The organism is Kitasatospora papulosa (assembly GCF_000717245.1).
GTDB classification, from domain to species: domain Bacteria; phylum Actinomycetota; class Actinomycetes; order Streptomycetales; family Streptomycetaceae; genus Streptomyces; species Streptomyces papulosus.
This window is the reverse complement of sequence record NZ_JNYQ01000001.1, coordinates 912,501-969,157: the sequence shown is the minus strand read 5'-3', so window position 1 is coordinate 969,157 and position 56,657 is coordinate 912,501. Positions and strand designations below refer to the sequence as shown.

The window sequence follows — 56,657 nt, the reverse complement described above, 5'->3', positions numbered from 1 at the left end:
CCGTGCGGACGCGCTGGCGCTGTTCCGGCGGCTGCTGGCCGGTGAGCGCGGGGCGTACTGGACGTTCGTCGTCCACACGGGGGACGCCTCCGCGTCCGGGCGGCCGGGACCGGGCGGGCGGACGCTGGTCGGCGCCAGTCCCGAGGTCCATGTGCGGATGTCCGGCGGGACCGTGGTGATGAACCCGATCAGCGGGACCTACCGCTACCCGGCCGAGGGGCCGAGCGCCGAGGGCCTGCTGGCCTTCCTCGGCGACCGCAAGGAGACCGAGGAGCTCTCCATGGTGGTCGACGAGGAGCTCAAGATGATGTGCACCGTCGGCGACATGGGCGGGGTCGTGATCGGGCCGCGGCTGAAGGAGATGGCCCATCTCGCGCACACGGAGTACGAGCTGCGCGGGAGGTCCTCGCTGGACGTGCGCGAGGTCCTCAGGGAGACCATGTTCGCGGCGACGGTCACCGGCTCCCCCGTCCAGAACGCCTGCCGGGTGATCGAGCGGTACGAGCCCGGAGGACGCGGCTACTACGCGGGCGCCCTGGCGCTGGTGGGCCAGGAGCCCGGAGGTGCCCAGACGCTGGACTCGCCGATCCTGATCCGGACCGCCGACATCTCGGCGGAGGGCCGGCTGCGGGTGCCGGTGGGGGCGACGCTGGTGCGCCACTCCGATCCGGCGGGCGAGGTCGCCGAGACCCACGCGAAGGCGGCCGGGGTGCTCGCGGCGCTGGGCGTCCGGCCGGGCCGTCCGGAGTCGGAGGCGGACCGTCCGCGGCTGGCCTCCGACCCGCGGGTCCAGGCGGCCCTGGACGACCGGCGCGGCGGGCTGGCCCCCTTCTGGCTGCGCATGCAGGAGCGCACGCGGGACCTGCGCGGCCACGCGCTGGTGGTCGACGGCGAGGACACCTTCACGGCGATGCTGGCGCACCTGCTGCGCTCCTCGGGCCTGACGGTGTCGGTCCGCCGGTACGACGAAGCCGGGCTGCGCGAGACCGTGCGGGCCCACGAGGGGCCCGTGGTGCTGGGCCCGGGCCCCGGGAATCCGGGGGACACGGCCGATCCGAAGATGCGGCTGCTGCGGGAGCTGACCGCCGGGCTGGTGCGGGAACACCGGCACGGCCTGCTCGGCGTCTGCCTCGGCCACGAGCTGATCGCGGCGGAGCTGGGCCTGGAGATCGCGCGGAAGGCCGTGCCGTACCAGGGGGCGCAGACCCGGATCGAGCTGTTCGGCAGGCCCGAGACCGTGGGCTTCTACAACAGCTTCACCGCGCTCTGCGACGACGCGGCGGCCGCGGAGCTGGATGCGCACGGCATCGAGGCGAGCAGGGACACGGTGTCCGGCGAGCTGCACGCGCTGCGGGGCCGGGGCTTCGCGTCGGTGCAGTTCCACCCGGAGTCGGTGCTGACGCTGCGCGGGGCCACGATCGTGGCCGGGCTGCTGACGGCACTGCCGGTAGCCGGCTGAGGAAGCCGCCGGGGCCGGTGGGCTCCCGCCGGGTCAGCGCGGCGGGAGCGCCGGCACCAGGACGTTGTCGCTGCGGCGGCCCGCCAGGTAGTCGGTGACGTTCCGCACGGTGGCGTCGATGATCTGCCCGACGGCGTCCCGCGTGTAGTACGCCTGGTGGGAGGTCACGATGACGTTGGGGAAGGTGACGAGCCGGGCGAGGGTGTCGTCGTCGATGCCCTCCACGGACTTGTCGACGTAGAAGAGCCCCGCCTCCGCCTCGTAGACGTCCAGTCCGACCCCGGTGAAGCGGCCGGCCCGGAGTTCTCCGACGAGGGCGCGGGTGTCGACGAGGCCGCCCCGGCTGGAGTTGACCAGGATGGCGTCGTCCTTCATCGCGGAGAGGGCCCGCTCGTCGATGAGGTGCTGTGTGGCCGGGAGCAGCGGCACGTGGAGGCTGATCAGATCGGCCTCGGCCAGGAGCTGCTCCTTGTCCACGTAGGTCATGCCGAGCGCGGTGCAGGCGGGGTTCTCGGCGACGTCCCAGCCGAGCAGGTTCATGCCGAAGCCGTGGGCGATCCGGGCGAACGCCTCGCCGATCTTCCCGGTGCCGAGCACTCCGGCCGTGCGGCCGTGCATGTCGCGGCCGAGGAGTCCGTCCAGCCGGAAGTCGAAGTCACGGGTGCGGCTCACCGCGCGGACGATACGGCGGTTGACGGCCATGGCCAGGGTCCAGGCGAATTCGGCGACGGAGTAGGGCGAGTAGTACGAGACCCGGGCGACGCGCAGGGCGAGCCGCTCGGCGACGTCGAGGTCGATGTTGTTGAAGCCGGTCGAGCGCTGGGCGATCATCTGCGTGCCGCCCGCAGCGAGGGTCTGCAGGACCCGGCTCCCGAGGTCGGCGTTGACGCTGGTGGAGACGATCTCGTAGCCCGCGGCGATCGGGGCGGTGTCCTCGGTGAGGAAGACGTCCAGGCAGCGGACGTCGTGCAGGCCCGCGAAGGCCTTCTCGATCAGTGGCTTCTCGTCGGACTGCACGCCGAATGCCAGGATTTCCACGACGTCTCCCGGGTGAGGGGGCGGGGCCGGTTCCCGCGAATATACGGCCCCGGCCGCCCGGACGCCGCGCGGCCGGGCGGACCGGGCGCGGGATCCGGCCGGAGAGGACCCCGCCCTCGCCTTCGGGGCGGGGTCCTCTCCGGCCGGGGGTCAGGCGTCGTCGAGTCCCGCCTCGATGGCGTAGCGCACGAGCTCCACCCGGTTGTGCAGCTGGAGCTTGCCCAGGGTGTTCTGGACGTGGTTCTGCACGGTGCGGTGCGAGATGACCAGACGCTCGGCGATCTGCTTGTACGAGAGCCCCTTGGCGACGAGCCGCAGGACCTCCGTCTCACGGTCGGTGAGCTGCGGGACCTTCGGCTGGTCCGGGGCGGCGGGGGCCGGGTCGGAGGCGAGCCTGCGGTACTCGCCGAGGACGAGTCCGGCGAGGCCCGGCGTGAAGACCGGGTCGCCCGCCGCGGTGGCGCGCACCGCGTCGGTCAGCTCCTGGGTGCTGGCCGACTTGAGCAGATAGCCGGTGGCACCGGACTTCACGGCCTCCAGCACGTCGGCGTGCTCCCCGCTGGCGGAGAGCACCAGGACGCGCAGGCCGGGCTGTGAACCGACGAGCTCCTTGCAGACCTGGACGCCGGGCATCCCCGGCAGATTGAGGTCGAGCACCAGGACGTCGGGGACCGCTGCGTGGGCGCGGCGGACGGCCCCCGGGCCGTCCCCGGCGGTCGCGACCACGTCGAACCCGGACTCGGTCAGGTCGCGGGCGACCGCGTCCCGCCACATCGGATGGTCGTCGACGACCATCACCCTGATCGCCCGTTCCTCGGACGCCTGTGTGTTCGGTGTACTCATCGGGCCGATCCTGCCTTCCCCCGTGAAACCTTCGGAACCTTCAACTCGACCTCGGTGCCCTGGCCGGGAACCGAGATCAGCTCTGCTGTGCCACCCAGGTCGCGGAGCCGTCCGCGGATCGACAGGGCGACTCCGAGCCGTCCTTCCCCCTCCGCCTGGATGAGCCTGCCCTCCGGGATGCCCGGGCCGTCGTCCCGGACGGTGACGACCACGTCGTCCGGCTCGTCCTCCACCAGGATCCACGCGTGGGCGTCCGGCCCCGCGTGGGCCCTGACGTTGTCCAGCGCGGCGCTCACCGCGGCGGCGAGCTCACGGGCCGCCTCCCCCGGGAGCAGCACCGGGGCGCCGGGCTCCGCGAAGGTGACCCTGGAGCCGGCGTGCGGGGCGAGCAGGGAACGCAGGTCGGACTCGGCGCTCTCCGCCTCGTCGGTGTCCACCGCGCGGACCACCGCTCCCTCGGCGCTGTCCTCGGAGACCCGGGTCGTCGGCACCAGGCCGCTGGAGACGAGGGTCCGCAGGGCGACCTCCTGTTCCCCGGCCATCCGGCCGAGCTCGGCGGCCTCGCCGCCCAGGGCCGTGCCGCGTCGCTGGACCATGGCCAGGACCTGGAGGACGCTGTCGTGGATGTCACGGGCGAGCCGCTCCCGCTCCCGGGTCGCGGCCTCGATCTCCAGGGCGCGGGCCAGGGTGCGTTCACTGGCGCGGGCCACCTCGACGACGTAGCCGATGGCGATGGAGGCGACCCAGACCAGCACGACGTTGTGGAAGGTGTCCCTGCTGGGCTCGCCCCGCTCGATGATGTTGGCGACGGCGACGAGGGTGGAGGCGAAGGCGGCCCAGCGCCAGCCGCCCTTGAGCGCGAAGGCGAGGACGGAGCCCGCGGTCCAGATCGACGGGAGGGTCGGGCCGTCCATGTGCTGGGCGTCGAAGTCGGCGAGCGGGGTCAGCAGGATCCCGGTCAGGGCGACCGTGAGGTCCAGGCCGAGGAAGCGCTTCGTGCAGTTCGCGGCGTTGGCCACCCGGGGCAGGGTGACGAGCGTCCAGAGGGCGAGGAAGGCCAGGAAGGCCAGGGCCACCCAGGGGCGCTCGTACTTCTCGCGGCCGAAGCCGGCGAGCAGTACGGCGTAGAGGAGTGTCAGCACGCGGTACGCGGTCAGCGCCCGCCACAGCGGCTGCTCGACCGACATCCGTACGACCCGTTCACGCCTGGCCATGTCCTCTGGGTCCCCTCCCCCGGTTTCCTCCCCCTGCCGTACGTCCCCGCGCCGCCCCCCTACGCGTCGGGCCTCTCCTGGCCCTTCTTCTTCGCGTCCTCGGCGATCTGCCGCTTGGCCGCGGTCGCGTAGACGTCCACGTACTCCTGGCCGGAGAGCTTCATGATCTCGTACATGACCTCGTCGGTCACCGAACGCAGGATGAAGCGGTCACCGTCCATGCCCTGGTAGCGGCTGAAGTCCAGCGGCTCGCCGATCCTGATGCCGGGCCGCATGAGTCTGGGCACCACCTGGCCGGGCGGCTGGATCTTCTCCGTGTCGATCATCGCCACGGGGATGACGGGTGCGCCCGTGGCGAGGGCCACCCGGGCCAGGCCGCCGGGCTTGCCCCGGTAGAGGCGTCCGTCGGGCGACCGGGTGCCCTCGGGGTAGATGCCGAAGAGGCCGCCGCTCTCGATCACCTGGATACCCGCCTTGATGGCGGCCTCCCCCGCACCGCGTCCGCCGGAGCGGTCCACCGGGAGCTGACCGACGCCCTTGAAGAACGCGGCGGTGAGCTTGCCCTTCACTCCGGGCGCGGTGAAGTACTCGGACTTGGCGATGAAGGTGACCTTGCGGTCGAGGACGGCAGGCAGGAAGAAGGAGTCGGAGAACGACAGATGGTTGCTCGCGAGGATCGCCGGCCCGTGTGCGGGGATGTTCTCCAGGCCCTCCACCCACGGTCTGAAGGCGAGCTTCAGGGAACCGCCGATGGAGAACTTCATTGCGCCGTAGATCAACTCTGGTGCCTCCTGTGTGCCGTGCGAATGACCTTAACCTGTGCCTCCGCGGCCTTCCCCGCCCGCTCCGGGCGGTATCCCTCACGGATGCCCCCTCGGGTGGCGGCTGCCCGGACCGTGACGGCCCTGGTCGGTGTCGGTCCGGTCGCGTACGGTGAAGTCATCCTTTGCACTCCCCCCGCACCCCCGTCCGCTTCATGAACAGGAGACCCCGGTGCCGGTCCTCCCTGGAGCCGAGCCGTTCCGCCACGAGGGCGGAGAGGTCGGCGTCCTCCTCTGTCACGGGTTCACGGGCTCGCCGCAGTCCCTGCGCCCCTGGGCCGACCGCCTGGCGGAGCGCGGACTGACCGTGTCCCTCCCGCTGCTGCCCGGACACGGCACGCGCTGGGAGGACATGGCGGTCACGGGCTGGCAGGACTGGTACGCCGAGGTGGACCGGGAGCTGCGGGCCCTGACGGCGCGGTGCGAGCAGGTCTTCGTCTTCGGCCTGTCCATGGGAGGGGCGCTGGCGCTGCGCCTCGCCGCGAAGCACGGTGACGAGATCGCGGGCCTGGTGCTGGTGAATCCGGCGAACAAGGTGCACGGCCTCTCCGCCTACGCCCTGCCGGTCGCCCGGCACGTGGTGCGTACGACGAAGGGGCTGACCAGCGACATCGCGCTGGCGGGTGCCGAGGAGGTCGGGTACGACCGGGTGCCGCTGCACGCCGCACACTCCGTGCGGGCCCTCTTCCGGCTGGTCGACGCCGATCTGCCCCAGGTCACCCAGCCGGTGGTGCTGCTGCACAGCCCGCAGGACCACGTCGTGCCGCCGGCCGACTCGGCACGGATCCTCAGCCGGATCTCGTCGACGGATGTCGAGGAGATCCTCCTGGAACAGAGCTACCACGTGGCGACGTTGGACCACGATGCGGAGCGGATCTTCGATGAGAGCTACCGGTTCATCGACCGCCTCGCGACCGACGCCGGAAGAAAGGGGAGCACGTCCGGTGGCTGAGCACGACGCGGAGCGCGCGGGCAGTGACGAGGAGCGCGAACCGCGCCCCACGGAGGGGACCGCTGTCCCCGAGGGTACGGAGGGGGCCCGGCCGCTCGACGAGGCCGCGGCCTGGGAGGCGATCGTGGCGGGCTACGGCGAGGAACCGCCGGACCCGCCGGGCGCCAAGCCCTTCAAGTCGATCGAGGATCTGGCGCTGCTGGAGGACGACCAGCTCAACGTCCTGGACCGGGGACCGGAGTCCGGCGCGGGCGACGACGCGGACAAGGGCGTGGACGGGAAGACCTCCGGCGCACCGCCGGAGAAGAAGCCGCTCGGCGGTTCGGTCGTCTTCGCCCCCGGTGTGGCCGGGCCGCGTGACTACGGCCTGGCGGAGCCGGGGGACGACGGCACCGAGGATCCGGACGACAGCGGGGAGGGGCATTTCGTCCCTCCGGAGCCGCCGCCGCTTCCGGAGGCCGACGTGACGGCGAAGTTCGCGTGGCTCGCGGTCGTCGGCGGCCCGGTGCTGATGCTGCTCGCGGTGCTGATGCAGTGGGAGATGACGTGGTGGCTGACCACGCTCTCCATCGGCGGCTTCCTCGGCGGCTTCGCCACCCTGGTGGCGCGCATGCCGCACGACGACGACGAGGAGGGCGACGACCCGGGACGCGGCGCGGTCGTCTGACGCGCGGGCGGCGGCCCCGGTCTCCGGCACCGCCCGGGCTCAGCTCCCGGCGGGCACCCTGAGGGCGGCCAGCACGGGCAGATGGTCCGTGGCCGCCCGCAGGTCCGCCCCGGTGACGCCGGGCAGGTCCGCGGGGACGCCGCAGCCGAGCACCTCGATGCCGCCGGTCGCGAACACCGCGTCGATCCGCTTGCGCGGTGAGCCGGGCGGGAAGGTGAGCTCTCCGCCCCAGGGCCGTACGGCGCGGCAGTCCTGGAGCCGCCCCGCCAGCTGCCGGAAGGCGCTCCCCTCCGGTACGTCGTTGAGGTCGCCGGCCACGACGGCGTGCGGGACGCCCATCGCGTCGATCCGGTCCAGCAGCAGTCCCGCCTGCGACCGGCGTTCCTCCCGCTGGAGGCTCAGGTGACAGCTCACGACACCGAGCCGCGCCCCGGCGATCCGCACGACCGCCGTGGCCAGGCCCCTGCGGTGCAGCCCCGGGGTGAGCGGCAGCAGGACGTCCTCGGTGCGTTCCACGGTGGCGCGCAGGGAGCAGAGCAGCAGGGGCCCGGCCGCCGTCGCCCCGCCGCTGAGCATCACCAGGTCCGTCATGGCGGCGAGCCGGGCCGCCGCCTTGCGCCAGCGAAAGAACCGGGGGGCTTCCTGCACGCACACCAGGTCGGGTGCGCAGGCGAGGACGACCCGGGCCAGCGCCTCGGTGTCGTCCTTCATCGAGCGGACGTTGTAGCTGAGCACCCGGATGACGGCTGAACCGTCCGGCTCGGTACGGGAGTCGGGCAGCGGCATCGGCGTCGTGACCATGGGAGGCACGATACGACGGACGCCCGCCGCTCCCCGGAGGGCGCGACGGGCGTCGGACGGAACGGGGTGGGATCAGCCCTGGCGTGCCAGGTCCGCGGCGCCCACCAGGCCTGCCTTGCCGCCCAGTTGGGCCGCCAGGACCTGGGCGTGCGGGCGCCACTCGCCACCGATCAGCCAGCGCCGGAACGACTTGCGGATCGGGTCGAGGACCAGTTCGCCCTCGTCCGAGACGCCGCCGCCGACGATGAACGCGGACGGGTCGAAGAGCGAGGCGAGGTCGGCCAGACCGGCTCCGGCCCAGCGGGCCAGCTCACGGAAGGAGTCGACGGCCACCGGGCAGCCCTGCCGGGCGGCCTGGCTGATGTGCTTGCCCTCGATGCCCTCCACGGAGCCGTCGCCGAGACCCAGCAGGATCTGGGCGTTCTCGGGGGTGGCGTTGGCCCGCTGCTTCGCGTAGCGCACGAGCGCCCGCCCGGAGGCGTACTGCTCCCAGCAGCCCTGGCTGCCGCAGCCGCAGAGCAGCCCGTCCGGGACCACCCGGATGTGACCGAATTCCGCCGCCACACCGAAGCGCCCGCGGCGCAGCTTGTTGCCGATGATGATGCCGCCGCCGAGGCCGGTGCCGAGCGTGATGCAGATGACGTCGTCGTGCCCCTGGCCGGCACCGAAGCGGTATTCGCCCCAGGCCGCCGCGTTGGCGTCGTTCTCGACGACGACGGGCAGGCCGACGCGCTGTTCGACCTTGTCCTTGAGCGGCTCGTGGCGCCAGTTGATGTTCGGGGCGAACAGCACGGTGGCACGCTTGTCGTCGACGTATCCGGCCGCGCCGATGCCTACGGCCTCGACGTCGTGTCCCTCGCTCGCCCCGGACACGGCGGAGCTGATCGCGTCCACGATGCCTTCGGCGGTCGGCGGGGTCGATACCTTGAACGTCGAGAGGATCCGGCCCTCTTCGTCGACCACTCCAGCCGCGATCTTCGTGCCGCCGATATCGACGCCGATGGTGAGTCCCATGAATCCCTCAGTTTCGGTCGAGCCCCGCTACGGCCAACCGTACCCGAGCCGGGGACGGGTACTTCCTGTCCCGGGTCAGTCCAGGTCGATGTGTTCGCTGCCGCCCGTGCCCTCGTCACGCGGATCCGAGGAGTCCTCGGCCGCCTTCTTCCCGGGTCCGGGGGTGTTTCCGGTGCCGCCCGAGGCGCCTCCGGCGCCCTCGGTGCCCCGGGTCCAGCGGTTCTCCTGGCCCTCGACCGCGGTGCGGTAGGCCGCGAGGAGCTCGTTCCCGGCGGCGGCGAGGTGGTCGAACACTTCCGGATTGCGCTCGATGACGGGCTCGACGGCGGACCTGGCCTGCCGGATCACCTGCTGGACGGTGCCCTGAGCGGCCATGCCGAGCAGCGGCGACTGCAGCGACGAGACCTTGTCGGCCACCGCGTCCATCAGTTTGCGCAGTTCTTCCGCGGCGGAACCCGGCTGCTGTCCGTACCGGGCGCGGCGTCGGGCCTTCTCCGCCTCGAGGTCCTCGGCGCAGGCCTCCGCCCACGCGTCGTCGTCGGCGGGACGATCGGTGGCTTCACTCATGGCGGGCTCCTGCGGCGCGGTTGTCAGCGTGACCGTACGGGCCACGTACTACCGACGTTACCCGAACGGTGGTACGCCGTTCACGGTGTCCGGGGCCAGAGCGCGGGGTCAGGTGTGAACCGGACACGCAGGACGCCGTCGGTCAGCGCGGCTCCGGAGACGGTGCAGCGGCGCAGGGCGGACTCCAGACGCACGATCCGGTGGAACGGCCCTGCCGTCAGGAGGAGTTCGTCGCCGCGCCGGACGAGCCTGAGGTCTTCCTTGGCGGCTCCGGGGAGCGGTAGGCACCAGGAGATGACACCGTCCTCGGCCGTCTCGGTCCACCAGGGGTCTCCGGCGTGTCCCGGTGTGCGGTCGTCGGGGGCGCAGTCCCCGGCGAGCAGGGAGAGGTCCTCGAGGGTGCGTGGTTCGCGGCCGAGGTGCGCGCTCTCCCGCACCGGGGTCCCGGGTGCCCACTCCTGGTGCCAGTGGTCCAGGCACTTCTCCTGCCGGGCGGCGAGATCGGCGAACCAGGGGTCGGCGGAGTGGCGGGGCAGGACCCGTGACGCCACGACGGAGTCGACGCGCAGTCCGTGCAGGGCCAGGGCGGTACGGGCGGAGCTCAGTGCCTCACCGGCGGCGTGCCCGGGTTCGGCGACGAGCCGCACGGTGGTCGCGGCGTCCTCGATCAGTGCCTGGACGGCGGCCAGTTCGGCGTCCTTGCGGGCGGCTGCCTCGTACAGCCACTGGGCGGGCATGGGGACGCCTGCGAGCTGGGCGAGCACCGGCCGGAGCGCCCGGGCGGCCTGGCGTTCCCTGGGCAGGAGGCGGCGGAGATAGCGGCGCAGCTGTCCGGGCAGGGCGAGGAGGGCGAGTGCGTCGGTGAGCGGGGGCAGGTCGACGACGAGGACCTCGCAGCCGTCCCCGGTCCGGCTGTCCTCGGCGGCCCGGCGCAGTGTGTGCAGGACGGCGAGCTGTGCGCTGCCCGGCAGTTCGGTGAGCTCCTCGCCGTCGAGCCGGTTGGCACCGAGCAGGTCGAGGACCCCGGAGGCCCGGTCCTGCAGTTCGAGGAGTTCGTCGCGGAAGTGCGCGGCGGAGTCGACGCGGACGGAGGTCAGCCGCTCGGTGTCCTCGGTGCCCGCGGGGAGGGCGGGCACCTCGTCGGCGGAGACCAGGAGGGTGCGGCGGCCGCTGCGGGCCGCCGCGAGCGCGGTCGCCGCGGCGACGGTGGTACGGCCTGCGCCGCCGGGGCCGGTGACGAGGACCGTACGCACGTGATCAGGCCTTCGGGACGGACTCGACGCGCTTCTTCAGCCCGGCGAGGGCCCGGTCGATGATGACCTTCTCGGCCTTGCGCTTGATCATGCCGAGCAGCGGGATCTTGACGTCGACGGCGAGCCGGTAGGTGACCTGCGTGCGGTCGCCGTCGCCGAGGGGCGCCAGGGCGTAACTGCCGTCGAGGGCACGGAGCATCTGCGACTTGACCAGGGTCCAGCCGACCTCGTACTCGCTGTTCCAGGTGTAGGACAGGACGTGGTCGTCCTTGATCGCGCCGGCGTCCAGGACGAGGCGGACCTGCTCGGCGCGGCCCTGGTCGTCGGTGGCCAGGATCTCGGCCTCCTTCACCTCGCCGGTCCATTCCGGATAGCGGGCGAAGTCGGCGATCACTCCCATGACGTCGGCCGGTGCCGCCTCGATCGTGATGCTCGAGCTGGTGTGTTCAGCCATCGCCGTGGCCCTCCAGTGCGGTGTACCGGTCGCGTTCGGCAGAGGCCTGCCACGTGCAGGCTATCGCGTGCCGGCGGTCCGCCCGCCCGCGCCCCGGCCCGGGGCCGGCCGCCGTGTCGGTCACCACTCCAGGGCCCAGGGGCGCCCGCTCGACGCGAAGTGGCCGACGTTCACGCATTCCGTGACGCCGATCCGCATCCGGCGCACCAGCGGCTGGTGGACGTGGCCGAAGAGCGCGTAGCGGGGGCGCGTCCGGCGGATGGCCTCCAGGAGCGCGCTGCTGCCGCGCTCGAAGCGCCGGGCCACGGTGTCGTAGGTGAGCTCCGGTACCTCCGGCGGAATGTGCGAGCACAGGACGTCCACCGGGCCGAGCGCCTCGACCTTCGCCGCGTACTCCTCGTCGCTGATCTCGTACGGGGTGTTCATCGGGGTCCTGAGGCCGCCCCCGACGAACCCGAAGACCCGGCCGCCGATCTCCGCACGCTCACCGTCCAGCACGGTCGTACCGGAATGGGCGTACTCGGGCCAGAGCGTGGGCACGTCGACGTTGCCGTAGGTGGCGTAAGTAGGGGTGGGCATCGCGGCGAACATCTCGGCGTACTGCTTGCGCACGGCGGACAGGATGGCCGCGTTGCGGTCCCGGCCGGCCCACAGCTCACGGCCGAAGGCGCGTGCCTCCTCGAAGCGGCGCGCGGTGCGCAGCTCGACGATGCGGTGGGCGTTGGCGACGCCGAAGAGGTCGGGGAAGATGCCGCGCGAGTGGTCGGCGTAGTCGAGGAAGAGGACCAGGTCCCCCAGACAGATCAGCGCGTCCGCGCCGTCCCCGGCGCGGGCCAGCGCCTCCGTGTTCCCGTGCACGTCGCTGACGACGTGCACGCGTGTCCGTCGGGTGGGGGTCGTGTGGTGATTCCGGGGTGTGCCGACTCGCATGAACCTCACCCTAGGTCCCGGCCCGCCGCTCTGGGTAGAGGCCGCCGGACCTGCGGTTACTTCCGGATAAGGACACGGGTGGACTAATGTGCGCCGAAGGACCGCGGATATGTGTGATGCATAAGACATCTGGCCCGAACCCCCTTTCCGGAACCGAGTACTGGTGGGTAACGTCCCGCCAGTCCAGTCGTGCTCACCCCACTGAGCATCTGCCAGTCTTGGACCGATCCGGTACGTCGCACAGAGCCGTGGAACCGGAGCCCGATGAGGAGCAGCAGTCTTGCGCGAGTTCAGCCTTCCGGCCCTGTACGAGGTCCCTGCGGACGGCAATCTGACGGATCTCATCCGCCGCAACGCCGCTCAGCATCCCGACGTCGCGGTGATGAGCCGGAAGGTGGCCGGAGTCTGGACGGACGTCACGGCGACCCGGTTCCTGGCTGAGGTCAAGGACACCGCCCGGGGCCTGATCGCCTCGGGGATCCAGCCCGGCGACCGCGTCGCCCTCATGTCCCGCACCCGCTTCGAGTGGATCCTGCTGGACTTCGCGATCTGGTGCGCGGGCGCCGTCACCGTGCCGGTGTACGAGACCAGCTCCGCCGAGCAGGTCCAGTGGATACTCGGCGATTCCGGCGCGGTCGCGGTCGTCGTGGAGAGTGGCGCCCACGCGGAGTCCGTCGCCTCCGTGCGGGACCGGCTCCCGGCCCTGGAACACGTCTGGGAGATCGACCGGGGTGCCGTCGGCGAGCTCGTGGCGGCGGGCGCCGGTGTGACGGACGAGACGCTGGACCTGCGCATGGTGAGCGCCAAGGCCGACGACCCCGCGACGATCGTCTACACCTCGGGCACGACCGGCCGCCCCAAGGGCTGCGTGCTGACCCACCGCAGCTTCTTCGCGGAGTGCGGCAACATCGTGGAGCGGCTCAAGCCCCTCTTCCGTACGGGCGAGTGTTCCGTCCTGCTCTTCCTCCCCACCGCCCACGTCTTCGGCCGGCTGGTCGAGGTCGCCTCGGTGATGGCCCCGATCAAGCTCGGCTGCGTGCCGGACATCAAGAACCTCACCGACGAACTGGCCTCGTTCCGGCCGACGCTGATCCTCGGTGTGCCGCGGGTGTTCGAGAAGGTCTACAACTCGGCGCGGGCCAAGGCGCAGGCCGACGGCAAGGGGAAGATCTTCGACCGGGCCGCCGACACGGCGATCGCCTACAGCCGTGCGCTGGGCACCCCGGAAGGCCCGTCGACGGGCCTGAGGATCAAGCACAAGGTCTTCGACAAGCTGGTGTTCGGCAAGCTGCGCGCGGTGCTCGGTGGCCGCGGCGAGTACGCGATCTCCGGCGGCGCCCCGCTGGGCGAGCGGCTCGGCCACTTCTTCCGCGGTATCGGCTTCACGGTGCTGGAGGGCTACGGCCTCACCGAGTCGTGCGCCGCCACGGCCTTCAACCCGTGGGACCGGCAGAAGATCGGTACGGTCGGCCAGCCGCTGCCGGGCTCGGTGGTGCGGATCGCCGACGACGGCGAGGTGCTGCTGCACGGTGAGCACCTGTTCACGGGTTACTGGAAGAACGAGGCGGCGACGGCCGAGGCGCTGGCCGACGCCTGGTTCCACACGGGCGACATCGGCACGCTCGACGAGGACGGCTATCTCGCGATCACCGGCCGCAAGAAGGAGATCATCGTCACGGCGGGCGGCAAGAACGTCGCCCCCGCGGTGATCGAGGACCGGATCCGCGCGCACGCCCTGGTCGCCGAGTGCATGGTGGTCGGCGACGGCCGTCCGTTCGTCGGCGCCCTGGTCACGCTCGACGAGGAGTTCCTCTCCCGCTGGGCCGAGGAGCACGGCAAGCCGGCCGGATCGACGGCGTTCTCGCTGCGCGAGGACCCCGAGCTGCTGGCCGAGGTGCAGCGGGCGGTGGACGACGGCAACGCGGCGGTGTCCAAGGCGGAGTCGGTCCGCAAGTTCCGTGTGCTGGGCGCGCAGTTCACCGAGGAGGCCGGTCACATCACGCCGTCGCTGAAGCTGAAGCGCAACGTCGTGGCGAAGGACTTCGCCGACGAGGTCGAGTCGATCTACCGCGGCTGATCCCGCGGAGCGCGCGTACGAGGAGGGCCCCGCACCGGTCGTGTCACCGGTGCGGGGCCCTCCTCGTACGCGCTCAGAGCAGTGTTCTCAGATGTTCCGCGAGCAGGTCCCAGCGCCACTTCTCCTCGACCCACTCCCTGCCCCGCTCCCCCATGCGCCGGCGCAGCCCGGGGTCCTGGAGCAGCGCGACGACGCGGTCGGCGGACTCCTCCGCGGAGCCGCCTCGGACCACCCACCCGGTCTCGCCGTCGAGTACGGCGTCCGGGGCCCCGCCCGAGTCGCCCGCGACGACGGGCAGCCCGGTCGCCGACGCCTCCAGGTAGACGATGCCGAGACCCTCGACGTCGAGTCCGCCGCGCCGGGTCCGGCAGGGCATGGCGAAGACGTCGCCCGCGCCGTAGTGCGCGGGCAGCTCCTCCCAGGGCACCGGCCCGGTGAAGCGTACGGAGTCCTGGACACCGGTCTCGGCCGCCAGCTTCTTCAGCTGCCCGGCGTAGGGTCCGCCGCCCACGACGAGCAGGACGGCGTCCGGCACCCGCGCCAGGATGGCGGGCATGGCCAGGATGAGGGTGTCCTGCCCCTTGCGCGGCACGAGCCGCGACACGCACACGACGACGGGCCGGTCCGTTAGCCCGAGCCGTGCCCTGACCCGGTCGCCGCCGGAGGCCGGGTGGAAGGTCTTCTCGTCGACCCCGGGCGGCAGCTGCACCATGCGGCCCGCGGCCTCCGGGGTGAGCGCCGCGGCGATCCTGGACCGGGTGTACTCGCCGAGGTAGGTGAGGGTGTCGGTGCCCTCGCCGATCCGGCGCAGCAACTGCCGGGACGCGGGCAGCTGGGCCCAGCCGGCCTCGTGGCCGTGTGTGGTGGCGACGATCCGGCGGGCACCGGCCCTGCGCAGCGCGGGCGCCATCAGGCCGAGGGGCGCGGCGGCCCCGAACCACACGGAGGCGCAGTCGTGCTCCCGCAGCAGCCGGACCGCCTGGCGGGTGACCCGCGGGGTGGGGAGCAGCATCGTCGTGCGGTCGCGCACGACGGTGAACGGCTGCTCGGCGTCGAAGGCCGCCGTGGCCTCGGCGCCCTCCGCGCCGCGCTTCCAGGTGGAGGCGTAGACGACGATCCGCTCGGGATCCATGCGCAGCGCCATGTTGTGCAGGAAGGCCTGGATACCGCCGGGGCGGGGCGGGAAGTCGTTCGTCACGATCAGCGTCTTGTCCATCGCCGCCGACAGTACCGGGCGGCCCGACGGCCCTGCCTGACGGCTCCCGCACAGCCGGGGGCTGCATCATGGCGGCATGACGGTCGGGACGGGTACGAGGGTCCGCGGGAGCCGGGGGCTGTGCCTCGCCGTGTGGGGGCTCAGCCGGGCGGTGCTGCTGCTCTGCGTCTTCAAGGTGTTCACGGTGCCCGGCCCGGACGTCACGAGCGATGTCTCGGTGATCTACCGGGGCTGGTACGAGGTTCTCCGCGCCGGTTCGTTCCCGCTGGACGACGTCACCTGGCAGTACCCGCCGGCGGCCGCGCTCGCCGTGCTCTCCCCGGATCTGCTGCCCTTCCTGGAGTACGCCTCCGCCTTCTTCGTTCTCGTACTGCTGTGTGACGCGCTGGTGTTCGGCCTTCTTCTGCACGCGGGAGGCCGCCCCGGCATGCGGGAGGCGGGCACGTGGCTCTGGGTGGTGGGCGTGCCGCTGCTCGGGCCGACCGTGTACGCCCGCTACGACCTGATGGTGACGGCCGTCGCGGTGACGGCCCTGCTCGCCGGTGTGCGCCACCCGCGGGTCCTCGGGGCGCTGGCCGCCTTCGGGACGCTGCTGAAGGTCTGGCCGGTCCTGCTGCTGGTGGGCACGGCCCGGGGCGGGGAGACGCGCCGTGCCTGGTCGTCGGCGGCCGTGACGGCCGCCGTGCTCGCCCTGGCCGCCGCCGTGGCGCTGCCCGGCGCCTTCGCCTTCCTGACGTTCCAGCGGGACCGGGGACTGGAGATCGAGTCGCTGGGGGCGCTGGTCTTCCACGTGGCGCGGCAGTTCGGCTGGGAGGGCCGGGTCGAGCTGCGCTACGGCTCGATGGAGTTCGCCGGGCCGCACGTGGCGCTGGTGAGCACGCTGGCCCTGGCGCTGAGCGTGCTCGCCTTCGGCTGGCTGCTGGTGTGGCGGCTGCGGGCCCGTACGTTCGCGGTGCACACCCCGGCGGACGCGGCGTTCACCGCGGTGCTGCTGTTCACCGTGACCAGCCGGGTCATCAGCCCCCAGTACCTGGTGTGGCCGCTCGGGCTCGCCGCGGTGTGCCTGGTGTTCCGGGGCGGCCGGATGGGCCGGCCGGCGGGTCTGGTCCTGGTGGCCACCGCCGTCACGCTGCTGGAGTTCCCGCTCGGTTTCGCGCACGTGGTGGCGAGCGACGCGGAGGGCGTGGCCCTGATGACCGTGCGCAACGGCCTGCTCGTCGCGGCGGCGCTGGACGCCGGCCGGCGGCTCTGGCGGGACACCGTGCCCCGGGTGCGGCGGGAGCCGGCGACGGGGATCAGCCGAGACGGTCGCGCAGATACTCCCGCCAGCGCGCCGTGAAGTCCTCGGGGGTGGTGCCGAGCACCGTGTGCATGGCCTGCTCCACGGCGCCTTCCCGCCGCGCTCGGCTCCCGACGGCCTCGTAGAAGGCGGTCAGCTCCTCCTCGCCCCAGTCCCGCGCGATCAGCTCGCAGGCCAGCCAGCCGCCCTCGTAGGCCCCGGCGAGCTTCGCCGCGTCCTCGCCGAAGCCGAAGTCCTCGTCGGCCGGGAGCTGCGCGGGCAGGTCACCGGCCCGGACCGCCTCGGTCAGTTCCGGTGCGATCTCGGGTGCGGTGCGGCTCTCCTCGCGGTAGGCGGTCCAGTCGGCGAAGCCTTCCGACAGCCAGACGGGAGTGGCGGCGGAGGTGTGCGCCCGGGTCGCCACATGGGTGGTCTCGTGGGTCAGGACGACCCGCTGCCCGAAGTCGCCGAGCATCCCGTACGCCTGCGGATTGACGATCACCCGGTCCGCGGGCGCCCGGCCGCCCCCGCCGACCTCACCGGTGGTGACGGCGGCTATGCCCCGGTAGCTGTCCGTGGGCGAGCCGAGGAGCCCCGCCATGTCCTCCACGGACGCGGGGACGAGGACCACGACCCGTTCCGTCCAGGGCCGCGGCCAGGAGCCCGTGACGACCGGGACGGCCCGGTCCGCCGTGTCCGCGATCCGGCGCAGTTCGGCGGTACGGCGGCCGACCCCGAGGACCAGGCTGTGCGTGCCCCGTACGACCTCGACGTCACCCTGCTGCCAGAGCTGCCCCGCGGCCCCTTCGGCGGCCCGGTCGGCGGCGACGTACCAGGTGCGGTCCTCGCCGCGGCGGACCAGCTCCACCGTCCGGGCGGAGGACATCGGGGCCCTGTCGTAGCCCTCGAACCGGTAGCGCAGCTCGACCTCGGCGGTGACCCGGTCCGCGGCCGCCTCCCGTACGTCCTTCACCTCGTACGCCCAGGACTCCAGCGGCACGTCGGCGAGGTTGCGCAGCTCGGTGCGCTGGGCGGCCCGGAAGGACGTGGCACGGGGGTCGAGGGCGGCCAGGTACGCGTCGGTGTCGTGCGCGAGGACGGCCGCGGCACGCCGGTCCAGGGTGGCGCCGACCTCCTCGGCGGTCCTGCCGGCGGGTGTGTCCGCGGGGGCGGCGCAGGCGGGCGCGAGCAGCAGGACGGTGAGCACGGCACCCGCCGCGCCCCGTCCGCGGGTGCCGCCCCGCCGCGCGTCCCGCGTCCGAACAGCCATGGGCCGATCGTACGGTCAGACGCGGGTGACCGAGGAGACGGGCATCATGCCGACGGGGTCGTAGCGCACCGATGCGCCGGGGTACGGGGCGTGGATGACCTGCCCGTTTCCGGCGTACATCCCGATGTGGCTCGCGTCCGCGCGGTAGGCGACCAGGTCGCCGGGGAGCGCCTGCGACAGCGGCACCATGCGGCCCGCGTACCGCTGGGCCTGCGAGGTGCGGGGCAGGGCGACACCGGCCTGTGCGTAGGCCCACTGCATCAGCCCGGAGCAGTCGAATCCGGCGGGACCGCCGGCGCCCCACACGTACGGGCGTCCCAGAGCCTGCCGGGCCGCCAGGAGGGCCGCCAGGCCGCGCGCGGAGCCGGGGGCGTCCCCGGTGGGCGTCACCGGTGACACGGAGCGCGAGACGCGGCCGGGGTCCGGCCGCTCGGTGCCCGGCAGCGCGCGCAGCAGCTGCCTCGCCCGGTCCAGCCTGGCCTCCACGGTGCGCTTGTGCCGGGCCACCGCCGCGCGGTCCCGTTCCATGGCGGCGAGGGCCCCGGCGGCCTCCGCGCGGCTCTGGGCGATCCTGCGCTGGGCACGCCGCAGCTTGCTCAGCGTCACGGCCCGGCGCTCGCCCGCGCGGTCCAGTGCGGCGGCCCGGTCCAGGAAGGTGTCCGGGTCCGAGGAGAGCAGGAGGGCGACCGCGGGGTCGATGCCTCCGGAGCGGTACTGCGCGCCCGCCATCGAACCGAGGGACGCCCGCAGCTGGTTGACGTCCTCCTGCGTCCGGGCCGCCGCGTCCTGGGCCCGGGCGATCCGCTCGCGCTGCCGGCCGAGGTCCTCCAGGGCGCCGTTGTACCGCTCGGTGGCACGCTCGGCCTCGGTGTACAGCCGGTCGACGGCCTCCTCGGCCGTCTCGTGGGTGTCCTCGGGAGAGGCGCTCGCGGGGGCGGAACCGAGAGCGGCCGCCGCGGTGGCCACGGCGGCGGACAGGACGGTGGCCCGGACACCTCGGGTGAGGCCGGGCCGGGTGGGGCGGCGATGCGACACCACTGGAAGCCGCACTCCCTTCCGCTGTACGCAGACGTGCGCAGCCCCTGCCGCCCTGGGGTGGGCGGAACGACGACCGGGAGCTGCGCGGCAGCGCAGACAGTAACCGGACGGCTACCCCGTGACCAACGGCCACGCCGGAGAGGCGCGTACGGACGGAACAGCCCCGCCCCGCCGGTGACCTGTGGTCTCCGGCGGGGCGGGGCGCAGTCGTGGGGTGCTGTGATTCGCCCGATCGGGCGTCAGACGCGCACACCGAACTGGAAGGTGCCCATGTAGTCCATCGACTCGTAGCGGACCACGGCGCCGGGCTTCGGGGCGTGCAGGATCTGGTTGTTGCCCGCGTACAGACCGACGTGCGAGGTGTTGTTGAAGAAGACCAGGTCGCCCGGCTTCAGGGCGCTGCGGCCGATCCGGACACCGTCGTTGATCTGGGTGTACGTGGTGCGGGTGATCTGGACGCCGGCCTGGGCGTAGGCCCACTGGGTCAGACCCGAGCAGTCGTAGGCGTTGGGACCGGTGGCACCGGAGACGTACGCCTTGCCCTGCTGCGTGGAGGCGGCCTGGAGGGCGGCGGCACCACGGGCGGACGCGGGGACCTCGTTGCCGAGTTCGACCCGGTCGCCGGCCGCGCCCTGCGCCTCCGTGCGCTGCTGCGCGAGGGTGCGCTGCTTCGCCTGGATCTTCTGGAGCGACTCGGCCTGCTTGGCCGTCAGCTGGTCGAGCGCGGAGGCCTGGTCCAGGAAGCTGTCCGGGTCCGAGGAGAGCAGCAGCTGGACCGACGGGTCGAGACCGCCGCTTCGCCTTGACCTCGCTCTTGGTCGGCTTCGGGTCGGCGTGGGCCGCCTGGGAGGTCAGGGCCACGGCCGCGGCGGCGGTCGCGGTGAGCACGGTCACACGGGCGCGGCTCGGCTGCTTGGGACGACGGTGGGACGCCACGAAGGCGAGCTCCTTCTTCCTCGAGCCGCCTACCGGGTAGTGGGGGATGACAAACGGATCCCCGGCTCCGTGCACATCACGGACTCGGCGGTTCCTTCGCCGTCACCCCGGATGGGCAGACAACCGTGCGAAGGTTCGAGGCCTGACCCTAGTGACCATCTTGTGATCAGTTCAAATCCTCACGAGGAAAATCTCGTCACACCAGGCACTTCTTTACTTTCATCACACGGGGTGTAGCGGCGACTTGACGGTACGTTCCATAAATTCCGGCAAGCCTCACATGACGCGCATGACGCCTCAGACGCGCGAAAGCCGCTTCAGGAGCAAGGCGGACGCGACCGGCCGCGCCCCCGCCTTCGCCACCCCGTCGGCGACTTCGCGGTCGGTGGAGACCACGACGACGGGCCTGCCCGGCGGTTCGGCGCGCGCCAGCTGCCGGATCAGCTCGTCCGCGGTCACCCCGGCCTTGCTGAAGAGCACACGGACGCCACGCGGCGGGGCGAGCAGGACGGGAACCGCCAGTTCGGCACCGTCGAAGACGCAGGTCATCTCGGCGCCGGTCTGTGCCGCGAGGACCGAGAGACCACCCAGGAGGCGCAACCGCTGCTTCTCCAGGGGCATCTGGGGATAGCCGGTCTTGGTGACGTTGTAGCCGTCGACGATCAGATGAGCCTGCGGGAGGGCCAGCAACTGGTCGAGGAGCGCCGGGTCGGTCTCCGAAAGGGCCCTGGCGGCGATGTCCTTGGGTGACATCCGGCCCGGCTCGACCGCTTCGACGCCGTCCGCGGGGCGGAGCGAGGACGGGGGCAGCGCCAGCTCACGGCGGAGCCCCTGGGCGGCGTCGAGCACGGTGTCCAGGAGCAGCCGCAGCCGCATGTCCTCGACCGAGCGCCCCTCCCGGGCCGCCCGGCGGCCGGCCTCCACGGACGCCTCCGCCTCGGCCAGGCGGGCCTTGAGCCGGCGGGTCTCGCTCTCGGCGGCGGAGACCTGGGCGGCCGTCTCGGCCCGCACGGTGTCGGCCTCGGCGCCCGCCTTGCGCAGGGCGGCCTCCCCGCGCTTCACCTCGCTGAGGGCGCTGCGGAGCTTGCGGTGCAGCGAGTCGGCCTCCTTGCGTGCCGCGTCCAGCTCCGAGCGCAGCCGTTCGGTGTCCGCCCGGGTCTGGCCGCGGGCGTGCTCCAGCTCCTCGCGCAGTCGCTCGAGCTCGCGTCTGGTCTCCTCGTCCGCCCGCTCGGCATGGGCCCGCTGGACCTCCTCGCCGGCGGCGGCGACCAGCTTGACCCAGCCGGCGGGCCGCAGCACGTAGGCGGCCGCGGCCACGTCGACGGGGTCGGCGGCGGCGGGCGGCGCACCGGACTCGAGGGCCTCGGCCAGCTCCGGCTGGGTCTGGCCGATCCGCTCGCCGATGCGCCGGCGGAACACCGGGTCGCTCTCCAGGGCGGCCGCCATCGCGTTACCCGCGAACTTGGCCCGCCTGCTCGGGGTGAAACGGGCGTACTGCCGGAGCTGGGCGGGGAGTTCGCCGACGGTCAGCCCGCCGAACGCGTCCGAGACCAGCGCCACCACCTTGCGGCGTACGCCTTCGGGCAGCGGACGGTCGAGCGACTCCGCGGTGCCGTCGGCCGCGTCGGCCGGTCCGGCGCCGCCTGTCGGCTGCTCCACCTTCCATCACCCCAATGTGTCTGTCCGCGCGGCTCCGTCAGGAGTCGGCACCAGGCCTGTCGACCAGTTCGATCTGATCCACGGCGTTGCACCAACGGCAGCGCACCGACTCGATGGTCTCACTGACCACCTCGCGCTCCTCGACACTCGACTCCCCGGCCAGGTCGAGGTGCACGTACTCCACGACCTTCGAGGAGCGCGTGACATCGAAGCGCGTGAGGTTGCCGCAGAGCGTGCAGCGCCAGCGGGTCCCGTCGGTCGGCTGGGGAACCGTCGTCATCGTTGCGTCCTCTTTCGTCGTACGTCGAGTCTGTGCGTGCCCAGGTCTTCGATCTCGCGGTGCGCCGTCGAACTGCGGATGTCCTGCCGCAACCCTACGGCCTCGCGCATACCTGCCGGCACGGCGAGGCGCTCCGTCCCGTTCTCGCCTGTTCCGTCATGCTCTGTACGTGATCGATCTGCGGGAAGTCGACTGGCGGGAGCGGGCCAGGGGGTTCGGGGCCGCGGCGGGCGGTGCCCCGGTCACCTACGGGCTGATGGCGTTGTGCTGCGCCGTCTTCCTGATGAGCCCGCTCTCGGGGTTCAACCCCGTCTACGGCGACGCCGACGCGCTCCTCGCCGCTCAGGCGGGGTACTTCGAGCGGTGGGGCGTGATCCCCAGCGAGCTCCTGGACGGCTCGGCGCACGCGGCGCTCACCCCGCTGACCGCGCTCTTCGTCCACGGCAGCTGGCTGCACCTGCTGGGCAACATGCTCTTCCTCTACGTCTTCGGGGCGATGGCGGAGGAACGCATGGGCCGCGTCGAGTTCACCCTCTTCTACCTCGTGTGCGGGTACTTCGCCCTGGTCGCCTACGCGGTCGTGCACGCGGATTCCGACCAGACGCTGGTGGGCGCCTCGGGGGCGATCTCCGCGGTGCTGGGCGCCTTCCTCTACCTCTTCCCCAAGGCCCGCGTCACCAGCCTCTTCCCCTTCCTCTTCTTCCTCCCGCTGCGCTTCCCCGCCTGGATCGTGCTCGTCTTCTGGTTCGTCCTGCAGTGGCTGGCGGCGCGGGGCGCGGGCAGCGGCCCGGGCGTGGCGTACCTCGCGCACGTGGCGGGTTTCGCGGCCGGGTTCCTCTACGCCTGGGTCCGGTTCCGGGGGACTAGAGTGAAGGTTCCAGCCACGGCCACCGAGGGAGAAAGCCAGCCGTGATCACCGCGATCGTGCTCATCAAGACCAGCGTGGACCGGATTCCCGAGATCGCCGAAGCCATCGCCGCGCTGGACAGCGTCAGTGAGGTCTTCTCGGTCACCGGTACGTACGACCTGATCGCCATGGTCCGGGTGGCCCGGCACGACGATCTGGCGGATGTCATCCCCGGCCGGATCAGCAAGATCCAGGGCGTCGAGGCCACGGACACCCACGTGGCCTTCCGCACCTACTCCCAGCACGACCTGGAGGCGGCCTTCGCCATCGGCCTCGACGGCTGAGGCGGCCCACCGCCGGCACGACCGCGGCCGGGGACGGGGCGGGACGCCCTCGCCCCCGGCCGTTCGCGTACCGCGTGCGGTCAGACCTGGGCGGCGCCCCGGTCGGGCACGCAGCGGCCCTCCTCGGTGCGGTAGGTCCAGCGGGCTCCCTCGCCGACCAGTTCGCGGACGGCGCCCAGGAACCGCTCGATGTGCTCGTCCGGGGTGCCCGCACCGAAGCTCACCCGGATGGCGTTGAGCGACCTCTCCCCCGGCGCGGCGTCCGGCGCGCCGCACTCGCCCGGGTCCTGCGGCTCACTGCCCAGCAGGGTCCGCACCAGCGGGTGGGCGCAGAAGAGTCCGTCGCGCACTCCGATGCCGTACTCGGCGGAGAGCGCGGCCGCGAAGTGCGAGCTGTTCCATCCCTCGACCACGAAGGAGAGGACGCCGACCCTCGGGGCGTCGTCGCCGAACAGGGAGAGCACCTTGACCTCGGGGACATCGGCGAGGCCCTCACGGACCCGGGTCACCAGCTGCTGCTCCCGGTCGACCAGCCGGTCGAAGCCGGCCTCGGTCAGCGCCTTGCAGGCGGCGGCGATGGAGTAGACGCCGATGACGTTGGGCGATCCGGCCTCGTGCCGGGCCGCGGTGGTGTGCCACTCGACGTCCACACCGCCGTCGGCGCGCCGGGCGACCTTGCGGGAGGCCCCGCCGCCCGCGAGGTACGGCTCGGCGTCCACCAGCCAGTCGGCCCGGCCCGCGAGGACACCCGAACCGAAGGGCGCGTACAGCTTGTGCCCGGAGAAGGCGACCCAGTCGACGTCCAGCTCCGCGATGTCCACCGGGTGGTGCGGCGCCAGCTGTGCCGCGTCGAGCACGATCCGCGCACCGTGGGCGTGGGCGGCGGCAGCCAGTTCACGCACCGGCCAGAGCTCGCCCGTGACGTTGGAGGCGCCGGTGACGCAGACCAGCGCGGGGCCGTGGGGGTCACGGGCGGCGAGGGCCTTCTCCAGCGTGGCGACCGCCTGGTCCGGGGTGCGGGGGGCGTCCAGGTAGGTCACCCGGGCGTCGCGCCAGGGCAGCAGCGACGCGTGGTGCTCGGTCTCGAAGACGAACACCTGGCAGCCGGCGGGCAGCGCGGCCGCCAGCAGGTTGAGGGAGTCGGTCGTCGAGCGGGTGAAGACCACCTGGTCCTCCGCACGGCAGCCGAGGAACTCCGCGACGGTCGCACGGCTGGTCTCGAACAGGTCGGTGGAGAGCTGGGAGAGATATCCGGCACCGCGGTGGACGCTGCCGTAGTACGGCGCGTAGGCGGCCACGTCGTCCCAGACGCGCTGCAGGGCGGGGGAGCTTGCCGCGTAGTCCAGGGCCGCGTAGGTGACGTCTCCGCCCGTGACGAGCGGAACGGTGACATCGGCACCCAGAACCGGCAGCGGTGCACAAATGGCCTGGTCGGCGGCAGCGGTGGGGACAGACATGGCGAACTCCTGTGAGAGGCAGGCGAAATCCTCGCGCCGGTGACCCGAAGGGTGCGCGGCGACGCGGGGAGAGGAAGAGAAGAAGGGTGTGCGGAGGAGGGCTCGAAGCCCTATCGCATTCGCTTGCTCACAAGAGGCTCCCTGGGACCAAGGACCCCAAGGGGTGGCATGGGAAGATGCCGAGGGGCCCGCGCTTGCCACAGACCTCGCTGCCTGCGGCCTGGTCTTCACCCGGGGCACCCCGCCACGGACGGAGGGTTGCCGGACAGCGGGCCGGGGCCGTAGTCGCTGTCACTCATGACCTGCGCAGCATCTTGCCACATCCCCCGGCACGCGCAAGGCGCGGTCCGCGATCCGGACCGCGCCTCGGGCACTCCCGCCGCAGCCGGGCTGTCCCGGCGCGATGGGCCTCGACTCGTCTCGTACGCCCTCTCAGGCGTTGCTGGCCGCCACCCAGCGCTCCAGGGCCCGTTTGGCCGCTCCCGAGTCGATCGACGCGGCGGCCCGCTCGATCCCGCCCGCGAGCTGCTCGTCCAGGGTGCCCGCACCCGGGTCCAGCGCGACCAGCGCGGCGGCCGAGTTCAGCAGTACGGCGTCGCGTACGGGGCCGGTCTCCCCCTCGAGCAGCCGGCGGGCCACGTCGGCGTTGTACGAGGCGTCAGCTCCGCGCAGCGCCTCGACGGGGACCAGGCCGAGGCCGACGTCACGCGGGTCGAACGCCTCCTCGCGGACGCCGCCGTCGCGGACGATCCAGACACGGGAGGTCGCCGTGGTGGTCAGCTCGTCGAGACCGTCGTCACCCCGGAAGACGAGCGCGGAGTTGCCCCGGTCGGCCAGCACACCGGCCACGATGGGCGCCATCTTCGGGTCGGCCACGCCGATGGCCTGGGAGCGGACCCGGGCCGGGTTGGTGAGCGGGCCCAGGATGTTGAAGGTGGTCTGCGTGCCGAGTTCCTTGCGCGCCCTGGCCGCGTGCCGCAGGGCGGGGTGGAACTTCACCGCGAAGCAGAAGGTGATGCCCGCTTCCTCGGCCACCGCGACGACACGCTGCGGCGTCAGCTCCAGGTTGACGCCGAGCTTCTCCAGCACGTCGGAGGCACCGCTGGCCGAGGAGGAGGCCCGGCTCCCGTGCTTGACGACCTTCGCGCCCGTCCCCGCGACGACGATCGCCGACATGGTGGAGATGTTGACCGTCCTGGCCATGTCGCCGCCGGTTCCCACGATGTCCACCGTGCGGCCGGGGACCTCGATGGTGTGGGCGTGCTCGTACATGGCGCGGACCAGGCCGGTGACCTCGTCGACGGTCTCGCCCTTGGCCCGCAGCGCGATCGCGAAGCCGGCGATCTGCACGTCCGTGGCCTCGCCGCTCATGATCCGGTCCATGGCCCACGCCGTCGCGTCGGTGCCGAGGTCCTCGCCGCGCAGGAGGGGGGTCAGCACGCCGGGCCAGGTGAAGTCCGCCACGCTGCCGCCGCCGTCCGGGGTCACAACGTTCATGGTCCGCTCCTGGGTCCACAGCCGGTAGAAGTACGCCTCCACCCTATCCAGCCCCGGGAGCAGCGAAGAGCCCCGTCCATCGGATGGACGGGGCTCCTGCTGTGGCGGTCAGCTGAGGTGATCAGTGGTGGCCGTGGCCGCTGGTGATCTCCTTGTACTCCTCGGCGGTGGGCTTGGCGATCTGGTTGTTCTCGCCGTAGTAGCTCTTGCTGAGCCTGGCCCGCAGCTTCTGCAGCGCCGACGGCTTGCGCTCGACACCGTTCTCGTCGACCGTCGGGCCGATCTCGATCGGCTTGTACTGCTCGTGCGCCGTGAGCGTGTGCAGCTGCTCCGGGCTGAGCGGCTCGTGGATCTCGACGAACTCACCGTGCGGCAGGCGCTTGATGGTGCCGGACTCGCGTCCGTGCAGCACCTTCTCCTTGTCGCGGCGCTGGAGGCCGAGGCAGATCCGCCGGGTGACGACGAACGCCAGGACCGGGCCGACGAAGAACGCGATCCGCACGAACCAGCTGATGGCGTTGAGCGACATGTGGAAGTGGGTCGCCCAGATGTCGTTGCCGCCGCCGATCAGCATGACGAAGTAGATCGTCACCCAGGCGACACCCAGACCCGTACGGGTCGGAGCGTTGCGCGGACGGTCCAGGATGTGGTGCTCGCGCTTGTCCCCGGTGATCCAGGACTCGATGAACGGGTAGAGCGCGAGTGCCGCCAGGACCACACCGAAGAGGACCAGCGGGATCAGCACGCCGAGGACCAGCGTGTGGCCCCAGAGGTTGATCTCCCAGCCCGGCATGACGCGGACGAAGCCTTCGGCGAAGCCCATGTACCAGTCCGGCTGGGCGCCCGTGGACACCTGGTCGGGACGGTAGGGACCGAGTGCCCAGATCGGGTTGATCGTGGCGATCGCCGCGATGACCGAGATGAAGCCGAAGACGAGGAAGAAGAACCCTCCGGCCTTCGCCATGTACACCGGGAGCAGCGGCATGCCGACGACGTTCTTGTTCGTCTTGCCCGGTCCCGCGAACTGCGTGTGCTTGTGGAAGAACACCAGGATGAGGTGGCCGACCACGAGGCCGAGCATGATGCCCGGCAGCAGCAGGATGTGGATCGAGTAGAACCTCGCGATGATGTCCGTGCCGGGGAACTCCCCGCCGAACAGGAACATCGAGATGTACGTACCGACGATCGGCATCGACAGGATGGCGCCCTGCGTGAAGCGCACACCCGTACCCGAGAGCAGGTCGTCCGGGAGGGAGTAGCCGGTGAACCCGGTGAACATGCCCAGGACGAACAGCAGGAAGCCGAACAGCCAGTTGATCTCACGGGGCTTGCGGTACGCGCCGGTGAAGAACACACGGAACATGTGCACGAACATGCCGGCGAGGAAGATCACCGCTGCCCAGTGGTGGATCTGCCGGACCAGCAGACCACCGCGGACGTCGAAGCTGATGTCCAGCGTCGAGGCGTAGGCCTCGGACATCCGGATGCCCTGCATCGGCTCGTACGAGCCGTGGTACACGACCTCGTTCATGCTCGGGTGGAAGAACAGCGTCAGGTACACACCCGTGAGGATGATGATGATGAAGCTGTAGAGGCAGATCTCACCGAGCATGAAGGACCAGTGGTCCGGGAAGATCTTGCGCATGTTGGCCTTGGCCAGGCCGTAGATGCCGAGCCGGCCGTCCGCCCAGTCGGCGACCCGCTCACCGGCGGGCGCCTTGCGCTGTGTTTCCGTCGCAGTACTCATCCGCGCTCCCAGAAGGCAGGACCGACGGGCTCTTCGAAGTCACCGAGCGCCTCGAGGTTGCCCTCGCTGTTCACGCCGATCCGCAGCTGCGGAAGGGCGTGACCGGCCGGACCGAAGATGACGCGGGCGCCGTCGGAGAGGTCGAAGGTGGACTGGTGGCACGGGCAGAGCACGTGGTGCGTCTGCTGCTCGTACAGGCTGATCGGGCAGCCGACGTGGGTGCAGATCTTGGAGAAGGCGACGATTCCCTCGTGCGCCCACTCGCGCTCACGCTTGTCCTTGATGTTGTCCGGCTCGATGCGGATGATCATCAGGGCGGCCTTGGCGATCTGCGACTGGAAGTCGTGCGCGTCCTCCTCCAGGCCCTCGGGCATGGCGAAGGTCAGCGAACCGACGACGACGTCCTCGGGACGCAGCGGCTCCATGGTGTTCATGTTGACGAGCTGCTTGCCCTTGGCCCACAGCGTCTTCCGGAGCTTCTTCTCCGGCAGCGGGCCGAGGTCGCGCAGCAGCACCACACCGGAGAGCGGCACCAGGGCCAGCGCGCCGAACATGGTGTTGCGGATCAGCTTGCGCCGTCCGAGCGCGGACTCCCGGGCGCCGTCCGCGAAGTCGGCCAGAACCTTGGCCTTGACCTCGGGCGTCGCCTCGATCGCGTGCCGGTCGTCGGCGACCTCCACGTCGGACATCAGGGTGCGCGCCCAGTGGACGGCGCCCGCGCCGATGAGGAAGAGCGCCAGTCCCAGGGTCAGACCCAGGGAGAAGTTCAGCGCGCTCACGTGGCCGAACGGCCAGATGTAGACGATCTGGTCGACCGGGAAGATGACGTACGAGGCGATGAAGCCGACCGTCGCCAGCATGGACAGCGTGAACATGAGCGCGACGGCCCGCTCGGAGCGGTTCGCGGCGCGTTCGTCGATGTCCTGGATGCGCGGCTTGTGGGCCGGCAGCCCCGGGTCGGCGAACGGGTCGCCCGCACCCTCTACCGCGCCGTGCGCGGTGCCCTGCTCTACCGGCAGGTTCTCTTCTGGAATCTGTTGGCTACTCATGACTTCTTGGCCTTAGCGGTGTGGGCCGCGACCCATACGGCGATGGCGATCAGGCCGCCCAGGCCGAAGATCCAGCCGAAGAGACCTTCACTGACGGGACCGAGGCCACCGAGCGAGAGCCCGCCGGGGGACTCGGACTCACTACCGTTGACGGTCTTGATGTACGCGATGATGTCTTTCTTCTCCTGCTCCGGCATCGTGGTGTCCGGGAAGGAGGGCATGCTCTGCGGGCCGGTCTGCATGGCCTCGTAGATGTGCTTCGCGCTCACGCCTTCGAGGTTCGGCGCGTACTTGCCCTTGGTCAGGGCACCGCCCTGACCGGTGAAGTTGTGGCACTGCGCGCAGTTCGTGCGGAACAGGTCGCCGCCCTTGGCCACGTCGGCGCCCGAGGGGTCGACCTGGCTCTTGGTGGGCGTGATCGGACCGGCGCCCAGGGACGCGACGTACGCCGCGAGCTGGTCGATCTCGGCCTGGTTGTAGATGACCTTCTTCTTCGGGACCTGGGCACCCGGCTGCTGAGCCGGCATGCGTCCGGTACCGACCTGGAAGTCGACGGCGGCGGAGCCGACGCCCACGAGGGACGGCCCGTCGGTGGTGCCCTGACCGCCGGATCCGTGGCAGCTGGCGCAGCCCACGGAGTAGAGCTTCTTGCCCTCGTCGATGGCGAGGGACTGGGCGGTTTCGTCGGCCTGCGCCTTACCCGCAGGCGCGAACGCGGCGTACAGCCCCCCGGTAGCCGCCAGCGCGAGGAGTAGTACGACGACCGCCGCCAGCGGATGGCGTCGTCGTGCGGAGAGCTTTTTCACGGATTACCCCGGTGTCAGGATCTTCTGCGTCGATGGTGAGTGGGCGCGAGCCCGGTTACTTGATCATGTAGATCGTGGCGAACAGGCCGATCCAGACGACGTCGACGAAGTGCCAGTAGTAGGACACGACGATGGCGGCGGTGGCCTGTTCGTGGGTGAATCTCGAGGCCGCGTATGTCCTGCCCAGGACGAGCAGGAAGGCGATGAGGCCGCCTGTCACATGCAGACCGTGGAAGCCGGTCGTCAGGTAGAACACCGAGCCGTACGGGTCGGAGGACAGGGAGAGACCCGCGTCCTTGACCAGCTCGGTGTACTCGAGGACCTGGCCTCCGATGAAGATCGCACCCATCACGAACGTGATGATGAACCAGGTGCGGAGCTTCTTCACATCGCCCCGCTCCGCGGCGAAAACGCCGAGCTGGCAGGTGAGAGAGGAAAGCACCAGGATCGTGGTGTTCGTCGCCGAGAACGGGAAGTTCAGATGGTGGGCCATCTCCTTCCAGTGATCGGGTCCCATCACCGATCGCAGGGTGAAGTACATCGCGAAGAGGGCCGCGAAGAACATCAGCTCGGAACTCAACCAGATGATGGTTCCGACGCTGGTGAGGTTCGGCCGATTGACCGACGGGTGCGCGTGCCCGGTTTCTACTGTCGTTGCTGTCGCCACGACCGACATTATGTCGGTCGCTTATCCCGCCCTCACTCCGGGGGGTGCCGTTCGGTGTGTCAGAGCCGTGTGTCCTCACCGAACGGCCCATCGAATCGCTGTCTTTACCGGTGCTGACAGGCAGTCCGCCGGAGTACCATCCGCCCATCGGTTCATGCCCACAGAGCCCCGAAGACACAGACGTCACGGAGGAACAATGCAGCCGACCGCCACGGTCCTGGTCTACAGCGACGACGCCAACACCCGCGAGCAGGTGAGGCTGGCAGCCGGGCGCAGGCCTGCGGCGGACGTGCCAGCGGTGGAGTTCCTGGAGTGCGCCACCCTGCCCGCCGTCCTGAGCGCGCTGGACCGGGGCGGTGTCGACGTCTGCGTGCTGGACGGCGAGACGGCCCCCGCGGGCGGCATGGGGGTCTGCCGGCAGATCAAGGACGAGATCTTCGACTGCCCGCCGGTGCTGCTGCTGATCGGACGCCCGCAGGACGCCTGGCTGGCCACGTGGTGCCGTGCGGACGCCGCTGTGACGCATCCGGTCGACCCGGTCGACTTCGCGGACGCCCTGGCCTCCCTGCTGCGCCGCAGGCTGGCCGTGGGAGCCTGAGGCGGAGGGGCCCCGAACCCCTCCGCGGTGACTCTCCGGGGCGCGGCGCACTCCCGGGCGGCTCAGACCTGGGGGCGCAGCCGCGCCGTCTCGACGTCGGTGCCCGTGTCCGGGGTGCCGCCGCCGTGCAGGGCGCTGCCCTTCTGCCAGGCTTCCCAGTCGAGGTTCCAGTCACCGAAGCCGTTGTCGAACGGCGTCATCGTCTCGCCGTCGCTCCCGACGACCTTGACGATGTCGCCCTCGCGTACGGTCTCGAAGAACCACTCCGCGTCGGCGGTGCTCATGCCCGTGCAGCCGTGGCTGACGTTGGCGTTGCCCTGAGAACCCGTCGACCAGGGCGCGGCGTGGACGTACTCACCGCTCCAGGTGACGCGTGTCGCCCAGTAGACCGGCAGGTCGTAGGACTCCGAGGAGCCGGCGGCGATGCCGATGCTCTCCCCGCGCATGCGTACGAACTGCTCCTTGGCCAGCACCACCTTGACGCCGTTGCGCGTGTCGAAGCCGGGCTTGCCCGTGGTGACCGGCAGGGTGTTGATCACTTCGCCGTTGCGGAGGACGGTCATGTGGTGCGCCGCGGCGTCGGTGATCGCTTCTATGCGGTCACCGGTGGTGAGCTTCAGGGGTTTCGCGGCGGCGCCGTAGAGGGCGTTCGTGACCTTGATGCCCTTGAGGTTGCTGCGGATGTCGATGGTGGCGTCGGCGGGCCAGTACTCCTTGGGCCGGTAGTGCAGCGTCTTGTCGTCGACCCAGTACCAGGAGCCCCTGACGGCGGGCGTGGACCGGACCTGGAGCCCGCGCTCCACGGTGGCCCTGGCCGCCCTGTCGGGGACCGGAGCGCTGAGTTCCGCCGTGAGGGGCTGTCCGACGCCGTAGGTGCCCGCCTGCGGGCCGAAGGAGACCTTCAGGAACTTCTTGGCCGCGGTCGTGCCGAAGCCGTACGTACGGCTGCCGGGGGCGCCGTCACCGTTCTCGGTGGAGACCTTGACGGTGTATCGGGTGCCCGCGGCGAGCGAGGTGGTGGAGTGCCACCGCTTCCCGTCGGCGTCGAGCTCCCCCGCCAGGTGGCGGCCCTCGGTGTCGACCGCCGTCACGTCGGTGATCTTCGCGTCGTCGTCCTTGACGCTGACCTCGAGGGGCTTGTCCGGGTCGGCCTTCTCGCCCTCGGCCGGGCCGTTGAACGAGATGAGGTCGGCGGCGTCGTGGGGCCTCAGCGACAGCGGATCGCCGTCGGGCCCTCCACAGGCGGTCGCACCCGCTACCAGGGTCACGACCAGCAGAGTGCAGCTCACTACGGTGTGGATGCGCGGCGTGTGGTTCATGAACCCACGCTAAGAAGATTCATCCGATCCAGCGCGTTCAATGACTGCAAACGGGGGCCCGGCCCGCTCATCACTGAGCGGACCGGGCCCCCGTACGGGTGCGACACGTCCGGTGCGGACGCGTCCTACTGGGTGCGGTTCTCGCCCCGGTAGTACTCGAAGACCCAGCCGAAGAGGCCGATCAGGAGCAGCGGTGCGGCGAAGTAGGCGAGCCACCAGCCGAAGACGACGCCCAGGAAGAGGAAGGCACCGCCGATGGCCAGCGAGAGCGGCTGCCAGCTGTGCGGCGAGAAGAAGCCCACCTCACCGGCCTCGTCCGCGACGTCGGCTTCCTTGTTGTCCTGGGCCATCGCGTCGACGCGGTTGGCCGTGAAGGCCAGGTAGAAGCCGATCATGATGGTCAGCCCGAAGGACAGGACCAGCGCGGTGGTACCGACCGGCTCCTTGGACCAGACGCCGTACGTGACGGCCATGATCAGCATGAAGACGCTCAGCCAGATGAAGAGCTTGCCCTGGATCTTCACTTGCCGTCCTCCTTGCCGCCGACGAGGACCTTCTCACCCTCGGACAGGTGATCCAGCTGCTCGAGCGCCGTGATCTCCGGGTGGTGCAGGTCGAACGCCGGGGATTCGGAACGGATCCGCGGCAGGCTGAGGAAGTTGTGCCGCGGCGGCGGGCACGACGTCGCCCATTCGAGCGAACGGCCGTAGCCCCAGGGGTCGTCGCGTCCAGAAGGTGATCTTCCCGAGCCGCTCGTCCAGCATCTTGCCGGTGAACTTCGGCCACCAGAAGTGGAATCCGGCGAACATCGCGAAGACCACGGTGCCGAAGACGACGTAGTGGAAGTGCGCGACGACGAAGTACGAGTCGGAGATGTGGAAGTCCAGCGGCGGCGAGGCCAGGATCACGCCGGTCAGACCACCGAAGGCGAAGGTGATCAGGAAGCCGACCGACCAGAGCATCGGTGTCTCGAAGGACAACGATCCCTTCCACATCGTGCCGATCCAGTTGAAGAACTTCACCCCGGTCGGTACCGCGATGAGGAACGTCATGAAGGAGAAGAACGGCAACAGCACGCCACCGGTGACGTACATGTGGTGCGCCCACACCGTGACCGAAAGGCCGGCGATGGCGATCGTCGCGCTGATCAGACCGATGTAGCCGAACATCGGCTTGCGGCTGAATACCGGAATGATTTCGGAAATGATCCCGAAGAACGGTAGAGCGATGATGTACACCTCTGGATGGCCGAAGAACCAGAAGAGGTGTTGCCACAGCAATGCGCCGCCGTTTGAGGCGTCGAAGATATGTGCGCCGAATTTTCGGTCGACCTCCAGCGCGAAGAGCGCGGCGGCGAGGACCGGGAAGGCCAGCAGGACCAGAACACCGGTCAGCAGGACGTTCCAGGTGAAGATCGGCATGCGGAACATCGTCATGCCGGGCGCGCGCATGCAGATGATCGTGGTGATGAAGTTGACCGAACCGAGGATCGTGCCGAAGCCGGAGAAGGCCAGACCCATGATCCACATGTCGGCACCGACACCCGGCGAACGGACCGCGTCCGACAGCGGGGAGTAGGCGAACCAGCCGAAGTCGGCCGCACCCTGCGGGGTGAGGAAGCCGCCGACGGCGATCAGCGAGCCGAAGAGGTACAGCCAGTACGCGAACATGTTCAGCCGCGGGAACGCCACGTCGGGCGCGCCGATCTGCAGCGGCATGATCCAGTTCGCGAACCCTGCGAACAGCGGCGTCGCGAACATCAGCAGCATGATCGTGCCGTGCATCGTGAACGCCTGGTTGAACTGCTCGTTCGACATGATCTGCGTACCCGGACGGGCCAGCTCCGCGCGCATGAAGAGCGCGAGGAGGCCGCCGATGCAGAAGAAGGCGAACGACGTGACCAGGTACATCGTGCCGATCGTCTTGTGGTCAGTGGTGGTCAGCCACTTGACGACGACACTCCCCGGCTGCTTGCGCCGCACCGGCAGCTCGTCCTCGAACGAGTCGTCTGCTGCCGCGGCACCCTGGGATTCGTTGAGGATGCTCACAGTTTGTTCGTCTCCGCATTCCTGGCCGGGTCCGTCTGCTCGATGCCTGCCGGCACGTAGCCCGTCTGACCCTTCTCCGCCAGCTCCTTGAGGTGCTGCTGGTAACGCTCGGGAGAGACGATCTTGACGTTGAAGAGCATCCGGGAGTGGTCCACGCCGCAGAGCTCGGCGCACTTACCCATGTAGGTGCCCTCCTTCTTCGGCGTGACCTCGAAGGAGTTGGTGTGGCCCGGAATGACGTCCTGCTTCATGAGGAACGGCACCACCCAGAAGGAGTGGATGACGTCACGCGAAGTCAGGACGAAGCGGACCTTCTCGCCCTTCGGCAGCCACAGGGTCGGGCCCGGGTTGCCGTTCTGCGGGTTCCGGGTGCCGGGGATGCCCACGTCGTAGACGCCGCCGGCGTCCTTGGGGAAGTCCTCGCGGAACTTGTCGGGGATGGCGTCGAGCTCCTTGGGGACCTCGTTGCCGGTGGAGGGCGAGCCCTCCACGTTCTCGATGTAGTTGAAGCCCCAGCTCCACTGGTAGCCGACCACGTTGATGGTGTGGGCCGGCTTGGGGCTGAGCTCGAGAAGCTTCGATTCATCGCGCGCGGTGAAGTAGAAGAACACCGAGACGATGATCAGGGGGACCACTGTGTACAGCGCCTCGATAGGCATGTTGTACCTGGTCTGCTGAGGCACCTCCACCTTGGTCCTGCTTCGCCGGTGGAAGATGACGCTCCACAGGATCAGCCCCCAGACGAGGACACCCGTGGCGAGCGCTGCCGCCCACGAGCCCTGCCAGAGGGAGAGGATCCGAGGGGCCTCTTCCGTTACCGGGGTGGGCATACCGAGGCGGGGGAAATCCTCCCAGTTGTATGAACAACCGGAGGCCGTCGCCAGGACCAGGCCCGCAGTCAGCACCTGCGGCAGCTTCCGCCGCATCGGGCGCCGCGACGAGCGGTCGGAGCCGTTGGGACTCACGTAGCGCCTTCCCGAGAGTCTCGCCCGCACGGTTCGGCGCGGCCGTCTCACTTGGTCGGTCGCCGGCCCTGACGCGGGCAGGGGTTTGGATGTTTATGCGGACCAAACCCTACTGGACGCCATTTGGGGCCGCGCGGGGAGGGTGCCCAACGCGCCGCACGACACCCCGAAGGGATGGAATGCGGGCCTCCGGCCGTCATCTGACGCCCCCTCTCCCCGTTCTTCCCCCCGCGACCGCGGCGGCAGGTCACCTGGTCACGCGCATGCGGGCTAGCGTGACGGCGTGCCCTACTTCGACGCCGCCTCCTCCGCCCCCCTGCACCCCGTCGCCCGCCAGGCGCTGCTTGCCTCCCTGGACGAGGGCTGGGCCGATCCGGCCCGTCTCTACCGCGAGGGGCGGCGGGCCTCGCTGCTGCTGGACGCGGCCAGGGAGGCCGCCGCCGAGGCCGTCGGCTGCCGACCGGACGAGCTCGTGTTCACCTCTTCCGGCACCCGCGCGGTGCACTCGGCCGTTTCCGGAGCGCTTTCCGGACGTCGGCGTGTCGGCCGCCATCTGGCGCTGTCCGCCGTCGAGCACTCGTCGGTGCTCCACGCGGCCGCGGCACTGGAGGCGGACGGCGGTTCGTTCACCGAGGTGCCGGTGGGCCGGTCCGGCGCGGTGGACCCCTCGGTCTACGGTCAGGCCCTCCGCGCGGACACCGCGCTGGCCTGTCTGCAGTCCGCCAACCACGAGGTGGGGACCGAACAGCCGGTGGCGGAGACCGCCGAGATCTGCGCCGCCGCGGGTGTGCCGCTGCTGGTGGACGCCGCTCAGTCACTGGGCTGGGGGCCGGTACCCGGTCGCTGGTCGCTGCTGGCGGCGAGCGCGCACAAGTGGGGCGGTCCCGCCGGGGTGGGGCTGCTGGCCGTGCGCAAGGGCGTCCGCTTCGCACCCCGGGGGCCCGCCGACGAGAGGGAGTCGGGCCGAGCCGCCGGCTTCGAGAACATCCCGGCGATCGTCGCGGCGGCGGCGTCGCTGCGGGCGGTGCGCGCGGAGGCCGCGGCGGAGGCCGTACGGCTGCGCGCCCTGGTGGACCGGATCAGGACAGCGGTGGGGAGCCTGGTGCCCGATGTGGAGGTGGTCGGCGATCCGGAGCGGCGGCTGCCGCATCTGGTCACCTTCTCCTGTCTCTATGTCGACGGAGAGACCTTGCTCCACGAGTTGGACCGGGCCGGATTCTCCGTTTCGTCCGGGTCGTCCTGCACGAGCAGCACGCTGACGCCCAGCCATGTCCTCAAGGCCATGGGGGTCCTCACCGAGGGGAACATCCGCGTGTCGCTTCCGGCCGGGACCACGGAGGAGGAGGTCGACGGCTTCCTCGGTGTGCTGCCTGGCGTGGTGGCCGAGGTGCGGCAGAGGCTCGGGGCCCCCGCCGCGGCGGCCCCCTCCCCCACACCACAGGCCTCCCTCGTGGTCGACGCGCTGGGCAGGCGCTGCCCGATTCCGGTCATCGAACTCGCAAAAGTGATCGGAGAGGTACCCGTGGGCGGCACGGTGACGGTGCTCTCGGACGACGAGGCCGCCCGCCTCGACATCCCGGCCTGGTGCGCGATGCGCGAACAGGAGTACGTGGGCGAGGAGGCGGCGGACCACGGCTCGGCCTATGTGGTCCGCCGCCTCCTCTGACCCCCGGACACGGCGAGCGTCAGGAGAGGTGCTTACGGACCTCGGAGGCGGCCTCGTCCCCGTAGGCCTTGGTGAAGCGGTCCATGAAGTGGGTACGGCGCAGGGTGTACTCCTGGGTGCCCACCGTCTCGATGACCAGGGTCGCGAGCATGCAGCCGACCTGGGCGGCGCGCTCCAGGCCCACGCCCCAGGCGAGACCGGAGAGGAAACCGGCCCGGAAGGCGTCGCCGACGCCGGTCGGGTCGGCCTTCTGCTCCTCCTCGGCGCAGCCGACCTCGATGGGGTCCTGGCCGGCCCGCTCGATGCGGACGCCACGGGCGCCGAGGGTGGTGACGCGGTGGCCGACCTTGGACAGGATCTCCTCGTCGCTCCAGCCGGTCTTGGACTCGATGAGCCCCTTCTCGTACTCGTTGGAGAAGAGGTACGTCGCACCGTCGAGGAGGATGCGGATCTCCTCGCCGTCCATCCGGGCGATCTGCTGCGAGAAGTCCGCGGCGAACGGGATGCCCCGCGAGCGGCACTCCTCCGTGTGGCGGAGCATCGCCTCCGGGTCGTCGGCGCCGATCGAGACGAGGTCGAGGCCTCCGACACGGTCGGCGACGCTCTTGAGCTCGATGAGCCGGGCCTCGCTCATGGCACCCGTGTAGAAGGAGCCGATCTGGTTGTGGTCGGCGTCCGTGGTGCAGACGAAGCGCGCCGTGTGCAGGACCTCGGAGATCCGGATCGATTCGGTGTCGACGCCGTGCCGGTCGAGCCAGGCGCGGTAGTCGTCGAAGTCCGCGCCGGCGGCACCGACCAGGATCGGCTGAGTGCCGAGCACACCCATGCCGAACGCGATGTTGGCGCCCACTCCCCCGCGGCGCACGTCGAGGTTGTCGACGAGGAAGGAGAGCGAGACCGTGTGCAGCTGATCGGCGACCAGCTGGTCGGCGAATCGGCCGGGGAAGGTCATGAGGTGGTCTGTGGCGATGGAGCCGGTGACTGCGATGCGCACGGGGTGGCTGCTCCTGCGGAAGGCGAAGGGAACGCGTGAGCGCGCCCTCCGGGACGGCGTGACAGTTCACGCTACCCGGTGGAGCCACCACACCCGAAGGGGCAAAACTACCCGATAGTAGGTCTTTCTACCTGAGCGCCGTCCTGCGTACGGTGCCGTTATGTCGAACACCATCGTTCCTCGTGAGTCCGAGATGAGCCTGGCCGAGCTGCGCGGTGACTGCGCACGGATGGCGCCGCACTGGGTGGTCCCCGTGAAGACCGCGGCGAAGCCGGCCGCTCCCGTGGAACCCTCCCGGATCCACGGCGTCACGGTACCGCCGTCGTCCGCGCGGATGGTCGACGCCATGTCCGACTACGGGGACTGATCCGGCGGGCCCCTGCCGTCCCGGCCCGCAGGGGCCGGAGCCCCGCTGAACGGTTCCTCCGCGCGGCGGGGGAACCGTGCGCTCCTCCGGCCCGTCCCACCGGTGTCCCCGGCTCGGGGACGGACGAAGCGCCAGTGACGGCCAGGAAGCCGAAGGAGCGATCCGGTGAGCACCGAGCATCCCGATAGTGACGTGACCGGCCCCCGGCGGCGGCGTTCGCCGTTCGCCGTCGCCACGGTGGCGGCAGCCGTGCTGCTGACCGGGGGCGGGGCGGCGTACTGGGCCTCGACCGCGTCGGGGGACGGCGGTTCGGACGCGGGCCGGGCGGCCGCCGGGGACAGCTCCCCTCCCCCGCTCGCTCTGGACCTCGCGGACAGTTCCTCGGCGCCGCCGGGCATCGCGCCCGGCGAACCCGATCCGCACGGCGGCGGAGTCGTCTACCGTGCCTCCGGCGCACTGCCGGACGGTCCCGGGAGTGCCGCCGTGCACCGCGCCGAGGGCACGGTGACCGCGGCCGAGGTGGCACGGCTGGCGAAGGCGCTCGGAGTACCGGGCGCACCGCACACGGACGGCGCCGCGTGGAGGGTGGGCAGCGACGACGACAGTTCCGGGCCTGTCCTGAAGGTGGTCAAGCAGGCGCCGGGGACCTGGACGTTCGCCCGGTACGGCTCCGGCGGCCCGGACGCGTGCGAGCCCGGCCCGGCCTGTGCGGAGCAGGACCGGACGGCCTCGTCCGGCTCGCCCGTGGACGAGAAGGCCGCGAAGGCCGCGGCGGTTCCGGTCCTGAAGGCCGTGGGCCAGGACGACGCCGCGCTCGACGCGGACCAGCTGATGGGTTCCGTACGCGTGGTGAACGCGGACCCCGTGGTGGGCGGGCTCCCCACCTACGGCTGGTCGACGGGGATCCAGGTGGGCGCCGAGGGCGAGATCGTGGGCGGCACCGGACACCTGAAGGGCCTGTCGAAGGGCGACACCTATCCGGTGACCGATGCGGACGAGGCGCTGAAGCAGCTGAACGCGGAGAACCGGCCGGCCCCGAAGGGCGGTGTCGGCGGCTGCGCGACCTCCGTGCCGCTGGAGGACGACCTCGCGCCGGAGCCCGACTGCTCGGGCGCGACGCCGCCGGTGACCACGGTGACGGTCGAGAAGGCCGAGTTCGGGCTGGCGGCGCGGTACGCGGACGGCGAGCAGATCCTCGTACCCTCGTGGTTCTTCTCGGTGGAGCCCGCGGGTGGCGGCCCCGAGAACACGATCGTCCAGGTGGCGGTCGAGCCGGACCACATCGCGGACGGGAGCACCGGCCCGTCACCGGCGCCCACGAAGGACCCGGCCGGCAGGGACGCGGCCATCACCTCCTACAGCGCGGACGGACGGACGCTGGAGGTGACGTTCTGGGGCGGTGTGTGCAGCACGTACGCCGCTCACGCCTCGGAGGACGGCACCTCGGTGCGCGTGACGGTCACGGAGTCGAAGCCGGAGCCGGGGAAGGCCTGCGTCATGATCGCCAAGGCCCTGACCCGGACGGTGACGCTGGACGCGCCGCTGGACGGCCGGAAGGTCGTCGACGCGGCGTCGGGCGAGGCGGTACCGCGCGCCTGAGACGCGCGCCCGCACCACACGGTCGGACGAACGGCGGCGGCCCTCCCGGATCCGGGAGGGCCGCCGCCGTCGTACGGCTCAGGGTTCAGCTGAAGGAGTCACCGCAGGCGCAGGAGCCCGTGGCGTTCGGGTTGTCGATCGTGAAGCCCTGCTTCTCGATGGTGTCCACGAAGTCGACGGAGGCGCCGCCCAGGTACGGGGCGCTCATCCGGTCGGTGACGACCTTGACGCCGCCGAAGTCCTTCACCACGTCCCCGTCGAGCGAGCGCTCGTCGAAGAAGAGCTGGTAGCGCAGGCCCGAGCAGCCGCCGGGCTGAACGGCGACGCGCAGCGCCAGGTCGTCCCGGCCCTCCTGCTCCAGCAGGGCCTTGACCTTGGATGCGGCGGCGTCGGACAGGAGAATGCCGTCGCTCACGGTGGTGGTCTCGTCCGATACGGACATCTGCTTCTCTCCCGGGGTTGTACGGACTGCTTGCCGACGGTCCAACCATCGGGGCCGCGGATTCATTCCGGGCCAGGCGCGTGTCTGTTCCCTTCATGCTCGCACACCGCGGCGCCAGGGGATGCGTCACATCGACGCTATGGGCATCGTCAAGCTGACACGAAGCGGTTATGATAGATAACGTCAATTAGACGAAAAGGCGTTCCGCAGAAAAGAAAGGGTGCGTGTCGTGACCACCGCCCAGCCCCTGGATGTCCAGCCGACACCCCTCGCCCTTCTGCTGCTCGGCCGCGAGGCCGACCCGCGGAGCGAGCGCGGGGTCGAATGCCCGGGCGACCTGCCCTCCCCGTCCGACCCGGACCTGGTGGAGCGCGCCCGTGCCGCCAAGGAAAAGCTCGGGGACAAGGTCTTCGTCCTCGGTCACCACTACCAGCGCGACGAGGTCATCCAGTTCGCGGACGTCACCGGCGACTCCTTCAAGCTCGCCCGGGACGCGGCGGCGCGGCCCGAGGCGGAGTACATCGTCTTCTGCGGCGTGCACTTCATGGCCGAGTCCGCGGACATCCTGACGGGCGACGACCAGAAGGTCGTCCTGCCCGACCTGGCCGCCGGCTGCTCGATGGCCGACATGGCCACCGCGGAGCAGGTGGCCGAGTGCTGGGACGTCCTGACGGAGGCGGGGGTCGCCGACGCGGTCGTGCCGGTCTCGTACATGAACTCCTCCGCCGACATCAAGGCCTTCACCGGCAGGCACGGCGGCACCATCTGCACCTCGTCCAACGCGAAGCGGGCGCTGGAGTGGGCGTTCGAGCAGGGTGACAAGGTGCTCTTCCTGCCGGACCAGCACCTGGGCCGGAACACGGCCGTGCGGGACATGGGGATGTCCCTGGAGGACTGCGTCCTCTACAACCCGCACAAGCCGAACGGCGGTCTGACGGCCCAGGAGCTCCGCGACGCGAAGATGATCCTCTGGCGCGGGCACTGCTCGGTGCACGGGCGCTTCTCGGTGGAGTCGGTCGACGACGTACGGGAGCGGATTCCGGGCGTCAACGTGCTGGTGCACCCGGAGTGCAAGCACGAGGTCGTGGCGGCCGCGGATTACGTGGGCTCGACGGAGTACATCATCAAGGCCCTGGAGGCGGCGCCGGCCGGCTCGAAGTGGGCGATCGGCACGGAACTGAATCTGGTGCGCCGGCTGGCGAACCGTTTCGCCGCGGAGGACAAGGAGATCGTCTTCCTCGACAAGACGGTGTGCTTCTGCTCGACGATGAACCGGATCGACCTGCCGCACCTGGTGTGGACGCTGGAATCCCTGGCCGAGGGCAACCTGGTGAACCGGATCCAGGTCGACGTGGAGACGGAGAAGTACGCGAAGCTGGCGCTGGAGCGGATGCTGGCGCTGCCGTAGGGCCCGCCCCCGGCCCACGCGCGCGAGAAGGCCCCCGGGCCCCGTCCGTGAGGACGGGGCCCGGGGGCCCTCGCGTCGTCGCGGGCGGATCAGGCCTTCGCGGGCTCCGGTTCCTCGGAGGCGGCTTCCTCCGGCGTCTCCGGGGCACCGGTCCCCGACTTCGCCTCCCGCTTGGCCGCCTTCTTCTCCGCGCGGCGCTCCTTGCGGAGTTCGACGACCGCGTAGAGCGTCGGCACCAGGAGCAGGGTCAGCAGTGTGGAGGTGATGAGGCCGCCGATGACCACGACCGCCAGCGGCTGGGAGATGAAACCGCCCTCGCCGGTGACACCCAGCGCCATCGGGACCAGAGCGAAGATCGTCGCGAGCGCCGTCATCAGGATCGGACGCAGACGGTGGCGGCCTCCCTCGACGACTGCCTCGACAACGCCCATTCCCTGCGCTCTGTACTGGTTGATCAGGTCGATCAGCACGATCGCGTTGGTCACCACGATGCCGATGAGCATCAGCATGCCGATCATCGCCGGGACGCCCATCGGGGTACCGGTGACTACCAGGAGCCCGATGGCGCCCGTCGCCGCGAAGGGGATGGAGACCAGCAGGATCAGCGGCTGGATGAGCGACCGGAAGGTGGCCACCAGCAGCATGAAGACGATGGCGATGGCCGCCAGCATGGCCAGGCCCAGCTTCATGAAGGCGTCGTTCTGGTCCTCGGAGACACCGCCGATCGTCGCGGTGGCGCCGTCCGGGAGGTCCAGGGCGTCGATCTTCGTCTGGAGCGACGTGCTGACCGCGCCCGTGTTGTCGCCGGTCGGCTTGGCCGTGATCGTCGCCGCGCGCTGACCGTCGATGCGGGTCATCGAGACCGGGCCGGGGACCAGCTCCACGGTGGCGATGTCGCCGAGCCTGACCGGGCCGAGCCGGAGGGCCTTCAGTTCGGTCATCGTGGTGGCCGGCTCCGCCGACTTCACCAGGACGTCACGCTCGGTGTCGTCCATGATCGCGGTACCCGCCGGAGTGCCGCGCACCGCGCCGGCCACCGCCGCACCGAGGGTCGTCCCGTCGAATCCGGCGTCGGCCGCCTTGTCGTTGGCCTTGACCGAGATACGCGGAACGCTCTGCGCCAGGTCGCTCTGGACGTCGGTGACGTCCTCGAGTTCGGCGACCTCACCGCGCACCGCCTCGGACGCCTTCTTCAGGACGTCCGCGTCGGCGGCCTTGACCACGACGCTGAGGTCCTGGCTGCCGAAGCCGTCGCCCGCGGCGATCGTGGTGTCACCGATGCCGTCGAGCTTGCCCAGGGCCTCGTCGATCCGGTCCTGGGTGGCGTCGAAGTCCGCCGAGTCCTTCAGGGTGACCTGGTAGGAAGCCTGGTTGGCGCCCGTACCGCCGCCGAAGGCCGCCAGGAAACCGGAGGAGCCGACGGTGACCTGGTAGTCCTCGACGCCCTTGTCCGCGGCCAGGACCTTCTCGACCTTCCGCGCGGCCTCGTCGGCCGCCTCCAGGCTGGTGCCGGGCGTCAGCTCCTGCTTGACGGAGAGGACCTCCTGCTCCCCCTGGTCGAAGAAGTTCGTCTTCAGCAGGGGCACCATGCCGAAGGTGCCGAACAGGACGGCGAAGGCGATGACGACGCTGGTCACACGCCGCCGGGTCGCGAAGCGGAGCACCGGGACGTAGAGCCGCTGGAGCCGACTGGCCGCCTCCTTCTCCTCGGCCTTACGGCGCGCCTCGTCCGGGTCGGTGTCGGTGCCCTTGGGGGGCCGCAGGAACCAGTACGAGAGGACCGGGACCACGGTCAGCGAGACCAGCAGGGAGGCCAGCAGGGCGGCGGTGACGGTGAGCGAGAAGGAGCCGAAGAGCTGACCGACCATGCCGCCGACCAGGCCGATGGGCAGGAACACCGCGACGGTGGTGAGCGTGGACGAGGTGACCGCCCCGGCGACCTCCTTGACCGCGGTGATGATCGCCGACTGGCGTTCCTCGCCGTAGCCGAGGTGCCGCTTGATGTTCTCCAGGACGACGATCGAGTCGTCGACTACGCGGCCGATCGCGATGGTCAGCGCGCCGAGGGTGAGCATGTTCAGCGAGAGGTCGCGGGTCCAGAGCACGATCAGCGCGAGGACGATCGAGAGCGGGATGGACACCGCGGTCACGAGCGTGGAACGGATCGACGCGAGGAAGACCAGGATCACGACGACCGCGAAGAGCAGGCCCAGGGCGCCCTCCGTGGTGAGGCCGGAGATCGACTTGGAGACGGCGGGGCCCTGGTCGGAGACCACGGTCAGTTCGGCGCCCGCGCCGAGGTCCTTGCGCAGGCCGGGGAGCTTGTCCTGGACGGCGTCCGAGATGGCGACGGCACTGCCGTCCTTGTCCATGGTCGCCATGACCGCGAGGCTCGGCTTGCCGTTGGTCCGGGTGAGGGAGACCGCGGTGGCGGGCTCCTGCTTCACCGTGGCGACGTCACCGACACGGACGGGCTTGCCGCCCTCGCCCGTCGCCGGGTTCTGCGCGACGACCTTGAGGTCCTCGATCTGCTGGAGCGAGGTGAAGGAGCCGCCGACCTGGATGGTGCGGCTCTTGCCCGACTCGGAGAAGGATCCGGCCGGAACGGTGGCGCCCGCGGCCTGGAGGGCCTGGGACAGCGAGCCGGCGTTCAGTCCGGCCGCCGCGAGCTTGCCGTCGTCGGGGACCACGGAGATCTGGAGCTCCTGGACACCGTCCACGGAGACCTGGCCGACGCCCTCGATGTCCTCGAGCGCCGGGACGACCGTGCGGTCGAGCTCGTCGGCCAGCGCCTGCTGGTCCTTGTCCGAGGTGACGGCCAGGACGACGGTCGGGATGTCGTCCGTCGAACCGGCGACGACCTGCGGGTCCACGGAGTCGGGCAGCTGGACCCGGGCGCGGTTCACCGCCTGCTGGATGTCGGCGACGAGCTGCTTCGTGCCTTCGTCACCGAAGTCGAAGCTCGCCATGATGACGGCGTTGCCCTCGCTGGCGGTCGAGGTGATGCCCTCGACGCCGTCGACGGCCTTGATGGCGTTCTCGAGGGGTTCGACGACCTGCTTCTCGACCACATCGGGGGACGCGCCCTGGTAGGGCGCCAGCACCGACACCATGGGGAGTTCGATGGTGGGCAGCAGCTGCTGCTTGAGCTGCGGGATCGCGATCGCTCCGAAAACGAGCGCGACGATCGAGATCAGTCCGATCAAAGCCCGTTGCGCGAGGCTGAATCTGGACAGCCAGGACATGGGTGGGTCTCTCTTCTGTGGCGTACGCGGCAGGTGGGCGGCTGCCAGATGCTCACAGCGGTGCACGGTGCGTGCTCACGACGGTGATCACAGGGGACACAGACCGCCCACCTTTACGATCGCCGGATCCGCGGGCGAAGTCGTCGGCCCCCGGGTTGCTTTCCCGGGCCCCGCATACCGCAGCTGGAGTAGCCGCGCCTACACCCGTCACTCCACCCTGGGGCGCACCAGGCCCGATTCGTAGGCAATGACGACCAATTGCGCCCGGTCCCGGGCGCCCAGCTTCGCCATGGCCCGGTTCACATGGGTCTTCACGGTGAGAGGGCTGACGACGAGGCGGTCGGCGATCTGGTCGTTGGAGTGCCCGCCCGCGACCTGGACGAGCACCTCCCGTTCGCGCCCCGTGAGCGCGGCGAGGCGCTCGGCGTACTCCGCCGCGTCCGCCCCCTCCCCGGCGCTGCCTCCCTGGGCCAGGAAGCTGGCGATCAGGCCCTTGGTCGCGACCGGCGAGAGCAGCGCCTCACCGGCCGCGGCGACACGGATGGCGTTGAGCAGTTCCTCCGGCTCCGCTCCCTTGCCCAGGAAGCCGGACGCCCCGGCGCGCAGGGACTGCACCACGTACTCGTCCACCTCGAAGGTGGTGAGCATGACGATCCGTACGCCCGCCAGATCGGGGTCCGCGCTGATCATCCGGGTCGCGGTGAGTCCGTCGGTGCCCGGCATGCGGATGTCCATGAGCACGACGTCGGCGCGGGTCGAGCGGGCCAGTGTGACGGCCTCCGCCCCGTCCGCGGCCTCCCCGACGACGTGCATGTCGGACTCGGAGTCGACCAGCACCCGGAACGCGCTGCGCAGCAGTGCCTGGTCGTCGGCGAGCAGCACCTTGATGGGCGTCATGCGCATCCCCCCGTCGTGCCCGCCGTGTCCGGCCGCTCCGGCGCGCGTGTGCGGGACGTGAGGGGCAGGATCGCATGGACCCGGAAGCCGCCCCCGTAACGGGGTGCGGCCGTGAGGGTGCCGCCGAGGGCGGTGACGCGCTCACGCATGCCGATGAGGCCGTGGCCGCCCCCGTCGGCGGGTGCGGGTGGGGTGTCCTGTCCCCCGCCGCCGTCGAGCACGGTGATCTCCGCGGTCTCCCCGACGCGTACGACACTCACTTCGGCCTTCGCGTCGGCACCGGCGTGCTTGCGCACGTTCGTCAGGGCCTCCTGGATGATCCGGTAGGCGGCGAGGTCGACCGCCGCGGGCAGCGGGCTGTCCGGATCGGTGCAGGCCACCTCGACCGGGAGTCCGGCGTTGCGGAAGGTGTCGACCAGCGCGTCGAGGACGGCGAGCCCCGGGGCGGGTTCCGTGGGCGCCTCCGGATCGCCGGACTGGCGCAGCAGCCCGACCGTGGCGCGGAGCTCGTTGAGCGCGGAGCGGCTGGCCTCCCGTACGTGGGCGAGCGCCTCCTTCGCCTGGTCGGGGCGCTTGTCCATGACATGGGCGGCGACCCCGGCCTGCACGTTGACCAGGGCGATGTGGTGGGCGACGACGTCGTGGAGGTCCCTGGCGATGCGCAGGCGCTCCTCGGCGACCCTGCGGCGCGCCTCCTCGTCCCGGGTGCGCTCCGCGCGTTCGGCCCGTTCCCTGATCGCGTCGATGAACGCGCGCCTGCTGCGCACGGCGTCCCCGGCGGCGCAGGCCAGCCCCGTCCAGGCGAGCACCCCGACGTTCTCCTGGCTGTACCAGGGGGTCGGGCCGACCACCATCGCCGCCACGGTCAGCACCAGCATGGTCAGCAGGCCGACACGCCAGGTGGTGGGGCGGTCCGTGCGGGACGCGACGGTGAACAGGGCGATGACCACGCTCAGCACCACGGGGGCGGGCGGATCCGTCAGGAGGAACGCGACGGCGGACAGCAGCCCCGTCACGGCCAGCACGGCGACGGGCCTGCGTCGGCGCAGGACGAGAGCCGCGGCGGCGAGCACCATCAGGAGCACGCTGAACGGCCCGGGGGGACGTGCGTGGAAGACGGGCCCGTGACCCGGGTCCGGCTCCGCGAACGCCGCACAGACCATGCAGACGAGCACGGCTGCCGCAAGCCCCCGGTCGAAGGCGAGGGGATGGCCGCGCAGCCAGCGGCGGGGGCGCACGAACCCGGTTCCGAGGGAGGTCACGTCGAGCAACGGTACGGCGTGTCGCGGACGGGGCGGTTTCGGACGGCGTCCCGCCGCCCTTCGCGGCACGGGCGACCGTGCGGGCCGCCGGCCCCGTACGGCGGGCACCCGGAACAGCACGGTGCCCCGCGCCGGACGGACCGGGGCGGGGCATCGCGGGGAGTGCGGAGCGGGCGGCTCCGGTCAGCCGGGGATCAGCCCGTCGTCGCGGAGCATGGAACGCACCTCTTCGAGTGTGGCGTCAGGTGCCGGAAGGATCAGCTCGGACGGCTCGAGCGAGTCGTCCGGGAGAGGCGCGCCGAGCTCGCGCACCTTGTCCAGAAGCGCGTGGAGCGTGGTCCGGAAGCCGGGTCCGTCACCGCTCTCCATCTCCGCGAGGAGTATGTCGTCGAGCTTGTTCAGCTCGGCGACATGACTGTCGGCCAGTACGACCTGGCCCTCCCCCATGATCCGTACGATCATGACGCCGCCCTCACTGCTTGTCGAACTTGTGCGGGGACTGCTGCGACTGCGGTGCCGCGTCCTCGGCGCCGCCCTCGATGGCCTGCTGCTGCCCTGCGGAACCGCCGGCCAGTTCGGCCTTCATGCGCTGCAGTTCCAGTTCTACATCCGTACCACCGGAGATCCGGTCCAGCTCGGCGGCGATGTCGTCCTTCGCCGTGCCGGACGGGTCGTCGAGCGCGCCGGAGGCCAGCAGCTCGTCGATGGCTCCCGCACGCGCCTGGAGCTGCTGGGTCTTGTCCTCGGCCCGCTGGATCGCCAGGCCGACGTCGCCCATCTCCTCGGAGATGCCGGAGAAGGCCTCGCCGATCCGGGTCTGGGCCTGGGCAGCGGTGTAGGTGGCCTTGATGGTCTCCTTCTTGGTACGGAAGGCGTCCACCTTGGCCTGCAGGCGCTGCGCCGCGAGAGTGAGCTTCTCCTCCTCGCCCTGCAGCGTCTGGTGCTGCGTCTCCAGGTCCGTGACCTGCTGCTGGAGGGCGGCGCGCCTCGACAGCGCCTCGCGGGCCAGGTCCTCGCGGCCGAGCGCGAGCGCCTTGCGCCCCTGGTCCTCCAGCTTGGACGACTGTCCCTGGAGCTGGTTCAGCTGCAGCTCCAGGCGCTTGCGCGAGGTCGCCACGTCGGCGACTCCGCGGCGTACCTTCTGGAGCAGCTCCAGCTGCTTCTGGTACGAGTAATCGAGGGTCTCGCGCGGATCCTCGGCCCGGTCAAGGGCCTTGTTTGCCTTCGCGCGGAAGATCATCCCCATACGCTTCATGACACCGCTCATGGGCTTCGCGCGCCCCCTTCTGACGGACTGAGCTCCAGCACTCCAACAGAACCCACAGTACGGGCCCTGTCTCCATTACCGCACTGTTCGAGCACCGATGTGCTCCTCCGCAAGGACGACTGCCGCCGATGACCACTCCCGCCCAGGGAGTAGACGAACATCAGGGACGATGCCGGCCGGCGTCCGTTCTGTCCCCGTCGGGACACTTTTCAGGACGCGGGCCGTTGCCGGATCGTTCCCGGCCGGTCCCCGCTACTCGCGGCCGACCCCGTACCCTTGGGTTTTGTGTTCCGTAGCCGTTCCAAGGAAGAGAAGGCCCCCACCGGCAAGGTGACGGCGGACCTCTCCAAGCAGCCCCGCGACCCTCAGGCTCCCAAGGGTCGCCCCACCCCCAAGCGCAGCGATGCCCAGACGCAGCGCCGACGTGCCTCCAGCGGCGCGCCGACCGATCGCAAGGAGGCCGCGAAGCGCCAGCGCGAGGCCCGCCGGGCGGACCTGGCCCGGCAGCGGGAGGCACTCGCGTCGGGCGACGAGCGGTATCTGCCGGTCCGCGACAAGGGGCCCGTGCGCCGCTTCGTCCGTGACTTCGTGGACTCGCGCTTCTGCATCGCGGAGTATTTCCTTCCGCTCGCGGTGATCATCCTGATCCTCAGCGTGATCCAGGTCCAGAACATCCAGAACATCTCGCTGCTGCTCTGGCTCGGCGTGATCGTGCTGATCGTCGTCGACTCCATCGGCCTCGGGTTCCGTCTGAAGAAGCAGCTGGCCCAGCGCTTCCCCGACACCCCGAAGCGCGGCGCGGTGGCCTACGGCCTGATGCGCACGCTCCAGATGCGCCGGCTGCGTCTGCCCAAGCCGCAGGTCAAGCGCGGAGAGCGGCCCTGAGCACGGAGACCTCCGGCTTCACGGGGGCCTCGTCCCAGTGGCTGAGCGGGCTCGGCGGACTGCGCAACACGGTCCGCCAGGAGCTCGTCGCGCGGCAGCTCGACGAGCAGATAGCCGCGCGCTACCCCGTGGGGCAGCGGCTGCGGGTGCTGGACGTGGGCATGGGCCAGGGCACGCAGGCCCTGCGCCTGGCACGGGCCGGGCACTCCGTGACGGGCCTCGAGTCCGACGCCGAGATGCTGCGGACCGCGCGGGAGGCCCTGGCGGGCGAGCCCGAGGGCATCCGGGAGCGGGTGCGGCTCATCGAGGGCGACGGCCGTGACACCGGGGTGCACTTCATGCCGGGCAGCTTCGACGTGGTGCTCTGCCACGGTGTGCTGATGTACGTGCCGGAGCCGGATCCGCTGCTGGCCGGCCTGGCCCGGATGCTGGCTCCCGGCGGTCTGCTCTCGCTGCTCGTGCGGAACGCGGACGCCCTGGCGATGCGGCCCGGGACGGCCGGCGACTTCGGCGCGGCCCTCGCCGCGTTCGAGACGGACACGTACACGAACAGGCTCGGCCTCTCCGTCCGGGCGGACCGGCTCGACGTGCTGCGGGCCACCCTCGCCGGGATCGCCGCCCCGCTGCACACCTGGTACGGCGTGCGGGTCTTCACGGACAACGTGAGCAACGAGGCGGAGCTGCCCGGCCCCGAGGAGCTGGCCCGCGTGTTCGACGCGGAGGACCGGGCCGGGCGGACCGACCCGTACCGCGGGGTGGCCGCGCTGCTGCACCTGTGCGGCGTGCGCGGCTGACCCGGCCGCGCGCGTACCGCTGATCGGCCCAGCAGCGCAGGCCGCCGCCGGTGTGCCCTGGCGATACTCCGGGCATGGACGCAACCCCTTCCCGCCGCCGGGTACGCCGCTCGCTCACGCCCCTGACCGCCGGTGCCTGCGCGATCGCCCTGGCGAGCGCCTGCGCCGGGCCGGGTCCGGCCCCGTCCGCCGCGCCGGACAAGCAGGCGGTCGTGCCACGGGCCGCCGGTGACCTGGAGGACCGGTACCGGTCGGTCATCAAGGACGTGCTGCCCTCCGTCGTGCAGATCGGCGCCGGGGACGGGCTCGGCTCGGGCGTCGTCTACGACGACAGGGGCCACATCGTCACGAACGCCCATGTCGTGGGCAGCGAGAAGACCTTCGACGTCACCGTCGCCACCGGCGAGAAGGTGCTCAAGGCCTCCCTCGTCTCCTCCTACCCCGAGCAGGACCTGGCCGTCGTCAAGCTCGACGACGCGCCCGACGGGCTGCGTGCGGCGGAGTTCGGGGACACCGACGAGGTCGAGGTGGGGCAGATCGTCCTGGCGATGGGGTCACCGCTCGGGCTGTCCAGCAGCGTCACCCAGGGCATCGTCTCGGCCGTGGGGCGGACCGTCAGCGAGAGCCGCTCGGGCGGCGGCACCGGGGCGACGCTCGCCGACATGGTGCAGACCTCGGCGGCGATCAACCCGGGCAACAGCGGTGGCGCCCTGGTGAACCTCGACAGCGAGGTGATCGGTATCCCGACCCTCGCGGCGACGGACCCGCAGCTGGGCGACTCCGCCGCGCCGGGGATCGGGTTCGCCATCCCCGTCTCCATGGTGCGGACGGTCGCCGACCAGATCATCAGATCGGGCAAGGTCACCGACTCGGGCCGGGCGGCGCTGGAGATCACCGGCCGCACCGTCGTCGACGACGCGTACAAGCCCGCGGGCGTCGCGATCGTGAGCGTCCAGAAGGGCGGGGCCGCGGAGAAGGCCGGGCTGCGGGCCGGCGACATCATCACCCGGATCGGTGACGACCGGGTCACGACGATCACCTCGCTCTCGGAGGCCCTGGCGGGCGACGAGCCGGGCGAGAAGGTCGAGGTGACGTACACCCGCGGGGACGCGGCGAAGAGCGCCGAGGTCACCCTGGGGGAGATCTGAGAGCCGGTCAGGGGCGCGGGGCCACCGGCGGCCGGGGAGCCCGCCCGGACGACCGGGTCCGGGCGGGTCCGCGGACCTCAGTCGGCCTGGAGGCCCATCGGGCCGTAGATCTTCGTCGTGTCCTCGAAGAGCGTCACCTGGTCCGCGCCGCCTTCGAGGAGCTCCTTCCAGAACTCACCGATCCACGACTCCGCGTCGCCCTGGGTCGTGAACTCCTCCGGCTGCAGCGCCGGCTCCGTCTCCGTACCGTCGGACTTCTCGAACCGCCACGTCCACGCCATGTCCGCCTCCTGGGTCACGTTGCTCCCCGAAGACTAGTGGGTGTCCCGGGCGCGCAGGTGGCGGATGGACACGGGAGGATCAGAGCGTGGAACTGACACTGCTCGGCACCGGCGCCCCCGACGGGCTGCCGCGGCCCGACTGCCCCTGCGCCGTCTGCGCCTCCTCCCGCGGCGGCGGGGCACGTGCCGCCACCGCGCTGCTCGTCGACGACGCGCTGCTGCTGGACCTGACCCCGGGCGCGGTGTTCGCCGCCGCCCGCGCGGGCCGCTCGCTCGCCGCCGTGCGGCAGGTGCTGCTGACCCATCCCCATGACGGTCCCGCGATGGAACTGCCCGCCTCGCTCCCGCCCGCGGGCCGCGTGCCGGACGGCCAGGAGCTCACGCTGATCAGCGGCCACCGGGTGCGGGCCCTGGCGATGGACGCGCCGGGCACGGGTTACGAGGTGACGTCGCCGGACGGCGAGCGCCTTCTGTACCTGCCGCCCGGGGCCTCCCCCGCCGGCCTGGCCGCCCCGGTGGCGGAGCCGTACGACATGGTCGTGTGCGACGTGATCGGACGGCCGGACGCCGTGGCCAGGCTGCGGGCCGCCGAGGCGGTCGGACCGAACACCGAGGTCGTCGCCGTCCATCTGGACCACGACGCGCCGCCCGGGGCCGAGCTGGACCGCCGGCTCGCGGCCGGCGGGGCGCGGGCCGTACCGGACGGAACGACGCTGCCGGTGGGCGCGTACCACGCAGTACCCGAGGTGCCCCGGCGCACGCTGGTCACGGGCGGGGCGCGTTCGGGGAAGTCGGTGGAGGCCGAACAGCGCCTGGAGACCTTCCCCGAGGTGGTGTACGTGGCGACGGGCGGGCGCCGAGAGGGGGACGTGGAGTGGGCGGCCAGGATCGGACTGCACCGCGAGCGCAGGCCTGCCGCCTGGCGCACCGAGGAGACCTGCGAGCTGACGGGTCTGCTGGAGGAGGACGGCCCGCCCCTGCTGATCGACTGTCTGTCGCTGTGGCTGACGGACGCGATGGACCGGGTCGAGGCGTGGGACGACGGCCGGTGGGCGGACGGCGGGGAGGAGAAGCTCCGTGAGCGCGTCGCCGAGCTGGTCCGCGCGGTGCGCGGGACGCGGCGTACGGTCGTCGCCGTGACCAACGAGACCGGCTCGGGCGTGGTCCCGGCGACGGCCTCCGGGCGGCGCTTCCGGGACGAACTGGGCCGTCTGAACGCCGCGTTCGCGGCCGAGTGCGAGCAGGTGCTGCTGGTGGTGGCGGGGCAGGCGCTGGTGCTGCGGGGCTGAGGCAGGGGCGGGGTGCGGGGCCGGGGATGCGGAGGGGTGTGCCGGGTACTGTTCCGGACAGGAGCCCTCCGGCGGGCTCCGGCCCACCTGTGACGACCCGCGAGGCAGACCCCCGTGAATCTGGACGACTTCTCCGACCTGATCGAACGCCCCGACGGAGGCGTACGGCGCGATGCCGAGGAACACCGGGAGCGGCTCGCCGTCCCCGTCGGCGCCCTCGGCCGGCTCGACGAGCTGGGGGAATGGCTGTCGGCCGCTCAGCAGTCGGTGCCCGTCAAGGCGATCGAGCGGCCGCGCGTCGTCCTGTTCGCCGGTGACCACGGGGTGGCGGAGCTGGACGTCTCCGGCCGGGCCGCCGGGACCGCGCACGAACTCGTCCGCGCGGCGCTGGACGGCGCGAGCCCCGTCGCCGTGCTGGCCCGCCGCTTCTCCGTGCCCGTGCGGATCGTCGACGCCGGACTGGACTGCGACCCGGATCTGCTGCCCGAGAGCGTCGTACGCCACCGGGTGCGGCGCGGCAGCGGCCGGATCGACGTCGAGGACGCGCTGACGGCCGAGGAGGCCGAGCAGGCCGTACGGCTCGGGATGCGCGTCGCGGACGAGGAGGCCGACTCCGGCACGGATCTGGTGGTGCTGGGCGATCTGAGCGTCGGCGGCACGACGGCGGCCGCGACCCTGATCGCCGCCCTGTGCGGGACGGACGCCTCGGTGGTGACCGGACGCGGCGGTGCGGGCATCGACGACCTGGCCTGGATGCGCAAGTGCGCGGCGATCCGGGACGCGCTGCGACGGGCCCGGCCGGTCCTCGGTGACCAGCTGGAGCTGCTGGCCACCGTCGGCGGCGCGGACCTGGCGGCCATGACGGGGTTCCTGCTGCAGAGCGCGGTGCGCCGGATGCCCGTCGTGCTGGACGGCGTGGTCTCGGCGGCGTGCGCGCTGGTGGCCCAGCGGGCCGCCTTCCGGGCACCCGACTGGTGGCTCGCCGGCCAGGTCAGCGGTGAGCCCGCGCAGGCGAAGGCGCTGGACCGGATGGCGCTGACCCCGCTCCTGGACCACGGGGTGACGGTGGGTGAGGGAAGCGGCGCACTGCTGGCGCTGCCGCTCGTCCAGGCAGCCGCCGCCCTGGCGGCGGAGCTGCCCGAGCGGGCGCAGGAGCCCGCGGAGCAGAAGACGGAGGAGCAGTCCGACGACGCGGAGCCCGCGGAGTCGACCGCCTGAGCGGCCGGCCGGGGGCGAGGGCTCAGGTCCCGCCGCCGCCCGGCCGCGGGCCCGGCAGCGGGGTCTTGTCCGGGGCCCCGCCGATCAGGTCCTGGAAGCGGCGGCGCGGCCCCACCCAGCGGACGTCGTGGTGATAGGCCCTCAGCACCGCCCTGGCGCGGGCCCGGTGGCGCCGCCGGTAGAAGCGTCTTGCCCACAGGGAGGCGGGCCGGGCCAGCCGGAGCGCCCCGATCAGCGCGACGAAGGGGATGAGGGTGCCGATGACCGCCATCCGGGCCTTGCCCTTGAACAGGGCGATCAGCACGAAGGCGAAGTTGACGACGTAGGTCAGGACGACGCCCAGTCTGTTCTGCTGCTGCTCCCCGCTCAGCTGGTCCACCCCGAGCGGTGAGAATCCGGCGAGGACCAGCAGGACGAGCGAGGCGGTGAGGACGACGACCTCCACGCTCCGGCGGCCCTCCTCGGTCCAGTAGACGTCGTCGAGGTGCAGGATCAGCGCGAACTCGTCGAGAACCAGGCCGGCCCCCACCGCGAAGACGACGGCGAAGACTCCGGCGGCGGCGCCGTGCTGACCGCTCGCCACCGCGCCGAAGCCTCCGACCACCGCGAGGACGACGCCGGGGACGACGTGGTGGACGTGCACACCACCGGGCGTGAAGTTGCGGAACGGTCCCTTCCCGGCCCTGATCATCCGGGTGATCGCGAAGGTCAGCACGAAGGCGCTCAGGGCGAGCAGCAGCGGGAGCTTGCCCGGCTCGACGATGTTCTGCTGGAACCAGTGACCCATGCCACCTCCACCCGAAGACCCTTCTGCGCCGCGCTTCTGACGTTTCGCGTTACTTTGCCCGATCCGGCGGGCCGCCGCACCGGCTAGCGTGCGCGCGGTGACCCCCCTGAACAGCCATGGGCTGCGTTTCGCCTTCGGCACCCTGACCGCGCTCCCCGTCCGCGTATCCCGCTGGGACCGCGACACCGCCCGGGCGGGCATGCTGTGCGCCCCGGTCGCCGGGCTCGCCGTGGGGCTGCTCGCCACGGTGCCCGGGGTGCTGCTCCTGCTCGGCGGCGCGGGCCCGTTGGCGGCGGCGGTGGCCTCCGCGGCGCTTCCCGCCGCGCTCACCCGGGGGCTGCACCTGGACGGACTCGCCGACACGGCCGACGGGCTCGGCAGCGCCAGGCCGGCCGAGGACGCGCTGCGGATCATGAAGCAGTCGGACATCGGGCCGTTCGGCGTGATCACCCTGGTGTTCGTGCTGCTGGCCCAGGTCGCGGCGCTCTTCGAGCTGTACGGCCGCGGCTGGGCGGACGGCGCGCTGGGCACGGTCGCCGCCGCGGTCACGGCCCGGCTCGCGCTCACCCTGGCCTCGCGCCGGGGCGTCCCGCCCGCCCGTCCGGAGGGCCTGGGCGCCGCGGTGGCGGGGACGGTGCCGCCCGGGGCCGCGACCGCCGTGGCCTGCACGGTGGTGGCGTGCTGTGCGGCGGCCGGCGTGCTGCTCGGGCACGGCGGCGCCCCGCGCCACGCCCTCGCGGCCGTGGCCGGCCTCGTGGCCGCCCAGGTGATGCTGCGTCACTGCGTGCGGCGCTTCGGCGGGGTGACCGGCGACGTGTTCGGCGCCGTGGAGGAGACGGCCGCGACGGCGGCCCTGCTCGTGCTGGCGACGGGCTGACGGATCCCGACGGCCCCGCCCCTGTGAGGCGGGACCAAGGGCGCGCGTAGGCTCATTCCCGGCGCATCGCGGCCGCGTCCACGATGCGCCGGGCGCGGTCGGCCACCCCATCGACCGACACAGACCGGCAGACAACTCAACGGAAGCGAGATTTCACCACCGTGACAGCTCTCACTCTCAGCACCTCAGGTGCGGCGACGCTGCGCGCCGACGCACTCGTCGTCGGCGTCGCCAAGGACGCCGGATCCAAGGCTGGGGGCCTGGTCGTGGCACCGGGCGCCGAGGCCGTGGACAAGGCGTTCGACGGCAAGCTCGCCACCGTCCTGGAGACCCTGGGCGCCTCGGGTGCCGAGGGCGAGGTGACCAAGCTACCCGCTCCGTCCGGCCTCAAGGCCCCGGTCGTGATCGCGGTCGGGCTGGGTCCGGTCCCGGCGAAGGGCGACGCGTACGACGCCGAGGCACTGCGCCGGGCGGCGGGCAGCGCCGCGCGTGCGCTGAAGGGTTCGAAGAAGGCCGGCTTCGCGCTGCCGACGGAGTCCGCCGAGGACGCCGGGGCCGTCGCGGAGGGCGCCCTGCTGGGTGCGTACGCCTTCACCGCCTACCAGGGCGGCGAGAACAAGCTCGCCCCGAAGGGCACCAAGTCCGGCAAGGACGCGAAGCTCCCGCTCGGCGAGGTCGCCCTGCTCGGCGGCAAGCCGCGTGACAAGGCCTTCAAGGCGGCCGCCGAGCGCGCCGCCGCGGTGGCCGAGGAGATCAACCGCGCCCGCGACCTGATCAACACCCCGCCGAACGACCTGTACCCCGAGTCCTTCGCCGCCGTGGCCACCGCCGCCGGCAAGGAGCACGGCATCAAGGTGCAGGTCCTGGACGAGAAGGCGCTCGTCAAGGGCGGCTTCGGCGGCCTGCTCGGCGTCGGCCAGGGCTCCACGCACGGCCCGCGCCTGGTCAAACTGTCCTACACCCACCCCAAGGCGGAGAAGACGCTCGCCCTGGTCGGCAAGGGCATCACCTACGACTCGGGCGGCATCTCGCTCAAGCCGGCCGGGCACAACGAGACGATGAAGTGCGACATGGCCGGTGCCGCCGCCGTGTTCGCCGCCGTCGTGTCGGCCTCCCGTC

At 71.4% G+C, this 56,657-nt stretch carries 52 protein-coding genes, 2 pseudogenes and 1 riboswitch (2 of these 55 cut by a window edge); of the genes and pseudogenes, 19 read left to right on the top strand and 35 right to left on the bottom strand.

The genetic code is table 11. The annotated features are described in order from the left end of the window. Positions 1 to 1,459: the 3' portion of an anthranilate synthase family protein gene (locus IA22_RS0104275; RefSeq protein WP_030122772.1), read on the top strand. 482 nt of this gene lie to the left of the window's left edge; 1,459 of the gene's 1,941 nt are visible here — the last part of the coding sequence; its start codon lies beyond the left edge, outside the window; it ends in the stop codon at positions 1,457 to 1,459. Between the two features lie 33 nt (positions 1,460 to 1,492). Here IA22_RS0104275 and IA22_RS0104270 read toward each other — a convergent pair whose 3' ends face one another. The 4 genes from IA22_RS0104270 to IA22_RS0104255 all read right to left on the bottom strand — a co-directional run bounded on the left by IA22_RS0104270 (position 1,493) and on the right by IA22_RS0104255 (position 5,333). Then, positions 1,493 to 2,497 (bottom strand): 2-hydroxyacid dehydrogenase, encoded by a 1,005-nt coding sequence (locus tag IA22_RS0104270; RefSeq protein WP_014156711.1) that lies wholly within the window; start codon positions 2,495 to 2,497, stop codon positions 1,493 to 1,495. Between the two features lie 150 nt (positions 2,498 to 2,647). Continuing rightward, on the bottom strand, positions 2,648 to 3,340 hold the full coding sequence (locus IA22_RS0104265) for a response regulator (RefSeq protein ID WP_014156710.1): 693 nt from the start codon (positions 3,338 to 3,340) through the stop codon (positions 2,648 to 2,650). Then, entirely contained in the window at positions 3,337 to 4,554 is a 1,218-nt protein-coding gene (gene macS / locus IA22_RS0104260) for a MacS family sensor histidine kinase (protein WP_014156709.1), read from the bottom strand. Before macS ends, IA22_RS0104265 begins: the two co-directional genes overlap by 4 nt. A 59-nt stretch (positions 4,555 to 4,613) precedes the next feature. After that, positions 4,614 to 5,333, bottom strand: coding sequence for a lysophospholipid acyltransferase family protein (locus IA22_RS0104255; protein ID WP_014156708.1), 720 nt, complete (start codon positions 5,331 to 5,333; stop codon positions 4,614 to 4,616). Positions 5,334 to 5,547: 214 nt separating this feature from the next. Between IA22_RS0104255 and IA22_RS0104250 the strand changes: the two genes are divergently transcribed. Beyond that, entirely contained in the window at positions 5,548 to 6,327 is a 780-nt protein-coding gene (locus tag IA22_RS0104250) for an alpha/beta hydrolase (protein ID WP_014156707.1), read from the top strand. Then, positions 6,320 to 6,994, top strand: a complete 675-nt coding sequence (locus tag IA22_RS0104245; protein ID WP_014156706.1) for an ICP22 family protein — start codon at positions 6,320 to 6,322, stop codon at positions 6,992 to 6,994. The genes IA22_RS0104250 and IA22_RS0104245 overlap by 8 nt, the downstream gene beginning before the upstream one ends. 39 nt (positions 6,995 to 7,033) lie before the next feature. On the opposite strand, the gene IA22_RS0104240 is transcribed toward IA22_RS0104245, so the two are convergent. From IA22_RS0104240 to IA22_RS0104215, 6 genes are all read right to left on the bottom strand, one after another. Further along, on the bottom strand, positions 7,034 to 7,795 hold the full coding sequence (locus IA22_RS0104240) for an endonuclease/exonuclease/phosphatase family protein (protein ID WP_030122771.1): 762 nt from the start codon (positions 7,793 to 7,795) through the stop codon (positions 7,034 to 7,036). A 72-nt stretch (positions 7,796 to 7,867) separates the two neighbouring features. Further along, positions 7,868 to 8,809: an ROK family glucokinase gene (locus IA22_RS0104235; RefSeq protein ID WP_014156704.1), complete on the bottom strand. Its 942-nt coding sequence runs from the start codon at positions 8,807 to 8,809 to the stop codon at positions 7,868 to 7,870. A gap of 75 nt (positions 8,810 to 8,884) precedes the next feature. Further along, on the bottom strand, positions 8,885 to 9,376 hold the full coding sequence (locus IA22_RS0104230; protein WP_015576852.1) for a DUF5304 domain-containing protein: 492 nt from the start codon (positions 9,374 to 9,376) through the stop codon (positions 8,885 to 8,887). An 80-nt stretch (positions 9,377 to 9,456) separates the two neighbouring features. Further along, positions 9,457 to 10,629, bottom strand: coding sequence for an ArsA family ATPase (locus IA22_RS0104225; RefSeq protein WP_030122770.1), 1,173 nt, complete (start codon positions 10,627 to 10,629; stop codon positions 9,457 to 9,459). A gap of 4 nt (positions 10,630 to 10,633) precedes the next feature. Beyond that, positions 10,634 to 11,083: an SRPBCC family protein gene (locus IA22_RS0104220; protein ID WP_014156701.1), complete on the bottom strand. Its 450-nt coding sequence runs from the start codon at positions 11,081 to 11,083 to the stop codon at positions 10,634 to 10,636. A 120-nt stretch (positions 11,084 to 11,203) separates the two neighbouring features. Beyond that, entirely contained in the window at positions 11,204 to 12,013 is an 810-nt protein-coding gene (locus tag IA22_RS0104215; protein ID WP_014156700.1) for a metallophosphoesterase family protein, read from the bottom strand. Between the two features lie 280 nt (positions 12,014 to 12,293). Between IA22_RS0104215 and IA22_RS0104210 the strand changes: the two genes are divergently transcribed. Continuing rightward, positions 12,294 to 14,090 (top strand): AMP-dependent synthetase/ligase, encoded by a 1,797-nt coding sequence (locus IA22_RS0104210; RefSeq protein WP_030122769.1) that lies wholly within the window; start codon positions 12,294 to 12,296, stop codon positions 14,088 to 14,090. Between the two features lie 73 nt (positions 14,091 to 14,163). Here the strand turns inward: IA22_RS0104210 and IA22_RS0104205 are convergent, their stop codons facing one another. Continuing rightward, on the bottom strand, positions 14,164 to 15,306 hold the full coding sequence (locus IA22_RS0104205; protein WP_030122768.1) for a glycosyltransferase family 4 protein: 1,143 nt from the start codon (positions 15,304 to 15,306) through the stop codon (positions 14,164 to 14,166). A gap of 76 nt (positions 15,307 to 15,382) precedes the next feature. Here IA22_RS0104205 and IA22_RS0104200 point away from each other — a divergent pair, with 76 nt between their 5' ends. Then, positions 15,383 to 16,645 (top strand): glycosyltransferase family 87 protein, encoded by a 1,263-nt coding sequence (locus IA22_RS0104200; RefSeq protein WP_051694765.1) that lies wholly within the window; start codon positions 15,383 to 15,385, stop codon positions 16,643 to 16,645. Here the strand turns inward: IA22_RS0104200 and IA22_RS0104195 are convergent. The 5 genes and pseudogenes from IA22_RS0104195 to IA22_RS0104170 form a co-directional block, all read right to left on the bottom strand. Beyond that, positions 16,602 to 17,855, bottom strand: a complete 1,254-nt coding sequence (locus tag IA22_RS0104195; RefSeq protein ID WP_030122766.1) for a hypothetical protein — start codon at positions 17,853 to 17,855, stop codon at positions 16,602 to 16,604. The two genes, IA22_RS0104200 and IA22_RS0104195, sit on opposite strands and share 44 nt — an antisense overlap. A gap of 15 nt (positions 17,856 to 17,870) precedes the next feature. After that, positions 17,871 to 18,893, bottom strand: coding sequence for a C40 family peptidase (locus tag IA22_RS0104190; protein ID WP_030122765.1), 1,023 nt, complete (start codon positions 18,891 to 18,893; stop codon positions 17,871 to 17,873). Positions 18,894 to 19,132: 239 nt separating this feature from the next. Then, positions 19,133 to 19,829 (bottom strand): annotated as a pseudogene (locus IA22_RS35025) (C40 family peptidase). Positions 19,830 to 20,126: 297 nt separating this feature from the next. Continuing rightward, positions 20,127 to 21,488, bottom strand: coding sequence for an NYN domain-containing protein (locus tag IA22_RS0104175; protein WP_014156693.1), 1,362 nt, complete (start codon positions 21,486 to 21,488; stop codon positions 20,127 to 20,129). A gap of 37 nt (positions 21,489 to 21,525) precedes the next feature. Next, positions 21,526 to 21,768, bottom strand: a complete 243-nt coding sequence (locus tag IA22_RS0104170; RefSeq protein ID WP_014156692.1) for a hypothetical protein — start codon at positions 21,766 to 21,768, stop codon at positions 21,526 to 21,528. A 169-nt stretch (positions 21,769 to 21,937) separates the two neighbouring features. Between IA22_RS0104170 and IA22_RS0104165 the strand changes: the two genes are divergently transcribed. Both IA22_RS0104165 and IA22_RS0104160 read left to right on the top strand, forming a co-directional pair. Further along, positions 21,938 to 22,681: a rhomboid family intramembrane serine protease gene (locus tag IA22_RS0104165; protein WP_030122764.1), complete on the top strand. Its 744-nt coding sequence runs from the start codon at positions 21,938 to 21,940 to the stop codon at positions 22,679 to 22,681. Further along, complete coding sequence (locus IA22_RS0104160; RefSeq protein WP_014156690.1) at positions 22,678 to 22,959, top strand: Lrp/AsnC family transcriptional regulator; 282 nt, start codon at positions 22,678 to 22,680, stop codon at positions 22,957 to 22,959. The genes IA22_RS0104165 and IA22_RS0104160 overlap by 4 nt, the downstream gene beginning before the upstream one ends. A gap of 80 nt (positions 22,960 to 23,039) precedes the next feature. Here the strand turns inward: IA22_RS0104160 and IA22_RS0104155 are convergent, their stop codons facing one another. From IA22_RS0104155 to ctaE, 6 genes are all read right to left on the bottom strand, one after another. Further along, positions 23,040 to 24,416 (bottom strand): aminotransferase class V-fold PLP-dependent enzyme, encoded by a 1,377-nt coding sequence (locus IA22_RS0104155; protein WP_014156689.1) that lies wholly within the window; start codon positions 24,414 to 24,416, stop codon positions 23,040 to 23,042. 185 nt (positions 24,417 to 24,601) lie between these two features. Further along, a riboswitch (SAM riboswitch) is annotated at positions 24,602 to 24,719 on the bottom strand. Between the two features lie 129 nt (positions 24,720 to 24,848). After that, positions 24,849 to 25,913 carry an anthranilate phosphoribosyltransferase gene (gene trpD, locus IA22_RS0104150; RefSeq protein ID WP_030122763.1) on the bottom strand — a complete coding sequence of 355 codons (1,065 nt, stop codon included), beginning with the start codon at positions 25,911 to 25,913 and terminating at the stop codon, positions 24,849 to 24,851. 121 nt (positions 25,914 to 26,034) lie between these two features. Beyond that, a complete protein-coding gene (qcrB, locus tag IA22_RS0104145) occupies positions 26,035 to 27,660 on the bottom strand; it encodes a cytochrome bc1 complex cytochrome b subunit (RefSeq protein ID WP_014156687.1) in 1,626 nt (541 codons plus the stop codon). Further along, positions 27,657 to 28,709 carry a cytochrome bc1 complex Rieske iron-sulfur subunit gene (qcrA, locus tag IA22_RS0104140; RefSeq protein WP_015576865.1) on the bottom strand — a complete coding sequence of 351 codons (1,053 nt, stop codon included), beginning with the start codon at positions 28,707 to 28,709 and terminating at the stop codon, positions 27,657 to 27,659. The genes qcrB and qcrA overlap by 4 nt, the downstream gene beginning before the upstream one ends. Then, positions 28,706 to 29,515 (bottom strand): cytochrome bc1 complex diheme cytochrome c subunit, encoded by an 810-nt coding sequence (gene qcrC, locus IA22_RS0104135; RefSeq protein ID WP_014156685.1) that lies wholly within the window; start codon positions 29,513 to 29,515, stop codon positions 28,706 to 28,708. Before qcrC ends, qcrA begins: the two co-directional genes overlap by 4 nt. 55 nt (positions 29,516 to 29,570) lie before the next feature. Continuing rightward, complete coding sequence (gene ctaE / locus IA22_RS0104130; RefSeq protein ID WP_014156684.1) at positions 29,571 to 30,191, bottom strand: aa3-type cytochrome oxidase subunit III; 621 nt, start codon at positions 30,189 to 30,191, stop codon at positions 29,571 to 29,573. 187 nt (positions 30,192 to 30,378) lie between these two features. Between ctaE and IA22_RS0104125 the strand changes: the two genes are divergently transcribed. After that, positions 30,379 to 30,780, top strand: coding sequence for a response regulator transcription factor (locus IA22_RS0104125; RefSeq protein ID WP_030122762.1), 402 nt, complete (start codon positions 30,379 to 30,381; stop codon positions 30,778 to 30,780). A gap of 62 nt (positions 30,781 to 30,842) precedes the next feature. On the opposite strand, the gene IA22_RS0104120 is transcribed toward IA22_RS0104125, so the two are convergent. The 4 genes and pseudogenes from IA22_RS0104120 to ctaC all read right to left on the bottom strand — a co-directional run bounded on the left by IA22_RS0104120 (position 30,843) and on the right by ctaC (position 35,112). Continuing rightward, a complete protein-coding gene (locus IA22_RS0104120) occupies positions 30,843 to 32,099 on the bottom strand; it encodes a L,D-transpeptidase (protein ID WP_014156682.1) in 1,257 nt (418 codons plus the stop codon). A 125-nt stretch (positions 32,100 to 32,224) separates the two neighbouring features. Next, positions 32,225 to 32,623, bottom strand: coding sequence for a cytochrome c oxidase subunit 4 (locus IA22_RS0104115; RefSeq protein ID WP_014156681.1), 399 nt, complete (start codon positions 32,621 to 32,623; stop codon positions 32,225 to 32,227). Beyond that, positions 32,620 to 34,147 (bottom strand): annotated as a pseudogene (locus tag IA22_RS33955) (cytochrome c oxidase subunit I). The gene IA22_RS0104115 and the pseudogene IA22_RS33955 overlap by 4 nt, the downstream one beginning before the upstream one ends. Further along, positions 34,144 to 35,112, bottom strand: a complete 969-nt coding sequence (gene ctaC, locus IA22_RS0104105; RefSeq protein WP_015576869.1) for an aa3-type cytochrome oxidase subunit II — start codon at positions 35,110 to 35,112, stop codon at positions 34,144 to 34,146. Before ctaC ends, IA22_RS33955 begins: the two are co-directional and overlap by 4 nt. A gap of 283 nt (positions 35,113 to 35,395) precedes the next feature. Between ctaC and IA22_RS0104100 the strand changes: the two genes are divergently transcribed. Next, positions 35,396 to 36,778, top strand: a complete 1,383-nt coding sequence (locus IA22_RS0104100; protein ID WP_014156678.1) for a cysteine desulfurase/sulfurtransferase TusA family protein — start codon at positions 35,396 to 35,398, stop codon at positions 36,776 to 36,778. 19 nt (positions 36,779 to 36,797) lie between these two features. Here the strand turns inward: IA22_RS0104100 and IA22_RS0104095 are convergent, their stop codons facing one another. Then, entirely contained in the window at positions 36,798 to 37,772 is a 975-nt protein-coding gene (locus IA22_RS0104095; RefSeq protein WP_014156677.1) for a carbohydrate kinase family protein, read from the bottom strand. Positions 37,773 to 37,932: 160 nt separating this feature from the next. On the opposite strand from IA22_RS0104095, the gene IA22_RS0104090 reads away from it, so the two are divergent. Further along, the gene (locus tag IA22_RS0104090) at positions 37,933 to 38,139 is read left to right on the top strand and encodes a hypothetical protein (protein WP_014156676.1); all 207 of its coding nucleotides are present in this window, start codon (positions 37,933 to 37,935) and stop codon (positions 38,137 to 38,139) included. A gap of 165 nt (positions 38,140 to 38,304) precedes the next feature. After that, positions 38,305 to 39,738, top strand: a complete 1,434-nt coding sequence (locus tag IA22_RS0104085; protein WP_015576871.1) for a hypothetical protein — start codon at positions 38,305 to 38,307, stop codon at positions 39,736 to 39,738. Positions 39,739 to 39,823: 85 nt separating this feature from the next. Here the strand turns inward: IA22_RS0104085 and IA22_RS0104080 are convergent, their stop codons facing one another. Next, positions 39,824 to 40,180 (bottom strand): HesB/IscA family protein, encoded by a 357-nt coding sequence (locus tag IA22_RS0104080; RefSeq protein WP_014156674.1) that lies wholly within the window; start codon positions 40,178 to 40,180, stop codon positions 39,824 to 39,826. A 220-nt stretch (positions 40,181 to 40,400) separates the two neighbouring features. On the opposite strand from IA22_RS0104080, the gene nadA reads away from it, so the two are divergent. Further along, positions 40,401 to 41,588 carry a quinolinate synthase NadA gene (gene nadA / locus IA22_RS0104075; protein ID WP_030122761.1) on the top strand — a complete coding sequence of 396 codons (1,188 nt, stop codon included), beginning with the start codon at positions 40,401 to 40,403 and terminating at the stop codon, positions 41,586 to 41,588. A gap of 89 nt (positions 41,589 to 41,677) precedes the next feature. Here the strand turns inward: nadA and IA22_RS0104070 are convergent, their stop codons facing one another. The 5 genes from IA22_RS0104070 to IA22_RS0104050 all read right to left on the bottom strand — a co-directional run bounded on the left by IA22_RS0104070 (position 41,678) and on the right by IA22_RS0104050 (position 48,247). Then, a complete protein-coding gene (locus IA22_RS0104070) occupies positions 41,678 to 44,833 on the bottom strand; it encodes an efflux RND transporter permease subunit (RefSeq protein ID WP_014156672.1) in 3,156 nt (1,051 codons plus the stop codon). 207 nt (positions 44,834 to 45,040) lie between these two features. Beyond that, positions 45,041 to 45,730 carry a response regulator gene (locus IA22_RS0104065; RefSeq protein ID WP_014156671.1) on the bottom strand — a complete coding sequence of 230 codons (690 nt, stop codon included), beginning with the start codon at positions 45,728 to 45,730 and terminating at the stop codon, positions 45,041 to 45,043. Then, on the bottom strand, positions 45,727 to 46,992 hold the full coding sequence (locus IA22_RS0104060) for a sensor histidine kinase (protein WP_014156670.1): 1,266 nt from the start codon (positions 46,990 to 46,992) through the stop codon (positions 45,727 to 45,729). Before IA22_RS0104060 ends, IA22_RS0104065 begins: the two co-directional genes overlap by 4 nt. A 183-nt stretch (positions 46,993 to 47,175) precedes the next feature. Continuing rightward, positions 47,176 to 47,454, bottom strand: a complete 279-nt coding sequence (gene pspAA, locus IA22_RS0104055) for a PspA-associated protein PspAA (RefSeq protein ID WP_014156669.1) — start codon at positions 47,452 to 47,454, stop codon at positions 47,176 to 47,178. A 10-nt stretch (positions 47,455 to 47,464) separates the two neighbouring features. Then, positions 47,465 to 48,247 (bottom strand): PspA/IM30 family protein, encoded by a 783-nt coding sequence (locus IA22_RS0104050; RefSeq protein WP_014156668.1) that lies wholly within the window; start codon positions 48,245 to 48,247, stop codon positions 47,465 to 47,467. A 297-nt stretch (positions 48,248 to 48,544) separates the two neighbouring features. On the opposite strand from IA22_RS0104050, the gene IA22_RS0104045 reads away from it, so the two are divergent. The 3 genes from IA22_RS0104045 (at position 48,545) to IA22_RS0104035 (ending at position 51,086) form a co-directional block, all read left to right on the top strand. Further along, entirely contained in the window at positions 48,545 to 49,144 is a 600-nt protein-coding gene (locus tag IA22_RS0104045) for a DUF3043 domain-containing protein (protein WP_014156667.1), read from the top strand. A 59-nt stretch (positions 49,145 to 49,203) separates the two neighbouring features. Next, a complete protein-coding gene (locus IA22_RS0104040) occupies positions 49,204 to 49,938 on the top strand; it encodes a class I SAM-dependent methyltransferase (RefSeq protein ID WP_179831142.1) in 735 nt (244 codons plus the stop codon). A 74-nt stretch (positions 49,939 to 50,012) separates the two neighbouring features. Next, positions 50,013 to 51,086: a S1C family serine protease gene (locus IA22_RS0104035; RefSeq protein ID WP_030122760.1), complete on the top strand. Its 1,074-nt coding sequence runs from the start codon at positions 50,013 to 50,015 to the stop codon at positions 51,084 to 51,086. 77 nt (positions 51,087 to 51,163) lie between these two features. On the opposite strand, the gene IA22_RS0104030 is transcribed toward IA22_RS0104035, so the two are convergent. After that, positions 51,164 to 51,367, bottom strand: coding sequence for a hypothetical protein (locus IA22_RS0104030; RefSeq protein ID WP_014156664.1), 204 nt, complete (start codon positions 51,365 to 51,367; stop codon positions 51,164 to 51,166). Positions 51,368 to 51,453: 86 nt separating this feature from the next. Between IA22_RS0104030 and IA22_RS0104025 the strand changes: the two genes are divergently transcribed. Both IA22_RS0104025 and cobT read left to right on the top strand, forming a co-directional pair. Continuing rightward, positions 51,454 to 52,656: a bifunctional adenosylcobinamide kinase/adenosylcobinamide-phosphate guanylyltransferase gene (locus IA22_RS0104025; protein ID WP_015576877.1), complete on the top strand. Its 1,203-nt coding sequence runs from the start codon at positions 51,454 to 51,456 to the stop codon at positions 52,654 to 52,656. A 114-nt stretch (positions 52,657 to 52,770) separates the two neighbouring features. Then, entirely contained in the window at positions 52,771 to 53,874 is a 1,104-nt protein-coding gene (gene cobT, locus IA22_RS0104020) for a nicotinate-nucleotide--dimethylbenzimidazole phosphoribosyltransferase (RefSeq protein WP_030122759.1), read from the top strand. Positions 53,875 to 53,896: 22 nt separating this feature from the next. Here the strand turns inward: cobT and IA22_RS0104015 are convergent, their stop codons facing one another. After that, complete coding sequence (locus IA22_RS0104015) at positions 53,897 to 54,661, bottom strand: hypothetical protein (protein ID WP_030122758.1); 765 nt, start codon at positions 54,659 to 54,661, stop codon at positions 53,897 to 53,899. Positions 54,662 to 54,758: 97 nt separating this feature from the next. Here IA22_RS0104015 and cobS point away from each other — a divergent pair, with 97 nt between their 5' ends. After that, positions 54,759 to 55,538 (top strand): adenosylcobinamide-GDP ribazoletransferase, encoded by a 780-nt coding sequence (cobS, locus tag IA22_RS0104010; protein WP_015576880.1) that lies wholly within the window; start codon positions 54,759 to 54,761, stop codon positions 55,536 to 55,538. A 161-nt stretch (positions 55,539 to 55,699) separates the two neighbouring features. After that, a protein-coding gene (locus tag IA22_RS0104005; protein WP_015576881.1) for a leucyl aminopeptidase crosses the window boundary here: on the top strand, positions 55,700 to 56,657 show its 5' portion. The gene runs 599 nt beyond the window's last position; the window shows 958 of its 1,557 coding nt (coding positions 1-958); the start codon lies at positions 55,700 to 55,702; the stop codon falls past the right edge of the window.

Coding starts and splice junctions, on each gene's coding strand:
- pspAA (WP_014156669.1), bottom strand. CDS start 47,454: ATGATCGTACGGATCATGGGGGAGGGCCAGGTCGTACTGGCCGACAGT.
- IA22_RS0104200 (WP_051694765.1), top strand. CDS start 15,383: ATGACGGTCGGGACGGGTACGAGGGTCCGCGGGAGCCGGGGGCTGTGC.
- IA22_RS0104155 (WP_014156689.1), bottom strand. CDS start 24,416: ATGTCTGTCCCCACCGCTGCCGCCGACCAGGCCATTTGTGCACCGCTG.
- IA22_RS0104050 (WP_014156668.1), bottom strand. CDS start 48,247: ATGAAGCGTATGGGGATGATCTTCCGCGCGAAGGCAAACAAGGCCCTT.
- IA22_RS0104125 (WP_030122762.1), top strand. CDS start 30,379: ATGCAGCCGACCGCCACGGTCCTGGTCTACAGCGACGACGCCAACACC.
- IA22_RS0104015 (WP_030122758.1), bottom strand. CDS start 54,661: ATGGGTCACTGGTTCCAGCAGAACATCGTCGAGCCGGGCAAGCTCCCG.
- IA22_RS0104090 (WP_014156676.1), top strand. CDS start 37,933: ATGTCGAACACCATCGTTCCTCGTGAGTCCGAGATGAGCCTGGCCGAG.
- IA22_RS0104235 (WP_014156704.1), bottom strand. CDS start 8,809: ATGGGACTCACCATCGGCGTCGATATCGGCGGCACGAAGATCGCGGCT.
- IA22_RS0104120 (WP_014156682.1), bottom strand. CDS start 32,099: ATGAACCACACGCCGCGCATCCACACCGTAGTGAGCTGCACTCTGCTG.
- IA22_RS0104230 (WP_015576852.1), bottom strand. CDS start 9,376: ATGAGTGAAGCCACCGATCGTCCCGCCGACGACGACGCGTGGGCGGAG.
- IA22_RS0104070 (WP_014156672.1), bottom strand. CDS start 44,833: ATGTCCTGGCTGTCCAGATTCAGCCTCGCGCAACGGGCTTTGATCGGA.
- IA22_RS0104080 (WP_014156674.1), bottom strand. CDS start 40,180: ATGTCCGTATCGGACGAGACCACCACCGTGAGCGACGGCATTCTCCTG.
- IA22_RS0104215 (WP_014156700.1), bottom strand. CDS start 12,013: ATGCGAGTCGGCACACCCCGGAATCACCACACGACCCCCACCCGACGG.
- trpD (WP_030122763.1), bottom strand. CDS start 25,913: ATGAACGTTGTGACCCCGGACGGCGGCGGCAGCGTGGCGGACTTCACC.
- macS (WP_014156709.1), bottom strand. CDS start 4,554: ATGGCCAGGCGTGAACGGGTCGTACGGATGTCGGTCGAGCAGCCGCTG.
- IA22_RS0104170 (WP_014156692.1), bottom strand. CDS start 21,768: ATGACGACGGTTCCCCAGCCGACCGACGGGACCCGCTGGCGCTGCACG.
- IA22_RS0104065 (WP_014156671.1), bottom strand. CDS start 45,730: ATGACGCCCATCAAGGTGCTGCTCGCCGACGACCAGGCACTGCTGCGC.
- IA22_RS0104265 (WP_014156710.1), bottom strand. CDS start 3,340: ATGAGTACACCGAACACACAGGCGTCCGAGGAACGGGCGATCAGGGTG.
- IA22_RS0104035 (WP_030122760.1), top strand. CDS start 50,013: ATGGACGCAACCCCTTCCCGCCGCCGGGTACGCCGCTCGCTCACGCCC.
- IA22_RS0104030 (WP_014156664.1), bottom strand. CDS start 51,367: ATGGCGTGGACGTGGCGGTTCGAGAAGTCCGACGGTACGGAGACGGAG.
- IA22_RS0104205 (WP_030122768.1), bottom strand. CDS start 15,306: ATGGACAAGACGCTGATCGTGACGAACGACTTCCCGCCCCGCCCCGGC.
- IA22_RS0104195 (WP_030122766.1), bottom strand. CDS start 17,855: ATGGCTGTTCGGACGCGGGACGCGCGGCGGGGCGGCACCCGCGGACGG.
- qcrA (WP_015576865.1), bottom strand. CDS start 28,709: ATGAGTAGCCAACAGATTCCAGAAGAGAACCTGCCGGTAGAGCAGGGC.
- IA22_RS0104220 (WP_014156701.1), bottom strand. CDS start 11,083: ATGGCTGAACACACCAGCTCGAGCATCACGATCGAGGCGGCACCGGCC.
- qcrB (WP_014156687.1), bottom strand. CDS start 27,660: ATGAGTACTGCGACGGAAACACAGCGCAAGGCGCCCGCCGGTGAGCGG.
- IA22_RS0104240 (WP_030122771.1), bottom strand. CDS start 7,795: ATGGTCACGACGCCGATGCCGCTGCCCGACTCCCGTACCGAGCCGGAC.
- ctaE (WP_014156684.1), bottom strand. CDS start 30,191: ATGTCGGTCGTGGCGACAGCAACGACAGTAGAAACCGGGCACGCGCAC.